The sequence below is a fragment of the Geotalea daltonii FRC-32 genome (assembly GCF_000022265.1).
GTDB lineage: Bacteria > Desulfobacterota > Desulfuromonadia > Geobacterales > Geobacteraceae > Geotalea > Geotalea daltonii.
The window spans coordinates 1148127-1205593 of sequence record NC_011979.1; the positions used below are offsets into that span (position 1 = coordinate 1148127).

The window sequence follows — 57467 nt, forward strand, 5'->3', positions numbered from 1 at the left end:
GCGCCTTGCCGGGAACCGAAATCCCTCGAAATTCTGGCAGAGAACTAACCTTAGAGGGCACTAGAAGTCAACTTCGACCTGCAGAACATCCAGGAATTTGTTGAAGGCTGTAAAGAGTTCCATGACGCCAAGTGCTTCAATTATCTCGGCATCGATAGCGCCTGTTTGCTTGAGCGCAGCAAACTCTTCATCGGGAACTCGCAATGGAGTGGTGTTTGCTTTCCGGGCAAAGGATATCAGTGCCCGTTCCTTGGTAGTGAAATTCGCCTGCTCCAGGTCTTCTTCAATTGATCTTATCTCTTCCTCAGACACTCCAATTGCCCGCAACGCTCCCGTGTGAGCCGCGACACAGTAAGCACAGCCATTATCTCGTGAAACCAGAACGGCAATGGCCTGTTTGGTCTTCTGGCTTAACGTTCCCTCTCCCATTACCGCCTTTACCTTGTTCCAGTTGGCCTTGAGTAACGGCAGGTGATTGGCATAGGTGAGAAAGAGGTTCGGGACTTTCCCGAATGCACCTTCTATCTCGGCGAAAACTTCTTTTACTTCTTTTGTGGCTGTCGTTACGTCATAGGTTGCTATCCTGGCCATTTTCTTGTCCTCCATTTCTGAATAGTGTACCCAGTCTCTCTGTTCAAGTTCGCAAATCTAGAGTGATTCGTAATGTCTCAATACACTCTTTCATCGGCCGCTCATCCTTTTTGAGCCGGGACATCATGATGCCACCCTCTATAGTTGCGATGATGTGTTTTGCCAAAGCTTCACTACGGCGGATGAAGGGGGGCAGTATTCGACCCACCCCTTTCTTTTTTGTTGTTGATGCAATATAGTTCCCGATGCCAGCAGTCTGTCGGACTTAGGAATGAATCTGCTGCTATCCTCTTGCTGCGATCCCCTAAGTCACTCCTAGCCGAAAGGAAACCAAGCATATGAGCCGAACCCTTATTAGTATGATTGAGCAGATGGAGCCGGGAGTGGTAATCCTCAACGATGATCTGACGGTCTCTTCCGTGAGCAGCATGATTTTCCTGATTTTCGGTCATATCCCTCGCGAGCGGGTCTTTGCTGGAGACCTCCTGGGCATTCACAGTGAGGAGGCACGCGCCAAGGTAAAGGAGATGTTGCGGCTGGCACGCCAGGCACAGAGGCATATTCCGCTCTCGCTCAAATTTGTCACCAGTGAAGGCCAGGACCGATACCTGCTGATCAAGCTGATAACTATTGTAGGCCGTGAATCCTCCGACGACAAGACCTGCGCCCTGTTTTACGATATAACCCCCTTCACCCTGGCTGAGCGCAAACTTACCAGGGTGCCGGTCACTTCCCGTGGTGAGATCCATCTCCTCAAGCCGGAAGAGATCGTTTACCTCAAGGCTGACAATATCTATTCCATGATCTGTACCGAATCGGGCGAATACCATAGCGACCTGTCCATCGGCGCCATTGAAAAACGCCTTCCCGGCGAAATGTTTTTCCGCATTCACCGCAGTTTCCTTGTCAATATCACCAGAATCCGCAAGGTTCATCGCGAGCGCCACGAATGCACTGTGGAAGCCGGAGGAGGCGAGGTGCGCCTGCCGGTCAGCCGCGACAAGCTGCAAGGTTTTCTGGTGGAAATGGGTCTTAAATAACCCTAGGAGTCTGTCGGACTTAGAATGAATCGGCTGCGAAAATGGCAAATCGGTCCGGATCTCCGTAAATTTTCGACAAATAGTCCACTATTCGCTCTCAAATTTCCAAATATCCGTCCTCGATTTTCCATTCTCTCGCTTCGATCCCTAAGTCCGACAGACTCCTAGCCCGTACCATTCACTTCATTTTTCCTACCTTCCACAAGCCCGATACCTCTTCCGCAAGATCCCGCTGTTTCACTTCTTCTCCGTAGCGTATACCTGAAAAATCATTACAACGTTTACGAGGAGGACAGCATGGACGTGGCATACGAGGGTCATGACAAGCGCAGCGCTGATCCGGCAGCCGTGGAGATGCTGCGGATTGCCGACCGGGAGGGGTATGCAACAATTTGGGAACGCTATGAAAAACAGCAGCCCCAGTGCAGCTACGGCCAGTTGGGAACCTGCTGCCGGATCTGCTCCATGGGGCCCTGCCGGATCGACCCCTTTGGCGATGGTCCGACCCATGGCGTCTGCGGGGCTACCGCCGATACTATCGTGGCTCGTAACCTGGCGCGCATGGCTGCCGTCGGCTCTTCTTCCCATTCCGACCATGGCCGTAAGGTGGCCCTGCTGCTCAAGGCAGTGGCAGACGGCAGCAATACTGATTACCAGATCAGCGATGAAAAGAAACTATTGGCCGTGGCAACCCGCCTCCACATCCCCATCACCGGTCGCTCATTACCAGGGGTGGCTGCCGATGTGGCGGCTGTCGCCCTTGACTGTTTCGGCAATCAAGGCGAAGAGCCGCTGGTTTTCATGGAAAAGTATATGCCCGCCAAACGATTCCAGCGTCTGAAGGGGCTGGAGGAGACTCTTTACAAAACTACCGGGGCCAAGACCGGCCTTCTGCCCAGGGCTATTGATCGCGAGGCGGTGGATATCCTGCATCGTACCCACTTCGGCTGTGATCACGATCCTCTTTCCCTGGTGGCGCAGTCCATAAGGTGCTCCCTGTCCGACGGCTGGGGCGGTTCACTCATTGCCACCGAGCTGCAGGATATCCTGCTGGGGTCGCCGACAATCAGGCCTGTCAAGGCCAATCTGGGAGTCCTGGAAGCGGAAAGCGTCAATGTCGTTGTCCATGGTCACGAGCCGATCCTGTCGGCCAAGGTGGGGGAGATGGCCCAGTCGGAGGAGTGTCGCCGGGCGGCTGAGGCTATTGGAGCCAAACGGGTAAACGTGGTGGGGCTCTGCTGTACCGGCAACGAGGTATTGCTTCGCCAGGGGGTTGGCATGGCCGGCAACGAATCCCACAGCGAACTTGCTATCATGACTGGGGCGGTGGATGCCATGGTGGTGGACGTCCAGTGCATCTATCCGGCTCTTGCCGATCTCTCTTCCTGCTTTCACACAAAGTTCATTACCACCAGCGAGCAGGCCAAGATCCCCGGCGCCTTGCACATCCAGTTCGAGGAGCAACATGCCGACGCAATTGCCACCCGGATCATCAAGACCGCCATCGCCGCCTTTCCCAATCGCAACAAGGCCAGGGTCCATATCCCACAACACAGCTCCACTGCCATTGTGGGATTTACGGTGGAGGAGATCCTCAAGGCACTGGGGGGCACTCCCCAGCCCCTCGTCGACCTGATCGTCAACGGCACTATCAAGGGGGTCGCGGGGATCGTCGGCTGCAACAACGTGAAGGTGCAACAGGACTTTTTTCACCGGGTATTGACGACGGAACTAATCAAGCGGGACATCCTGGTAATCGGTACCGGCTGCTGGGCCATTGCCGCCGCCAAGTCCGGGCTGATGGACTTGCCTGCCCAGGATCTGGCGGGGTCGGGCCTGAAAGCGGTCTGCAAACAGTTGGGAATTCCGCCGGTGCTGCACATGGGATCGTGTGTGGATTGTTCTCGAATGCTCAACCTGGCCGGGGCCATTGCCGACCATCTCGCGGTGGATATCTCCGACCTGCCGCTGGTAGGTTCGGCACCGGAATGGACCACAGAAAAGGCCGTAGCCATCGGTTCATATTTTGTCGGCTCCGGAATTCCTGTACATCTCTGGCCTCTGCCGCCAATTCTGGGAGGTCCGGAAGTAACCAGAATACTGACCCAGGATGCCAGGGACTTGCTGGGGGGATGGTTTTTCGTGGAAGAGGACCCGGTGGCCACAGCCGATCAGATGGAAAAAATCATCATGGAGCGGCGCGGTGCGCTGGGTATATAGAACAGGAGGGAGGTCCCATGTGTCAACCGCAATCACCCGGGTTTCGAGTTGTTATCACCGGTAAAGGGGGGGTGGGCAAGACCACTCTCACCTCATGTCTGGCCACTGTCCTTGCCAGGAACGGTATCAATGTCCTGGCGGTGGATGAAGACCCGCAGATCAATCTGCCTAATGCTCTCGGAGTGGGGTTCGAGGCAGCGTCGCGTATTGTGCCACTCAATCGCCATGCCGACTACATCGAGGAAAAGACCGGCATCCGGCCGGGAAGAAGCGGCTGGGGCGCCATGTTCAAGCTGAATCCCGATGTGGACGACGTGGTAAGCCGACTCGGCTTGAGGGTGGCCGAGAATCTCAACCTGCTGGTGATGGGTACGGTCAAACAGGCCGGCGGCGGCTGCCTGTGTGCGGAAAACGTCCTCCTGGATGCCACCATCCGGCACCTTGCCTTGCGGGGCAACGAGGCTATCCTGCTGGATACCCAGGCTGGGATGGAACATTTTGGCCGGGCACTTGCCAAAGGTTTCGGTCAATGCGTGGTGGTGGCAGACAGTTCGTACAATGCCCTGAGTGTGGCCAGCCATTCTGCCGCTCTGGCCCGCCAAAGCGGAATTCCGCTGGTCTACCTGGTGGTAAACCGGGTTCTTCCCGGGGGTGCCCGACTGGCGCGTTTTCAATTGGAAAGCAGCCAACTGTTCAAGGATATTTTCGATGCCGTGATCGAGCTACCGGCCGAACCACAATTGGAGGCACTCGATCCCCATGTGGCAAGAATCATGGACTATCACCGGAGTGCATACACTACCGCCGTGACGCGGCTGGCCTCACTTTTGAATTCGCCTCCCTGCACCTGTACTGCCGACCACCACCATGGCCACAGCCATCAACACGCCCATTAATCACGGAGAAGATGCCATGAAAAGGATATTCGTGGATTATAAGAAGTGCCTGGCCTGTAAAGCCTGCGAAACCGCCTGTGCCGTGGAACATCATCCATCCGGCAACCTGTATGCCGCCCTGGGTGACCGCAAGACCCAGGTGAACGTTCGGGTGCTGGGTATCGAGCATGAGGCCTTCCCGCTTTCGTGTCGGCATTGTGACCCTGCAGACTGCCTCAATGCCTGTCCTTCCGGCGCCATCTGCCGTGACCCGGAGAGTGGGGCGGTTGTGCTAGATGCCTCACTGTGCAAGGCCTGCGCCATGTGTGCCATGGTTTGTCCTTTCGATGCCATTTCGTTCAAACAGACGCACCGTTCCTGCTATAACCGTGACGTCGCCTACAAATGCGACCTGTGCAACGGACGAATCAAGGCGGGAGACGAACCTGCCTGCGTGGCTGCCTGCCATTCCGGCGCCCTGGTCTATACCGAGAATGATGCAGCCCGGACGCAACGTGCCTCCCGAAGTCTGCGGAGTTACCTGCTGGGAGAAGAAGGCCCTCCCCCATTGCTTGAGCTGTTCCGGGAACTGCGCAGGAAAGAATTTGCCCGGCGTCGTGGAGGGCTATGATGAAGATTGTGACGGTCGGTACCGGCATGGCCGCGGCGGAATTTGTCCAGCGGCTGAGGCTGGCTGGATTCCGCGGCGAGATTGTCATGTGCAGCGACGAGAATTTCGCCCCGTATTCCCCATGCGTGATCCCTTTTTACCTGGCTGGTGAACCCCTTGACACGGTTTTCTGGAAAGGAAAGGACTTTTACCAGCACTACCGGGTGACGCCCCGCCTCTCAGACCCTGTGGTTGAAGTGGATGCGGAAAAGCGGATTGTCAGGACCGTTGCGGGAAGGGCCGAGGCCTATGACCGGTTGTTTTACGCAGCCGGTGCGCGGAGCTGGTATCCTTGCCCTGAATGGCTCGAGACGCAGGGCGTGTTCGGTTTCAAGACACTAACCGACATGGTGGCAATCGATGAATATATCAAAGAGCACAACATCAAAAAAGGGGTGGTGTTCGGTGGTGGATTCATCGGTGTCGATGCCGCCCTGGCCTTGCGGCACCGGGGCCTGGATATGATGCTGGTGCATCGCAATAACCGGATCCTCTCCCAGATGACCGACAAGGAAGGGGGGCAGTTCGCTACCCGCAAACTGGCACGGAAAACCGGCATAGACATCAGATTGAAGTGTACGGTAAGCGAGATTGTTGCAGATGGCGGTCAACTTGCTGCAGTTAAGTTATCAGACAACAGCATGATTGAAACCCGCTTGCTGATTGTTGCCATCGGCATCTCACCAAATTCGGAGCCCTTATGTGGGCATGACAAGGGGGTGCCGGTTGACCGGCAGATGCTGGCCGGCGCCGGAATATATACAGCCGGAGATGTTGCCGTCACTCCACATGCCGTTACCGGGGAGACCGGCATCTACGCCACGTACCCCAATGCCATGCAGCAAACTCGCACCGCTGCCAGGCACCTGCTGCACGGCGATGGCCAATATGCCGGATCCGTCAATACCAATGTGCTGAAAAAACACATTGATTTTCCCATAGTATCAGCCGGCAGTTTTACGGGAGAGACGGTTACCTGGCAGCAGGGGGACATCTGGCGACGGGTTTATCTGGAGGACGATATGATCAACGGCTACATCATCATCGGCGATACCCGTATTTCCGGCTATATCTATCAGCTGTACCTGTCCCGCAAGAAGGTGGATAGCACCATTAAGAAAGTCCTCTCTGCGCCCCGTCATGACGCCTATTATCGCCATATGCTGGGATGTGGTCAGGAGCCGTAATTTTCCAATAAAGCCTCCCCCCTGACTTTGTCAGCCTGTTTCAGGCAGCCTTTCCCCCCCTCAATTAACATTCCTCATTAAATACTTATGGCACTCAAAATGCTATAACGGGTCATTCGGAATTGTTTTTGCCAGAAAAATGGTCAAGAAACAAATAGCTAGTGTCCCGTGCGGTTAGTTCACCGCAAGAATTCTGAGGGATTTTGGTTACTGGCAAGGCGCGGCGACGCAGGCCTAGCAGGGCCTAAGCCAAGGAGATGCAACGCAGCCAGGGGCCAAAAGAGCCAGAATTGTAAGGAATGATTTAACCGATCGGGACACTAGTTACTTCGACAGGCGTTGCCGCTTGATGAATTGATTCGGCGTATTAACGGGTCACCAGGATTTTCATGCTATTTAACGTAAATGTGAAAGAGGTTAAATTTCTCGAAGGAGGAACGCAGATGGCAAAGCGAACAGCCGTAAAGGCCCGGGCATGGTTCGGGCAGCAGATCGCACTCCTGTGCCTATTGCTCATATCAGTGGGCAGTGCCTGGGGCGCAGAGATGGTAACCAACGGTGCTTTCAGTGGCAGCGCCGGCTGGACATTCAGTACCGCCACCTATGACAGCACCACAGGCAGAAGTGCTAATGGTTCAGCCAAACTGTACATTGCGGCAAGAAACACAGCCACCGCCGGTACAGTGACTCAGTCGGTTTCCATTCCTGCCGGGTCAGTCATCAATGCTGTGGCCTTGTATTCCCAGTTGACCACCAATTATGAAACTGCAGGCGACAACATATCGGTAGACCTGCGCTATGAAGATGCCACCACCGTCAACATTTTCAGTTCCGGTGAGCTTACCAACAGCTCTTGGACTGTGCGCAATGGTGCCGGTGTCACCTTAGCGCAGAATGTCAATCAGATTATCATCACCATGAACACCAAGGCGGGCAATAATGCGGCAGCAAACGCTTCCCTGTGGGTGGACGACCTGTCCATCAGCTACACAGCGTCAAACAACGGTACTACTCCCGGCGCAATGACGTCCTTCGGCGCCACGGATAAACAGATCAGCATCCAAGTCGCCTTCACAGGCGATGATGATAACGATAACAGTTGTGTCATTGCCTACGGCACTACTCCTGGTAACTACAACTTTACGGCGCCGGCGCCGGTGAAAGGTGCAGGTATTTACACCACCACCGTCAGCGGCCTTACCCCCAATACCCCCTATTATTTCCAAGCCACTTTTACAGATCCAGACAACACTCCCGGCACGGTGACCGGTACATTCTCCACGACCCCGCCTCTTTCGGACCCTCTGCTGCACAACAGCATCAACCTTGGCGCCAAGTACTGGTCGGCCAGCAGCGGTTGGGGTGTTGCCGGTGGTCAGTATGGAGAGTTCACCTGTACCACCTGTCATAATCGAAACACCGGTAACATAAAAAGGGTAGTGGGTTCGATACCTGCCACCATCGGTACGGCAGTAGTGAAACCTGTAACATACCGCAACGTCACCGCCTTCGGTAACGATGCCGGCGGGCATACCACTTCGCAGCGCATCTGTGAAGTCTGCCACACCCAGACTACTGAGCATAAGTATAACCAGACAACCGGCGACCTGAATCATAAGAACGCCAATTTAACGGACTGTACCTCCTGTCATGCCCACAACAAGTCCTTTGGTGCATCTTGTAACAGTTGCCACGGATATCCCCCCATCAACGCCACTCTTGGTACTGACGGTCTGGCCTCGCCTGCAACAGGCGTGCTGGTCTCCGGACAGGCTGGCGCCCATGCCACCCACGTCAATGTCCGCGGAATGACCTGCGAAACCTGTCACCAGGGCTATACTCAAAACCCGATGGGGAATCAGACCCTGGAATTTGGTTTCAATATCAACGAAGGAACCATATCCGGATTCAAAGGCACCTTCAACGGCGGCAGTTTTGCCAGTAAAACGCCATATTCCCCTTACAGCAGCAACTCAACCTATACCGGCACGACAGTCAACATGGCAACAGGCAACAACAATACCTGTTCCAACCTCTACTGTCACGGCGGATATGCAGGCAGCAACGGCTCCCTCACGGTTCCCTCCTGGACCGCCGGTGCAACTGCCAAGGGTTGTGGTGCCTGCCACGGCGTCAGCCAGGCAACTCCTCCCACCTCCGGCAACCATGTCCGCCATACCGGAACGGCAACGGGCAACATGGGCATTGCTTGTAGTGATTGTCACGGGACGCTTCCTGCCAATAATGCACATGTTAATGGCAATGTGGTAACAAGCCTGAATCCCGCATCGAAACTGCGGGCAAATGCCACTTACAAGGGCTTTGCCAACCAGTCTTCCGTAGCGCTCAGCTATGGCGCCTGTGCTGTTTACTGCCACAGCACGGTTCAGAACTCGACGGCAACGGCGGTGGCGACTCCGACAGTGACGCCAGTATGGGGAGGCGCACCAATCGTCTCCTGCGACACCTCGGCATGCCACGGCAATCCACCGGCCAATGCCAACCATTCCACCCACGTAAATGCAGGCTACGAGTGTATTGTCTGTCATAATGCAGCGGGCAGGGACACTGCCAAGCATGCCGACTACAACATCGATGTTACCTTCAGCGGCGTTGCCGGTTCCGGCACCTACAGCCAATCCCCCAATGCCCCCGGCAACGGGTTCGGCACTTGTTCGGCGACGTACTGCCACAACGGAGCAGCCAGTGCTCCCTCATGGAATGGCTCTTCCCTGCCGACTGATTGTACAGGATGCCATGGTAATGAAGTGACCGCGGCAACCAAGTTGAGTGGAGCTCACAATGCCCATCTGAACAATGCAAGCCAGGGGGGCGTCTTTACATGTAGTTCCTGCCACGCCCCGACTATTACCAATCCCAACAATAGAACGATTACGAACAGCATTTCCCATGTCAACGGCATGCTCAACTACTCCGGTCTCTATGCGGGCAGGAACGCGACCTGTAGCAACATCTACTGCCACAGCACCGGCAAGGGCACCTTCGTCAATCCACCAACATGGGCCAGCGGCACAACCTTGGGTTGTAACGGCTGCCACGGCACCGGCGGCAATACAAGTGGTATGCCTTCACCGGACGCCGTCGGCGTCAACAGCCACACCAAGCACCTGCCGACCCAGGACACCACCAAGTGCGTCTACTGTCACCGCACAACGGTCAACGGCACCAACGCCATCATAACCGGCAGTCAGCACATCAATGCTGCACGCGATGTCCGCTTCAGCAAGCCCAATGCCTTCACCAACAACTCTGGTGCATATAATGCCGGCAACAGGACCTGTTCGACCTCCTACTGCCACGGCACCGCAGCATCCGATGCCTGGGGTACCGCCGGTCCGCTGGCATGTAACAAGTGTCACGCCGGCAGTAACGTCCTGCCCGGTGCCCATGGCATTCACTACAACACGGCAACTGTCGTCACCGGTCTCTACGGAGCGGCTCCCGGCAGCTCCAGCCAGAGTGCCACCGCCTACCAGTTTTCATGTTCAGCCTGCCACGGCACCGATGCCACTAAGCATGCCAACTACCCAGTGGCCAATGCATCCGATGCCACCATCTTCTTCGGATTCTCCTCCGCCGGCCGTGGACAGAACGCCACTAACGCCTATGTTGCCCAGGCAACCGGCTCCACCGACGCGGCTGGGTTCCAGTGGACCACCGGCGGTAACGGCAACTGTAGCGCCACCTACTGCCACAGCAACGCCCGCGGCAGTAACGGCGTAAGCGCATCGGTCAACTGGGGTATCACCGCCAGGGATGCGAGCTGCGGAACCTGCCATGGCAACTCAACCACCACCATCGCCGGTAGCAACCCCGCCAGCACGCCCAGCATGCTCTCCGGTGCCCATAAGGCCCACATCTCTACAGTCTCTACCGGTGGCAGTTTTGCCTGTACCGACTGCCACGCTGACACCCTGAGCGGGAATACCACCATTGCCGCCAATGCTTATAACAAGCACGTCAACAAGTTCATCAACTACTCCGGCCGCTATGCCGGGAAGAACAAGACCTGTTCTACCTTCTATTGCCACAGTAACGGCAAGGGGGGTGCACCTGTAACTGCGCTGCCTGCCTGGACCAGCGGCACGACCCTTGGCTGTAACGGCTGCCACGGCTCCACCGGCAACGCCAGCGGTATGCCCACACCCGATGCCGTCGGCGTCAACAGCCACACCAAGCACCTGCCGACCCAGGACACCACCAAGTGCGTCTACTGCCACAGGACCACCGTCAACGGCACCAACGCCATCATAACCGGCAGCCAGCACATCAATGCTGCACGTGATGTCCGCTTCAGCAAGCCCAATGCCTTCACTAACAACTCTGGTGCATATAATGCCGGCAACAGGACCTGTTCGACCTCCTACTGCCACGGCACCGCAGCATCCGATGCCTGGGGTACCGCCGGTCCGCTTGCATGTAACAAGTGTCACGCTGGCAGTAACGTCCTGCCCGGTGCCCACGGCATTCACTACAACACGGCAACTGTCGTCACCGGTCTCTACGGAGCGGCTCCCGGCAGCTCCAGCCAGAGTGCCACCGCCTACCAGTTTTCATGTTCAGCCTGCCACGGCACCGATGCCGCTAAGCATGCCAACTACCCAGTGGCCGATGCATCCGATGCCACCATCTTCTTCGGATTCTCCTCCGCTGGCCGTGGCCAGAACGCCACTAACGCCTATGTTGCCCAGGCAACCGGCTCCACCGACGCGGCTGGGTTCCAGTGGACCACCGGCGGTAACGGCAACTGTAGCGCCACCTACTGCCACAGCAACGCCCGCGGCAGCAACGGCGTAAGCGCATCCGTCAACTGGGGTATCACCGCCAGGGATGCGAGCTGCGGAACCTGCCATGGCAACTCAACCACCACCATCGCCGGCAGCAACCCTGCCAGCACGCCCAATATGCTCTCCGGTGCCCACAAGGCCCACATAGTAGGAGTATCTACCGGCGGCGGCTTCGGTTGTGTTGACTGCCATGCAACTACGGTCAGCAGCAACACAACGATCGGGACAAGTCGCTACAATAAACATGTCAACAAGTTCGTTGATTACTCCGGCCTCTATGCAGGCAAGAACAAAACCTGCAGCAATATCTACTGCCACAGCACAGGCAGAGGCACCTTTGTCAATCCGCCCACCTGGGCAAGCGGCACAACCCTCGACTGTAGCGGCTGCCACGGCTCTACCTCCGCCAACCTCACCTCGGGCAGCCATAATGCCCACTTGGTCGCCGGTGCCACCTGCCAGAACTGCCACTGGAACACCACCCAGGCCAATGGTACAATTGTAGTCGTCGCCGAACACATCAGCAGAACAGTCGGCGTCAATCAAGGCAGTACCTTTAAATCGGCCGCCGTCAGCTTCACCGGTACCACGAGCTGTTCGGCAATTTCCTGTCACAGCAACGGCACCTCCGGCGGGGCAGCTGCAGCAACCTGGGGCGGTACCCTCAAATGTGACGGCTGCCATCCCAATCTCTCCGCCGCCCACACGGTTCACGCCAACCTGAACCTGAGCACCGGCGTCACCTTCTACAACTATACCGCCATCAAGTCCACCGGTTCCGAGGCGGTCAACGGCGTCAAGTACGGCTTCGGCTGCGGTACCTGTCATCCACTGGTGGAATCGACCTACCATATGGACGGCAGCGTCGAGGTACAACTTGATCCGGCCACCGTCGGCGCCGGCGCCCTGCGCCAGAAAAACGGCGTCGGCGCAATAATGAACGGTGACAAGAGCTGTGATATGGTCTACTGCCACAGTGACGGCAAAAACACCATGGTTGCATCCGGCAACGGCCATGCACCTGTCTGGACGACCACCTTTGCAGCCCTCGGTGGCGACCGTTGTGCCAAGTGCCACGGCAACTCCCCGCAGACCTCAGCCCACGACGCACACCAGGTCGGCATTCACTACAATAACATCTACAACGGGACGTCCGGCAAGCTGGCTGCTGGTGCAAGTGGCTCTTCCAGCCATGGTGTAGCAGGCCAGTCAACCACCATCACCTGTAACATCTGTCACAACAAAACTATGACTGCCGCGGCAAATGACCAGAACGCCCTCTGTAACACCTGCCACACCAAGGGTGTCAATGGCGCATTGGTTAAGGGTAATGCCAAAATTGCCGATTTCTCCTTCCACGTCAACGGCAAGAAAGAAATCGCCTTCCTGCCTTCGCTCAAGGTCGTCTCGAAGGCACAGCTCAGACAGACCAGCTTCTCCAACTACTCCGGTCTCTGGGTACGTAACGGCGGCAACTACAAGAACGGCGTTAACGCCTTCGACACCGCCAAAACCGCTTTTGCGGACAACATGTGGAACTCGACGGCAGGTACCTGCTCCAACATCTCCTGTCACAACCTGAGAGTAGGCGAGGCCGTCAACTGGACCGACACCACCATCAGTTGTAATTCCTGTCACAGCAAGTTGTAATCGGAACCAAATAACCAGCAGCACAAAGAAAGGCCGGAGAAATCCGGCCTTTCTTTTTTTGTCATGGGTAATAGTGAAAGAAAAAAGTCAAGGGAAGTGGCGGTTTCTGCGACGGGGGCGATGCAACCTCGATGAAGCGGGAATGAAAGCCTTCGCTTTAAAAGCACCCCAGCTGGCATTGCTTGATTTTATACTTCTGAACATTGGCTGCTTCGGCGACGGCCATCGGTTTGACCTTTAGTTCACGGGCGAGGGCAGCGGCGGCGGTACAGGTGAACTCTCCCTTTTCACCGAGGGCTGCGACCCGGCGGGCCACTTCTTCGGTGAATGGTTCCTTTACCGTGCCGGCATGGGCGGTCTTGCTCACCTTGAAACAGCCGAGCTGGCAGTCGGTGATGCGGAGTCCGAGCCTGTCGATCATGGCGCCGACGGCAAGGCGGGAAACGCCGGCATCGGCAGCGATTTTCCAGGCTGACGGACAGGGAACGTAGCCGTCCCTGGCGGCGCTCCTGACTGCTGTCTCCAAATTTTTGAGGGCTTCCTGTGAGAGATTATCGGGGTTTTCGGGCAGGTTTATCCTGCCCTTTTTCTTTTGACGGTCGGCATCGTTGAAGTCGCGCATGGGGTTCCTCTTTCTGCATCGGTTGCTGTATAAAAACATTGTTTTATGTGTCCGATGAAATAGCGCCAACCGCACGATTTGTCAAGGGAAGATCAAGGGTGCCTCAGGTATGCACCGTTGACGATGTTGACCGGCGCGCTGGCCAGGAAAGAGCGGATGTTTTCGGCGATGATGGCAGTCAGCCTGCGCCGGGCGGCGAGGGAGGCCCAGGCCAGGTGGGGGGTGAAGATGCAGTTCGGGGTGGCGAGCAGCGGGTTGTCGGCCAGCATCGGCTCGTGGGCGACCACATCCAGCCCGGCACCGGCAATACGGCCTGTTTTGAGGGCCTCTGCCAAGTCTGTCTCGTTGATCAGCCCGCCGCGGGCCACATTGACCAAAAAGGCCCCGGGCTTCATGACGGACAGGAGGGCCGAGTTGACGAATCCGCTGTTGTCTTCGGTCTGTGGGCAGTTGAGGGAGACCACGTCGGAAACGGCGAAGAGTTCCTCAAGGGGGAGAAATCGGACTGGTAGCGGGCCGGGATCTTTGGGACGGGGATTGTAGGCGACGACGCGCATGCCGAAGGCGGCGCCGATTCTGGCGACGGTACGGCCGATGGCGCCGAAACCGACGATGCCGAGGGTCAGGCCGTCCAATTCCAGAATCGACGTCTTCCAGAAGGAATGATCCGGGCAACGGACCCATTCCCCTTTCTTGACCGCCGTATCGTGCAGCCCGACCCGGTTGGTCAGCTCCAGGATCAGGGCAAAGGCGTTCTGAGCGACGGACTCGGTGGAATAGGCGGGGACATTTGCTACAGGGATGCCGCGCCGTCCCGCTTCTGCCACGTCCACGTTGTTATAGCCGGTGGCCAGGAGCGAAATGTAGCGCAAGTTGGGGAGTTGGGCCAGGGTGGCGGCATCCAGTTTCACCTTGCTGGTGAGGATGATTTCAGCATCCCTGGCCCGTTCCACTTTCAGTTCGGGAGGGGTCCGGTCGTAAATGGTACAGCTGCCGAGGGCCTCGACGGCATCCCAAGGGTTGTCTCCGGGGTTGATGGTGTAGCCGTCGAGGATGACGATGGCCGGGCGCTTGCTCATGGGGCGGTTCCCTCCTTACTGGTTATGGAATAATTCCGATTCATCCGGGCTTCCTTGGAAATAAAAGGCAGCCGCGACATCGTCCGTTCACTCTGTCGCCACAGCTGCGGACCTAGCGGTGCCGTCCGCGTAACGAAACACGATGCTTGAAGTAGCGGATCTCCTCCATTCGACATGAGGCGGGTGTCCGCTCACCGCTGCAGCTCGTCGTTCACTCCCGATGCCACGACTGCCTTCTCCGGAAATGTCTGAAGAACCAAGTTTCGAGAGTGTACCACAAATCTCATTCCTGGGCAGCAGGCAGGGCATACCGATCATCGGGGATCTCGACGTTTTCCACCACCGAATCGCCATTGGCATCGACCACCCGTTCCTTGACCTGGAGGAGTTTGTACCAGCGCAGGAAGGCCGAGATGAAGACGATGGACATGAGGATCATGAGGATAACCGAGAGAACGGCCAGGAGCATCAGCCCCTTGGGGAGGAAGTTGCGGGTAATGTTCAGATAGCCGGCGCTCATGGTGATGGGGATCATTAAAATACCGGGCACCGCGGCCACCCAGGCGTAACGCGCCCTGCCGAGCCTGATGAGCATGGTGGCGCCGACAATGAGTGCGCAGGTGGCCAGCAGCTGGTTGCTCATGCCGAAGAGCGGCCAGATGGTGGTGATGTCGCCCGTATAGACCAGGTAGCCCCAGGCCGAGGTGAAAATCAGGCTGGTGATGATGACCCCCGGCGTCCAGGTGTTGTCGGTGAAACGGGGATAGACCTTGGCCAGCATCTCCTGGAGCAGGTAACGGCCGACCCGGGTGCCGGCATCGACGGCGGAGAGGATGAAGACTGCTTCGAACATGATGGCGAAGTGATACCAGTAGGCCATGAGGCCTTTCATGAAAGGGATGGAGGAGAAGATGTAGGCCATGCCCACTGCCAGGGAGACGGCCCCGCCGGGACGGCCCTGCACCTGCTCGCCCACCTCACGTGCCAGTTCGGGGAGGTTGACCGGCGTCATACCCAGGGCCTCGAATGCTTTGGGGGCGGAATTGATGGCGAAATAATCGGCCGGTACCAGGGTGCAGGCGGCAATCAGGGCCATGATCGCCACGAAACCTTCGGTGAGCATGGCGCCATAGCCGACGAAGAGGACGTCACGTTCCCGGGCGATCATCTTCGGCGTGGTGCCGGTGCCGATGATGGCGTGGAATCCGGAAAGGGCGCCGCAGGCAATGGTGATGAAGATAAAGGGAAACACCGCGCCGGGGATGACCGGTCCGCCGCCGCCTGCAAACTGGGTGATGGCGGGCATCTGCAGCTGGGGGTGGACGGCGACGATGCCCAAAGCCAGCATGACGATGGTGCCGATCTTCAGATAGGTGGAGAGGTAGTCGCGGGGGACGAGCAGGAACCAGACCGGCAGTACCGAGGCAAAAAAGCCGTAGATGGGGATGATGAGGGCGATCTCTTTCTTGGAAAAGGTGAACAAGGAGGCCAGGGTGGGGTTTGCCGCCACGTAGGGACCGGCCAGTACTGACAGGAGCAGGAGCAGCACGCCGATGACGCTCGCCCCCTTGACGTCGCCGGGCCTGATGTTGTGCATGTAGATGCCCATGACCATTGCGATGGGGATGGTGCAGAAGACGGTGAACGTGCCCCAGGGGCTGGCGAACATGGCATTGACGACCGCTATGGAGAGCCCTGCCAGGGTGAGGATCAGGATGAAGAGAATGGCGATGGAGGCGACTTTACCGGCGACGTTGCCGATTTCGGCCCCGGCGATGGCCGATAGGCTCTTCCCCTTGTGGCGTATCGAGGCGAAGAGGACGATGGAGTCGTGAACCGCACCGGCGACGACGGCGCCGATAATGATCCAGAGCGCTCCCGGGAGGAAGCCGAACTGGGCAGCCAGAACCGGCCCGAGCAGTGGACCTGCCGCGGCGATGGCGGCGAAGTGGTGGCCGAAAAGGACATACTTGTCCGTCTTGACGTAGTCGTGGCCGTCGGCAAGGGTCACTGCCGGGGTCGGCCGGTCGTCGTTCAACGCCATGACCCGCCTGGCGATAAACAGCCCGTAAAAGCGGTAGCCGATGGCAAAGACACAGAGGGACGTGAAAATCAGGGTTAACGCATTCATGGATCCACCTCCTGGGGAGACTCCCGATATGGTCGGTTTATACCCAGAATAATCCAGGTCGGACAGGAGAAAAAAAGGAAAACGGTGAATGGTTGGATGGGAGGGATGAATGGTCGATTTTCGGCCATGAATGGCAGTTAGGGTCAGGTAATCAGAGGTCCAGGGATCTTTTCAGATCCTTGGCATGATAGCGGCTCACCATGATCTCTGTCCGGTTCCTGTCGTCCATGGTCAGCCTGAAACTGCCGTTGAACCAGGGGATCGCCTCCAGAACATGATTGGTGTTGACCAGGAAGCTGCGGTGAACCCGGACGAAGCCGTGACGGGCGAGTTTGCTCTCCAGTTCAGTGAGGGTGGACCGGCTCCGATAGCGGTCTGTTGCCGTATGGACGTGGACGGCGCCTTCATCCGCCTGGGCAAAGACTATCCGTTCGGGTGAGGTGGGGATGATCCGCTCTCCCTGGTAGAGGGGAAGCTTTCCGGTACAGCCTTCATGTCCATCGCCGGCTGTCGGGGTTACATCGCCCGGCGCGAGTTTGCTCCCCATTAGCCGGGCCGCCTTGGAGACGGCCTTGGCCACCCGCTCCAGGGTGAAGGGCTTCAACAGGTAATCGACCGCCTCCACCTCGAATGCCTCGCAGGCATAATTTTCGAAGGCAGTGGCGAAAATCACCAGGGGGTGGGTGGGAAGCTCGGCAAGGAGCTGCGCCAGTTCGATGCCGCTGATGCCGGGCATGTGAATGTCAAGGAAAAGCAGTTCCGGGTTCGCTTCCCGGATTCCGGCCAGAGCGGTGCTGCCGCTACCCGCTTCACCGACCACGACAACCCCTTCCATTTGCTGCAGGAGGTAGCGGAGTTCCTCGCGGGCCGGTGTCTCATCATCGACAATGAAGGCTTTAATGGTCATTGGTCTGATCCTTCCTTTTCGGTGCTGCCGGCGGGCACGGTGAAGGATACGGTGGTACCCCGGGCAGGTGCGCTTTCGATGCGGAGGTGGTGTTCCTTGCCGAAAAACGCAACCAGGCGCCCATTCACATTCTGCAGGGCGATGCCTACCCCTTCGTCCGAATCGGCCTCTTTTTCCGTGAAGAGCCCAGCCATCTTTTCCGGCGTGATGCCGACGCCGTTATCCTGAACCTGGATAGCCACCACATCTCCGACGCGCCGGGCGGCCACCGTTACTTCACCCCCCTCCTCGCGGGTCAGGATGCCGTGGCGCAAGGCGTTCTCCACCAACGGCTGCAGGGTAAGCGGCGGAAGAAGGCAGGCCAGGGCGCCTTCCTCGATGCGGTAGGCGATCCGCACCCGATCGCCGAAACGGGCCATCTCGATGGCAAGGTACGCCCGGCAGTGTTCCAGTTCGGCGGCAAGGGTGACGAGTCCCCCTGCCGGGCTGATGTTGCGCCGCAGGAATTCGGCCAGCTTGACGAGAAGCTCCGAAGCGGTGGACGGATCGGTCCTGATGAAGCTTTTGACGGTGTTGATGGCATTGAAGAGAAAGTGGGGATGGATCTGGGCCTGGAGGGCGCGTATCTCCGCTTCCCTGACCAGCTTCTTCTGCTCATCCAGTTGTGACAATTCCAACTGGCTGGAAAAGAGATGGGCAAGACCGTGGGCCAGTTCCATATCCAGTGTGGTAATGCCGTTTTCCTTGATCCGGTAAAGCTTGAGAGCGCCAACCACCCCTTCCTCCCGCCTGAGGGGAACGATGATGGCCGAGCCCAGCCGGCACCCCTCGGCGGTGCAGCCGATTTCGCCCCTCGTCAGTGGGGCGGCGATACGGCCGGAGGCGAGGGCCTCCCTGGTGGCATCGGTCATGAGTGCCATTCCCGGCCGGTGGTGATCTTCGCCGACACCGGCGTGGGCCAGGATAGTGGACTGGTCGGTAAAAGCCACCGCGTCCAGGTCGGTCATCTCCAAGATGATGCGGGCCGCCTGGGTTGCGGAGGCGGTGGTGAGCCCGCCGCGCAGGAAGGGGAGCGTGCGGAGGGCGATATTGAGGGCGACTTGGGCCTGAAAGGCGGCAAAGCGTTCCTGCTCCCGGAAAAGGGATGCCACCAGTTCGACGAAGAGGGCAAGTCCCAGGGCGTTGACGAGAATCATCGGCAAGGCGATGGTTTGCACCAGGGCAAGTGCTGCCGGGAAGGGCTTGGCCACGAGCAGGATGATGGCCATCTGCAGCGTCTCGACCACAATGCCGGTGGCGAAAGCGGCGGCGGAATCGTAACGGTTCCGCCTGATCCGGTGGTAGAGGAGCCCGCCGGCAATACCTTCGGCAATGGTGGCTATGCCGCATGCCGTCGCGGTAAAGCCGTTCATTTCTATGAGATAGCGGTGGGCACCGGCAATGATCCCGGCCGACAAGCCCACCAGCGGCCCCCCCAGGATGCCGCCGAGCACGACGCCCACGACCCGGGAATTGGCGATGGCGTTTTGCACCGGCACCCCAAGGTAGGTGCCGGCAATGCCGAAGAGGCCGAAGATAAGCGACAGGGAAAGGCGTTCATAGCGGCTTGCGCGTCCAACCAGGAGCCTCTTGAACACATCGAAGCGCATGATGAGGATGAAGGCGATGGCGAAGATGCCGAGCCTTTCCAGAAGATGAATGATGAGGTTGAGCATTGACTCCCCCGCAAATTCCAGGACTATTGGAAATTCCAGTCATCGCCCATCTTGACACGTTTCGTCAAGGTTTATTATGCAGGACCTGGAACTGCCTGAGGGGAGTGTAATGGGTGGCGGGTTATGGGGAATCTCGGGCAGGGGTAGCCGTTACTGGAATTTTCGCACCGTCTCCAGCAGCTTGTTGGCATCGAAAGGTTTGAATATCCAGCCGCTGGCTCCGGCTGCCTTACCTTCGTTGACCTTGGCTTCCTGGGATACGGTGGAAAGGACGAGGATGGGAACAAATTTCGATTCCTTGCGTTGCCGGAGCTGCTTTACCAGTTCGATGCCATCCATCTCCGGCATGTTCAGGTCGGTGATAACAATGTCAAGATTGATCCCTTCCGTTTTTGCCAGGGCGTCTTTTCCATTGATCCCTTCGATTACAGTGTAGCCGATCCTTCTCAGGGTCAAGGCACACAATTGCCTGACCACGGCGGCATCATCGACAACGAGAGCAGTTTTTGGCATGGCGGGCTCCTTATGCAACACTTATCGGGGCGGTAAGCGGAATCTTTAGCTGGTTTCCATCCGGAAAGGGTTCTTTTCTGCCCTGGCGGCGTCAATCTGCGGGCTTACTTGTGCGACGTACCGATGTACGTCTCCGCGCAAGTCCCTGATTTCCTCGCTTTCCGGATGGAACCTAGTATCCCGATCGGTTAATTCATTCCTTACAATTCTGGCTCTTTTGGCCCCTGGCTGCGTTGCGTCTCCTTGGCTTAGGCCCTGCTAGGCCTGCGTCGCCGCGCCTTGCCAGGAACCAAAATCCCTCAGAATTCTTGCGGTGAACTAACCGCACGGGACACTAGCTGGAAAGGAGAAAGAAAAAATGTCGGGATGTTTAATCATTGTAAAAAAATCCGACGAAAAAACTGGGCTCTTTGGTCATTACCGGTACTGATTGTATCGAAAAATTAACCCCTTACGCGCGGGCATAAAATTTGTATTATTTAACCTGGAGCAGATTGGAAAAAATGGAGGCCCTATGCTGCAATTTCGTTGTACGCTCCAGGATGCCAGGAAGCTGCTTTTCCTGCTTTTTACCATTGAGATTATCCTCGCCGTTATCTTCGTTGCCGATTATGTGATGGGTAAGCCCTCCTATTCCATCCATGTCCTGTTTGACCTGGATGGAGAAGCATGTATACCGGCATGGTTTTCTTCAATGCAGCTTTTCCTGATAGGCGCCGTCTTCTTGCTTGCCGGACGGGCACCAGCTGCATCCCGTCCGCCCCCTGCTTTATTCCTGATGCTCATTGGTGCAGGTTTCATATTTCTTTCCGCAGATGAAGCGGGAATGATACACGAAAGGCTTCGAGGCTTGGTTAAACATGCTGCTGCGGCCATGCCTCAGGTCAATAGCCATGGCGCATGGATTTCCATATATGCTGTTGTCGGCACAGTATTGCTGCTGTCCTGCTACCGGCATCTGCTCTTCATGTTCAAGTTTTTCCGGCGGGAAGCGGCCATAATTATGTCCGGCTTCGGTATCATGTGCCTGGGTGCGGTCGGATTGGAAATCATAAGCTACGCATTTCTGCGCAATGGTGCCACTCCGCTGTTGTATGCACTTGAAGTTGCGCTGGAAGAGTTCTTTGAAATGGCAGGTGCAAGCGTCATTCTCTACGGTGTAACCCGTTTTGCCATAAACCGGCTTCAGGTTCCAACCATGGACGCCATCCCGCCGGCTGCTACTTTTTCGGTGCCTACTAGTGCGGTTGCAGACTGCTCTTCCACGGCGATGGGACAAGCGGCGCATTCCGTGGATGCAACTCGTTGAAAGGAATTCTCTCAGAAAATCAGGCCGAGCAGATAGTTGACCAGCACCAGCACCAGGCTGAAGAGTAGCGCCTGCCAGAAACCGCTCACGGAAAAGCCGGGAACAATAGCGCTGGTCAGCATGATGAGCACGGCATTGATGACCAGGGTGAACAATCCGAGAGTGAGGATGTTGATGGGGAGAGTAAGGAGAAATAAGAGCGGCTTGATGACCGCATTGATGAGACCCAGAACCCCGGCGGTGATGAAGGCTGCCGGAAATCCTGAAAGCTTTACTCCGGGCAGCAGGTAAGCGGTTATGGCAATAGCCAGGGCGGAAACCAGCCACGTAACTAGAAATCCCATGCTTCCTCCAATACATCTGGTGAGTTTTCAGACGAAAATCATAAAACAATTGTAGCGTGAGTAGTACGACCCGCCAAGAAAAAGCTGGAAATTTTCTTGTTTTCTGCGTATTTATATGGGCTGTGCAACGGGCATTGCCAAGGGTGCCGGTTCGAAACCTGATGCAGGGAACGGAAAGAATTGCAAGCTATAATCCCTCCATTCTGGCTGATAATTGCGGCCGTCATCACCATCTCCTTCCCGTCGGAAGTCCTGGCCGGCAGCCTGGGCTGGCCTGTCGCCTGTATTCCCGGCGAAAACTGCAAGGGGAGCACGTTTTATATAGGCTATCCGGATATCGACCGCAGCGGCAAGGCCTTTGATTGCGGTAACCCAGGCTACACCGGCCATACCGGGACCGATATAACCGTTTCGTCGGTGAAGGACGGAATTCCGGTCCGGGCTGCTGCCGATGGCGAAGTGTTGCTGGTCTCCGGGGGGAAGGTGGATCATTGCTCGGGTGACGGCGGAACTGCGGGTGGCTGCCTGCAGGATATTGCTGCCACGGAAGACCCCGGCACCATTTGCCTCGGTGCGGATGGTTGCTTCTCATGGGGCTTCGACGCCGGCAATTTCATACTCATTCGCCACGGCGAGCTTCCCCAGGCTCTCTTTACCCTTTATGCCCACCTGCGTCGCGGTTCCATAGCCGTTACCAACGGCAACTTGGTGAAAAAGGGGGAGAAGATCGCCGAGGTGGGGAACTCCGGTGCTTCCCTGACCCCACACCTCCATTTTGGGGTCTTTGCCAGGCGTCTTTTCGGTAATGAGCTTGTCGACCCGTGGCAGGGGAGTTGCAGCCCCGATCATCACCAGACGCTTTGGCAATACGACCCGCCGTACCGTGCCGATGTCTTTGTCATCAAGGCTGGTACCGGTGAAGGCATTATTACCTGTGATAGCGGCGGAATCTCCTGCCCCACATCCTCCCCGGCCAGTTTCATCCCCGGTACATTCGTAACATTCAAGGCTGTTCCCTATTACGGCTCGCAATTTATCGGCTGGCAGGAGGGCTGTTCCGGCAATGCCAAAAGTTGCACAATTACGGTTGAAGGCTCTATAGCTGTAAAAGCCCTTTTTGCGAGGGGGGAGCGGCGCCCATGATGGCTGCCGGTTGTAGTGAAGCTCTTGCTGCCTCATTTTGTGTTGACAAATGACCCCGCCGGACAGAAAATCTGCATTTTCTGCCCGGCGGGGCATAAGATGGAGGGATTTTTGAGTAATGATAATCGCAGATTGATGCAGGGCAATGAAGCGATTGCCCGTGCTCTTGTTGAGAACGGATGTGCCATGGCCACGTCCTATCCGGGAACGCCCGCATCGGAAATTCTCTCCGGGGTGATGGCATGGCAGAAGGCCGAAGGCTTGGCCATGCATGTGGAATGGGCGATCAATGAAAAGGTGGCCCTGGAAATAGCCTATGCCGGCAGCCAGTCCGGCCTGAGAACAGCCGTTGCCATGAAGCAGGTGGGGCTTAACGTTGCCTCCGATCCCTTCATGAGCGCCGCCTACCTGGGGGTAGTCGGAGGCTTCATCGTCATCAGCGCCGACGATCCGGGTCCCCATTCGTCCCAGACGGAACAGGACAGCCGCCTTTTGGCCATGCTGGCCAAGGTTCCGGTGCTGGACCCGGATTCACCGGCTCAGGGCCAGGAGCTGGTAGCCCTGGGTTATGAGCTTTCCGAAGCGTTCCAGGTGCCGGTCATGCTCAGGCCGACGACCCGGGTTTGCCACGCCTGCCAGGACATTCAGCCTGCTCCGGTGATGAAGCTGGAACGCCGGGCCGATTTCAGGAAAGAACCCTCACGATGGGCGGCCACACCAAACTTCCGCTACCGGCTCCACCTTGAACTGAACGACAAGCTGGCCCGCATTGCTGCCCATGGGCCGACTGCTCCCCGCCGCCTCAATCCCCATATACGATCAAAGAAGGCTATAGTGGCGTCTGGGGCTGCTGCCGGACATGCCAAAGAGCTCATGACCAACCTTGGGCTTCTGGATGAAATTGCCTTTTTCCAGGTGCTCCAGCCCTATCCGCTTCATATCCGGTTCATCGAAGAGGTTCTGCGGGAATACGATGAGATCATGGTGCTGGAAGAGACCACCGGTGTCATCGAAATGCAGCTCCGTGACCGTGCAAAGGTGCGGGGCAAGCTGTCCGGAGTCGTCCCCGAGGCGGGAGAGCTTCTTCCGGAGTTGATAGAAAAGATCATTGCAGATTTTGCCGGCGTTACCGTTCCCCCGGTGCCCAAGGCTCCGGCAGGTGGCGGCCGGCGGCCAACGCTGTGTCCCGGTTGCCCGCACCGGGCCAGCTTCTATGCCATTAAAAAGGCTGCTCCCAAAGGGATCTATCCGAGTGATATCGGCTGCTACACCCTGGGGGCCAACCTGGGTGGTGTGGATACGGTACTGTGCATGGGGGCGGCGGTGAGCCAGGCGGCAGGATTCCATCATGCCTACCGTATTTCGGGAGAAGAGCGGGATGTGGTTGCGACCATCGGCGATTCCACCTTTTTCCATGCCGGGATACCCCCGCTGATCGATGCGGTGAGTCAGAACGCGCGTTTCGTCCTGGTAATCCTGGACAACTCCACCACCGCCATGACCGGCAATCAGCCGACACCGGCCATGCCCCTTGCCGGTGGCGTTCCGGTTGAGATCAGCTCCGTGGTCGAGGGCTGCGGGGTGCGTTTCTGCAGGACCGGCGATCCCCTTGATCTCCCCGGCTTTACCAAACTGGTGAAAGAGGCGGTGGACTTTGCCAGAAAAGAGAGCGTGGCGGTGGTCATTGCCAAAAGCCCTTGCCTGGTGGACAAAAATCGGCCGAAACAGCAGCGCAGCCAGGTGGAGGTGGAGGCAACCTGCACCGGTTGCCGGGTCTGCACCAGTCAGTTCGAGTGCCCGGCACTGATCTATGACGAGGCGACGAAAAAGGTAAGGGTCGACCTGCTCATCTGCAGCGGTTGTGCCGTCTGTCTTGACGTGTGTCCCTCCCGCTCGATCACCAGGGAGGAGAAGCCATGAACCAACAATTAATCATTTCCGGAGTCGGCGGCCAGGGCATCCTCTTCATTACCCGGCTTCTGGCAGAGACGGCCATCCATAAGGGGCTGCCGGTGCTCACCTCCGAAACGCACGGCATGGCCCAGCGGGGCGGCATCGTCATTTCCCACCTGAAGGTTGGCGACTTTTCCAGTCCCCTGGTCAGGCCTGGGCAGGCTGATGGCCTGCTCGCCCTAAAAGCTGAAACGGTAGCGCTGCACCGCCATTTTCTCAATAACGGCGGCTGGATTGTTGCCAATGCAACCTCACTTGCCGTGGTGGAAACGGAGCATCCCCTTGCCACCATGGATGCGGATACTGTCGCCCTTGCCATGGGCAATCCACAGTCGATAAACCTGATTGTCCTCGGCCGGGCTCTGGCTGAACCTGACCGGTTGTTCTGCACCTCAGCCGAAGTGGAGAGGACCATTCAGCAAAAACTTTCGGGAAAGAAGAAACAGCTGGACGGGGCAATTGCTGCTTTTCGCGCCGGGATTGAAGGCTGTCAAGGAAGGAGTAACTGACAGATGTTGAGACGTTTTCCCGCCAAATTTGCCACTCCGGCGGAACTATCCCGCCTCCAGCTCTCGGGGCTGCAATGGACCGTCCGCCATGCCTGGGATAACTCCCCATTCTATCGTCAAAGCCTGGAATCGGCGGGGGTACGACCTGAAGACATAAAGTCCCTGGATGACCTGCGCCGTCTTCCCTTTACCACCGCCCAGGACCTTGCCGCTGGCTATCCCTTTGCCTTGAGAGCTGCACCTTTTGAGGATATCGTCCGCATCCATGCTTCATCGGGCACCACCGGCAAGCGGAAGGTTCTCTGTTACACACAGAAGGACCTGGATGACTGGCAGGCGATGTTTGCCCGCTGCTACGAACTGGCCGGACTGACCAGGGAAGACCGGGTGCAGATCGCCGTCGGGTATGGCCTGTGGACCGCCGGCATCGGTTTTCAGCTGGCCTGCGAAAAATTCGGTGCCATGTGCATCCCGGTCGGCCCTGGCAATCTGGACATTCAGATCGGCTTTCTCCAGGACCTCCAGTCGACGGTTTTCTGCTGTACCGCTTCCATGGGTCTGCTCTTGGCCGAAGAGGTGAACCGGCTCGGCCTCAAGGATAGCCTGAACCTGAAAAAGATCATCATGGGGGCGGAGCGGAGTTCCAGTGCCATGCTGAAAACCATGCACGAGTTTCTCGGCGTCGAGGAAATATACGACATTACCGGCCTGACCGAGCTCTATGGCCCCGGTACCGGGCTGTCCTGCCGCTTTGATAACGGCATCCATTACTGGGCCGATTACTATATCCTGGAAGTGCTGAACCCGGAGACCATGGAACCGGTCGCCCCGGGCGAAGTGGGGGAGATGGTCTTCACTACCCTGGGCAAGGAAGGGGCGCCGCTGATCCGCTACAGGTCCCGTGACCTGACCCGGCTCCTGGAGGGTGATTGCCCCTGCGGGTGCACGCTTCCCCGTCACGACCGGATCCTTGGCCGCTCCGACGACGTGGTTATTTTCCGCGGCGTCAACATTTATCCGGGTCAGCTGGATGAGGTGCTGACCCGCGTTCCGGGCATCGGCAGCGAATACCAGATCATCCTCGACCATGGGGAGGACGGCAGGGATTACATGCTGGCGCGGGTCGAACGTGCCCGCAACGGGGAATCTGTTTCCGACAGCCAGGTCATGAAAAGCATCGTTTCCGGCATCAAGCATACCCTGCTTGTCTCCTGCAGTGTTGAGCTGGTGGATCATGGGACACTGCCCCGCTCGGAGAAAAAGACCAAGCGGATTTTCGACAAGCGCCGCTTTGAATAGCTGTTTTTTATACGATTGAAGGGGGAAATCATGAAACTTCGTCTTGCACTGGCTATATCGTTTCTGCTTGTTACCGCCGGCATTGCCAATGCCGCCGTCACCCTTAACTACGCCAACTTCCCGCCGGCAGCCACCTTCCCCAGCATACAGATGGAGCGCTGGGCCAAGGAGGTGGAAAAACGGACCGGCGGCAAGGTCAAGATCAAGACCTTCCCCGGCGGCACCCTTCTGGGGGCAAAGAACATGCTGGAAGGGGTCACCTCCGGCACTGCCGATATGGGCAACTTTGCCATGAGCTATCAGCCGGGTCGATTCCCGGTTTCCGAAGCTCTAGACCTCTATCACGGTTTCACCTCCGCCAAGGTGGCAAGCCAGGTGCTCTTCGACCTGGTGCAGAAATACCAGCCCAGGGAATTCGCAAAGGTCAAGGTCATCACCCTCTTCACCTGCCCGCCAACCAACTTCATGACCAGCAAACCTGTCAGATCCCTGAAGGACCTGAAGGGGATGGAGCTGCGCGTAGCCGGGACCAGCTCCGAGGTATTGAAGAGACTGGGAGGGGTGCCGGTGGCCATGCCCCAGTCGGAAACCCCGGAGGCGATCCAGAAAGGGGTAGTCAAGGGGATGATCTCCTCCCTGGAAATACTCCAGGACTTCAAATTTGCCGCCTACACCCCCTATGCCACCATTGCCAATCTGCCGGTGGTCTCCTTTGCCGTAGTCATGAACAAAGCCAAGTGGGACAGCCTCCCTGTCGATGTGAAAAAGGTCATTGACGATCTTTCCCGGGAGCAGGCGCTGTGGACCGGGGAATATGTGGACCGGCACGTGCAGGAGGCCCTGGCCTGGTCGGCAAAGGAATACAAGCATCAGGTAATCCAGCTGCCTGCCCCGGAACAGAAGCAGATTGCCGCACTCCTGGCCCCCATGACCGAAGCATACATCAAGAAGGTAAGCGCCCAAGGGCTGAACGGCAGGCAGATCATAGCAGACGTCCAGGCGTTGAAGGCCAAGTATGAGAAACAAGGCAGGAAGAAAAAGTAAGAGTTTATATACGTACGTCCTGGTAACTCCGAACCTAGAACCTAGAACCTAGAACCCCCAAAGGGCCCCATGGATCAATTCGTCAGCTACATATCCCGCTTTTTCATGATTGTCGGCGGCTTCGCGCTGCTCCTGCTGGTGCTGCTGGCCACCGGCAACGTCGGCATGCGCCTGTTTCACGTCCCCTATGCCGGGACCTACGAAATCGTCTCCTTTCTGGGCGCTTTGGTCACGGCAGGTGCCCTCGGCCACACCCAGCGGCGCCGGGACCATATCATGGTCGATATACTCACCGAGAAGTTTTCCCCGCTGGTCAGGCGGCTGCTGGATGCTGTCAGCGACGGGCTGGCAGCGGTGCTGTTCGCCATTGCTTCCTGGCAGGTTTATCGGTGGGCGGAAAACCTGAGGGGGACGGGCGAGCTGTCGGAGACCCTGCAGCTGAAATATTACCCCTTCGTCTACGGGGTGTCGGCTGGCTTCGCGCTTTTGGCCCTGGTCCTGTTCCTCCAAATGAGCCGAGCCATTTTACGAAAAGCGGAGGGAGAAGAATGACCGGCCCGATGATGGGAGTTACCGGCATTGCCGTCATGCTCCTCATGCTTTTTTTCCTGCGCATACCTGCGGCTTTTACCATGCTGCTGGTGGGTTTCTTCGGCTTTGCCGCGGCCACTTCCTTCGATGCCGCCTGCTCCATGCTGGGCAGCGAGCTATGGTCGACCTTTTCCAACTACGGTTTGACGGTAATCCCGCTCTTTATCCTGGTGGGTGAAATCGTCCACTATGCCGGCTACAATAACGGTCTCTATTTCGCCACCTACCGCTGGTTCGGCCATCACCGCGGCGGGTTGGCCATGACCACCATCATGGCTTCCGCTGCCTTTTCCGCCATTAGCGGCTCCAATACCGCGACGGCAGCGACCATGAGCGCCGTAGCCATTCCGGCCATGAACGAATACAAGTATCACCCGCTGCTCAATGCCGGTTCCGTTGCCGCCGGGGCGACCCTGGGCGTGCTCATTCCTCCCAGTATCGTCCTAGTCGTCTACGGGCTCTATACGGGCCAGTCCATCGGCAAGCTCTTCTTCGGCAACATCATCCCCAGCGCCATTCTTACCACCCTCATCCTGGCAACGGTGGTGGTGATCTGCCGGATTCATCCCGAGTGGGGTCCTGCCGGTCCTAAAAGCTCATGGAAAGAGCGGTTCGAGTCGCTGCCCGAGGCCATCGATATCCTGGTGCTGTTCGGCATCATCATGTATGCTCTCTTCACCGGGGTAGTGACCGCCACCGAAGCGGCCGCCGTCAGCTGTTTCCTTGCCCTGGTCATCTGCACCGTGCGCCGCAAGCTTACCTGGAAAAAGCTGGGTGGCGCCTTCGTCGATACCCTGCGCATCTCCTGCATGGTCTTTATGATTGTCGCCGGGGCGCTTATTTTTGCCAAATTTCTCACCGTCACCCGGCTGCCGGCCGAAACGGCCGAATGGATCGGCATGCTGGCCCTGCCCAAGTGGATGGTGCTCTGCACCATTCTTCTCTGCTACATCATCGGCGGCTGCATCATGGATGCCCTGGCCTTTCTCCTGGTCTCGCTCCCCATCTTCTACCCGCTGGTCACCCAATTGGGTTACGACCCCATCTGGTTCGGCCAGGTGATTACCATCGTCACCACCATGGGCTCCATCATGCCCCCCATCGGTATTTGCTGCTATGTGGTATCGGGCATGTCCGGCATCCCGCTGGGCACGGCCTTCCGCAGCGGGCTCTATTACATGCCTTCCTATATCTTTTCCGTTTTCGTTCTCATGGTTTCTCCCTACTGGACGGTGCTGGTCCTCTCCGACTTGGTGAAATAGCTGTTGATGTACCTGATGCCCCCCTTGATACCTGCAGTTCTCATCCGCCGCTACCAGCGATTCCTCGCCGATTTCCAGCTGGAAAACGGCGAGATTGTCACTGCCCATTGCCCCAACTCAGGCAGCATGAAAGGGTGCGCCGTTCCCGGCAGCCCTGCCTTCATCTCCCGTTGCGACAAACCGGGCCGCAAGCTCTGCTACACCTGGGAGCAGGTGAAGGCCGATAACTGCTGGATCGGCATCAATACTTCCCTTCCCAACCGGCTGGTACATAATGCCATCGAAAGTAACGTCATCAAAGAGCTGCAGGGCTACCACTCCATTCGGCCCGAGGTGCGTTACGGCATCAACAGCCGCATCGATCTCCTGCTGAGCAGGGGTGACGAGCTTTGCTATGTGGAAGTGAAGAATGTGACCCTGATGGAGGATGGCCGGGCACTTTTCCCCGATGCGGCAACAGTGCGGGGGCAGAAACACCTGCGGGAGCTGATGGAGATGGTCAGGCTGGGGCACCGGGCGGTGAACTTCTTCGTTGTCCAGCGCCCGGACTGCAGCTCCGTTTCTCCGGCCGATGCAATAGATCCGGAATACGGCCGGCTGTTGCGCCTGGCTGCAGCCAACGGCGTCGAGCTCCTTGCCTACCAGGCCCAGGTCAGCAGAGAAACCATTCATCTTACCCATCGTTTGCCCGTTATCCTCTGAATTAGCCATCGCCCTTCAGCAACCCTCCAACATTCTCCCCTTCAAGATTTTTCCTTAATGGTTTACCCCGCTGCTGGCGCTTCTTTATCTGGGAGAAAAGGGGTAAGCGGGTGTCGGGAAATTTGACAATTATTAAATATAAATAATTATTATAGGGAACTCTTTGCAGTAAACACTCTAAAGGGAGGTAACCGATGAAAGAAAAGTGCATGAAAGTAGTTGCCACATTCGTTGCTTTTGGTGCGTTAGTTGCCTCACCCCCTGCGGAAGCACAGAATCAGGCAGAGCAGCTGCAGATCGTGCAGGAAAATGCCCAAAGCAAAATCAAAGAGGGGGCGGAGATATTCCGCTTTGACACCTTTGGTGATGAGCAGTTCTGGGGGGGGAAACTCAAGCTTCATCGCGCCATAGCCGGGGCAAATTTGGGAGGAGTGGGCAGTGGACTCACCCCCAAAACGGCCCTGGACCTGGGACTGAAAGTGGATGTGCATGCCCTCCCTGACACATTGGTGCAAAGGCTGCGTGCCGGCACGGTTGATCTAGCCGATCCGGCGACCACACTTGCGCTTCTGAAGCTGAATGCAGTGGTTGGGGTAAAGGGCGTTTTCTCTGGCGACCGGCTGTCGTCGGTGGGTATTACCTGTGCCCTGTGCCATTCCACCGTCGATAACTCGCTGACATTCGGCATCGGCCGGCGCCTGGACGGCTGGGCCAATCATGATCTGGATGTGGGAAAGATCGTCGCACTGGCTCCCGACCTCTCGCCCTTTGTCGAGCTGCTGAAATCCGCCCCTGGCAGTGAACAGATCACCCAGCAGGATGTACGCAGGGTCCTGAGGGCATGGGGGCCTGGAAAATTCGATGCAGAGCTGATCCTGGATGGTAAAGGGTTCAGGCCCGATGGGGCTACGGCAGCGACCCGGATTCCCAATGCTTTCGACATGGCAGGTTTCAACCTTCATACCTGGACTGGCGCCTGGGGGTCGGTCCCTTACTGGAATGCATTTGTTGCCGTTCTGGAAATGCACGGAGTGGGGAATTTCTTTGATCCACGCCTGGATGATACGGGGCAGTTCCCTGACATCGCCTCACGATTCCCGGTGGCAGTGGCCAACAAACTCGGTCATGTGACGGTGGACCCTGACAAGGACCTGGTTACCAGTAAACTGCCGGCCCTGCATCTCTATCAACTGGCGCTACCCTCACCCCAACCGCAAGCGGGGGTTGATTTCAACGGGGAGGCTGCCAAGCGCGGGGATGAGTTGTTCAGCGGCAAGGCGAAGTGTACCAACTGCCATAAGGAGCCTCTATGGACAGAGCCTGGATGGAATGCACACCGGGCTGAGGACATCGGCATAGACAGCTTCCAGGCCGATCGCTCGCCGGATAAGGTCTACAAGACAATGAATCTGGCGGGGCTGTTTATTAGGGAAAACGGAAAGTTCATGAAGGCGGAGAACAAGGGCAGATTCTACCACGACGGCAGATTCAAAACTTTGCTCGACGTGGTCAATCATTACAATACCTTCTTCAACCTTGCCCTGACTGCTGATGAAAAGCGGGATCTGGTCGAATACCTGAAATCGCTCTAGGGCTGGTTTGAATTGTCAAGGTTGCGTCCCCGGCGCAGCCTTGATTATCAGCTACATGGGAAAAGGGCAGGGTAGAGGCACAAGACTATGACCTCAGACGCGGCGGATTTTGCCTGATTTCTGGCGGTGTTTCTTACCCGGTTTTTTGGCCGGCTGGTGATGTGAGCGTGCCTGGGAGGCATAGGCAAGCAGCCTGACCTTGGTTTTTCGTGCCGGCGGCTTTACCGTGGCCAGGGCCGGACGCATGAGCTCGGCGGTTATTCGTGCCACTTCCAGAGGCCCTGTCAGGCGCAGCAGGTCGTCGGCTACGGTGAAGGATGCTGCGGCAATGGTGGAGATATCGCGCCTCAACTGGTTGAAGGTGCTTGTGTCCCGGTAGTTCAGGCGATTGGTCAAAACAATGACAAACAGGTCCTGCTTGGGATCGATCCAGATGGAAGAGCCACTGTAGCCGGTGTGCCCAAAGGAGACCTCGGAAAACAGGGACCCTTTCGGCGCCGAAAAGGGGGATTCGATGTCCCATCCCAACCCTCGTACGACCCTGCCGTTGGAGTAGAAGTAGGGGGCGGTCATTTGATTGACCACTCTCTCTGAAAGAACTCGTTTGCCTTCGATCGTGCCACTGCCGAGAATAAGCCTGGCAAAGCGGGCCAGATCGTTCCCTGAGCTGAAAAGGCCTGCATGCCCGGCGACGCCGCCGAGACGGCGGGCATTCATGTCCTGAACGACACCCCCCGTAAATCCAAGGGTCGGAGCAATGACGTCGGTCATTTCCCTGGGTGGAAGAAACATGGTGGCACTATTGCCAAGGGGGGCAAACAGCTCGTCGTGGCAGAAGACATCCAGCGTCTTTCCCGAGACCCGGTGCACCAGCTCTCCAAGAAGTATGAAGTTGATGTCGGCATAATTGAAGCTGGTGCCGGGGCGGGAATGGGTTTTTTCGGCCGCGGCCCTGTTAATGGCTGCCTTCATGGCATCGCCGCTGCTCAGATCGAAATCTCTGAGCCCCGAGGTGTGAGTCAGCAGGTTGAGAATGGTGGCATCCTCACGGTCGGTGCCGACGAATTCGGGAAACCAGCGGGTCAGAGGGTCAAGGAGAGATATCTTGCCCTGATCCAGCAGTTTCATCACTGCCGGGGTGGTTGCTATGACCTTTGTCAAGGATGCCAGATCGAAGACAGTGCGATCAGTCAGATTGTCTGAGCCGGCTCTGTTGATTTCACCTCTGGCGGTGCTGTAGAGGATGCCGGCATGGTCTCCGATGACGACGACCCCGCCTGAGATCAGGTTCTTGTCCATGGCCCGTTCCAGGAGCAGGTCTATGGTGCCTGAACGGCTGGCGTCAAGCTGTTCACCCCATGCAGTACAAAGGGTGATACAGGAGAGGAAGAGGGCGATAAGACAGATTCGGATGAGGCGCATGATGGACCCTCTCGCAGCAGTTCAACTGGATCGTTTTACTTTTAAGGCTTTGGATCGAGATGAACTGAACTCCTCATCCCGCAATATTTTGTGGAAAGCAATTTCCGGGCCGGAAGGTTTTCGGCACCGCTGGCTACCTGCTGGCGATTATACAGGAACACCCGTGGCCATCAGGTGACCGCCATCACATTTTTCCCTGCAAGGCTGACAAATAAAGTCAATTTCCACGCATCGTCAAAGAACAAGCCAGTGCGCCTTTCACTGGCAGTGGCGTCCCTGTCTGGTATAATACGGGTAATTACAACATCCTGCAGGCGTCCATCTCAATCGCCAACAGCAAAAGAGGTAATAATGAACAGGCTGACTCTTATCCTTCCCGTATTCTTTCTCGTTGTCATTGCTGTCGCGCTCTTCTATTTCCTGGGATCGCCGGCTCCGGCCGTGTCCCTTACTCCGGAAAGCGGGCCGATTGCCATCAGGCGGGACCTTACGGTTAAGCTGGATGCAGGGCGAGGGGTGCTGAAGCGGCTGACCATTGCCGCCGTTCAGGGTGAAAAAACGGTCAATGTGCTGGTCAAGGATTACCCCGGAAAGTCACAACAAGCCACGGAAACCGTCAACCTGCTCCGGTCAGGCCTGAAAGAGGGACCGTTCACTCTGCAGGTGAGGGCGACCAACTCCGCTCCGCGATTCGGCGCTGACCGAACCACAAGCAAACAATTTGCCTTCACCTTCGAAAACAAGCCTCCGGCAGTGGCTGTACTGAGCATTGCCCATAACATTACCCGCGGCGGAGCGGGGCTGGTGGTTTACACCGTAGCGAAAGAGGTGGAAAAGACGGGGGTTGTTATCGGCAATCAGTTTTATCCCGGCTACCGCCAGGGGGGAGAATACTACACTTGTCTCTTTCCGTTTCCCTATGACATGGACCTCAACCAATTCATTCCAAGAGTCACGGCGGTGGATAGAGCCGGCAACGAGCGGGTGGTGGGGATCAATTATCACCTTATCGACAAGAATTTTCCGCCTGACCGCATCAACCTGACTCCGGCTTTTGTGGATAAGATCGCTGCCGAGTTCAGGGACAGGGATCCCCAGGCTACATCCTCCCTGGAACTGTTCCTCAAGGTAAACGGCGAAGTGCGCGCCCAGGACCGCAAGACGATTCAGGACCTGAGCCGTCAAACTTCGCCCGTTCCACTCTGGGAAGGCATCTTTCTGCGCATGCCGAACGCCGCCCCCCTGGGTGGCTTTGCCCAGACCCGCACCTATGTCTATGAAGGGAAAGAGGTGGATACCCAGACCCATCTCGGTTTCGACCTGGCCTCACTGGCCCATGCAGAGGTCCCGGCAGCCAACCGGGGCAAGGTTGTGTTTGCCGGTGACCTGGGCATTTACGGACAGTGCATCATCATCGACCATGGCATGGGGCTGCAGACCATCTATGGGCACCTGAGCCGGATCGGAGTCAAGGAGGGAGACAACGTGGAAAAGGGGCAGATGATTGGCAACACCGGGGCCACCGGCATGGCTGGCGGGGATCATCTGCACTTCGAGGTGGTGGTTTCGGGACAGTCGGTCAATCCCATCGAGTGGTGGGACCCATCCTGGATCAAAAACAACGTCAGCAGCAAATTGGAGCTGGTGAAAACGCCGGCGGGGAAGTAGGCATCTCTGAAAAGTTCATGCTTTTACTTCTGTTTGGCGGACATCCCAATCATATTTCGGAGCCGCGTTGTTGCAAATGTATTTCCCGGCCCTTAATTGAACAGGCTAGCGCAAAAGATAGACCAATCAATCCGGCACATAAATAGGAATTTTTTTAAGAGTTATAGTGAAAAGCAGGAAGGAAAGAGTCAAAAAAGTGGTATAGGTGATTTCCGGCTCGGTAGAATTAGAAAGTGATAACTGCGCCTGAGAAAGGCGGTATTATCATGGACAAGGTAATTCTAGGCAAAAATATTAGTTTCATTTTCCGTTGCGGCTCGGACACTCACTTCCGAAGCTACGGCAACCGTCCCATTTAAGGCTACCATACGTAATCCCTAGCAGTGCCCCGCTTGTCATGCCCATAGAGAACATGAAAGATCCGCAGTCGCTTCAGCTTCACCGGCGATAGGGAACCAAGGGGAATATAGACGATCTTCTTCCCCAGCCGGGCGGCAATCTGCCGGAAATAACTGCGCGGCGGGCGGGCTGCCACATAGACCACGTGCTTTTCCGGTGAATAGTCCAGGGCTGCCAGCAGCAGGACCTCCGACTTGCATCGGGCAAAGGCATAATCGCCATCGCTCCACACGTCGAGCATCCTTCGTGGCGGATAGGAAAGGAGAAAGCCGCCGTATTCGCAGCGGCAGATGCCGGGGCCGACGATGTTGTCATCGGGTGACGTGGCATAGAAAGCCATGTCCGATTCCTGGGCATGTTCCCCCAGCCAGGTCATGTGGTAGGGGAACCGCTGGTTGCCGCTGTCTTCATGGAAGATCACCACCACTCCGCCGACGCCCCCCTTGACCCTCTGGTTTTCCCGCACATAGATCCTCCCCTCGTGCAGGTTGCGCAAGGTCTCGCGCATATCGATGCCGTCCAGCATGGATGCCGAGAAGGGCTCGACCCGGTTTTGCTCTTCCGAGAGCTGCTTTGCCCCCTTCTGTTTGAGAAAACGGCCATAGTCCTCGATGATGAGATCTTCCGGCGGATAGGAGCAGATGGACTGGTTGTCGAATCCCTCCAGCCACTCGCCGGGACGCTTCTCCTTCTTTCGCCTGAGAAAGGCCAGCGGCGACAGCCCCTTGCCCCGGCGCTGTTCCCGAGGTCTAAACCTGATGCGGCGACTCCCCGACCAGAGGTCCTCGGGTGTCAGCCGGACGGTGGGGATGTCGCTTTCCTCCTGCTGCCACATTGGATAAGTGGCCAAGCGGTAAAAGGCGTAGGCAAAATTGTCGTCGATGCAGGAACGGGCGGCGGTGAGCATCTGGAACAAGTCGGGGAGAAGGCTGCCGCCAGCCAGGGCATAATTGCGGGCAAAACGGAAAAAGGCCCGCTTCTGCCAGATGTGGATCGACTCGCCGGTTTCCTGCCGGTAATGGCGGGCCGCTTCCTGGAAGAGGCGGAGCATGATCCGCTGGCGGTCGGGCATTTCTCCCTCACCTCCCACGTGGCGGACGCTTCGCAACACCGCCTGGCGCAACGCCTCCTCTTCCGGAATCTCCGTTTTTCCGCCGATCAGCTCCAGGGCGTTAAAGCGTTTGCGCAAGGACAGGTTTGACGGTTCCGGCTCGGGAGGGAGTGGGCCGCGGCGAAGGTCATACATCGCGGAAAGGAAAGGATATTCGGCCAGGATCTCCCTGCAGGAGTCGGGATGGAGATTCCAGAGGCGGACATCGTCCCGGCGCACCCGTGACAATGGCGCTGCCTGGGGCCGCTCGTAAAATTCCCTAACCCGCTCCAGATGATACATGCCGCAGATGAAGAGAATCCGCCCATGTTCCTTTGCCAGCTGCTGCAGCTGAAAGGTCATTCCCTTTTCCCGCAGCAGGTCTTCTTTGCCCGGCGGAATGCTGCCGGCCTTCCTGAATTCGTCGTAGTATGCCTTCAACCCCAGGCGATGAACGGCGTAGGAATCAGGCAGCGCTCCCTGGTGGGGTGGGTAGTCGTCCAGGTCGATGTCCACCAGATGCAGCGGGATATCCTGCTCAAGAGCGAGCCTTGCTGCCTCTACCAGGGGATCGGCTGGCTCGATGACAAGGTATACGGTGCCTCCCTTGGATTCGTAACTGAGAACGGAGATTTCCGGTAGCCGTCGAATAGTGCGCAGCAGGTGGGATTTCAGAGTCGGTGGAAGTTCGATGCAGATGCAGTCAGGCTTAAGTCGGGCCACCGCTTCGCGCACCAGGTGGGCGAACTCCATCCGGTAGTGGAGAATGGGAAGGGCAGATACGGGGCCGAACTGTTCAAGATGGAGTCTGTGGGCCATGATTTTTAGATCTTCGCATATTAGTTTCGAAATGCAAACTAGATAGTTTTCATCCGGAAAGGGTTCTTTTCTGCCCTGGCGGCGTCAATCTGCGGGCTTACTTGTGCGACGTACCGATGTACGTCTCCGCGCAACCCCTTGATTTCCTTGCCAGAACAAAAAATCCCCTCTTTCCGAATCGGAACCACCAGTTTCTCATCCGGAGTTTCCGGATGGGAACTAGATATATTCGGCTAATGCGCCGCTGGTCTGGCGCAAGCGCTGGCTGAGAACGCGGGCGATTTTCTCTGCCAGCTTCCCGTAAAGCCTTGGGTGAACCTCGGCAAGGTCACGGAAGCCTGCCAGCTTAAGGACCAGAAGAGTTGCATCACTGCGGGCAATCATTGTAGCGGAACGCGGCTCTCCGTCGATAAGGGACATCTCACCGATGGTTTTCCCCCTGCTGATGCTGGTCAGCACCTTGGCGCAGCCGCTGGAATCCTCCTTTACCACATCGATAACGCCATCGCAGATGAGACAAAGAAAGACCTCCCGGTCTCCTTCCCTGCAAACAGCCGTTCCAGCGGGGATCTTGTATGGGGACATGTAAGAGGCAAGTGCCATAATCTCGGGCCAACCGAGATCAGACAGCCACTGGTTCCGTTCCAGTTCCTCCCCCCTTCGCTCAAGGGGCCAGAAAAGCTCTTCGCATCCAAATAGAATTGCATCAGACGGACTTTTATCCATGACAAATCCCCCATTATTTCCTGCCGAATCGATGCCGGTCCTTCTCACGGTGGATCTTCCTGCATCCGTGATTGATGCCTTCAATTCACCTGATGACCTTGCCTGAAAGAGCTTTCTCCATCATGCCGGGACTTCATCACCGCATATTGTCAGGAAAGCATCCACCACTGCAGGATCGAATTGGTGCCCTGCACGTTCTTCAATATAGGCGAGCACCCGATGGGACTCCCAGCCTGCCCGATAAGGCCGGTCGGAGAGAAGAGCATCGTAGACATCGGCAACGGCGAGGATGCGGGCACCCAGTGAAATAGCTTCCCCAGCCAGGCCAAGGGGATAGCCTTCCCCGTTGAACCATTCATGGTGCTGTTCCACTAAGGGAATGACTTTCCGGTAAGGGGGAATAGGCTCCAGGATCAGGGCACCCTTGGCCGGATGTTCTCGTATCAATGCGAACTCTTCCTCCGTAAGCTTTCCCGGTTTGTCGAGAACGGAACCAGGGACGGAGATCTTGCCGATATCGTGAAGCAGTCCACCCTGGTGCAGCAATTGCAGTTCTTGCGGGGACAATCCCATTGCTTTCCCTATTCTCAATGACAATTCCGTTACTCGCTCAGAATGCCCGGCAGTCCACGGGGAATTGGTATCTACGGCCCGAGCCAAGGCCGTAAGGGTCCCCCAGCTGAGTTGAGCCAGTTCGTCGATCAGATCGGCATTGACTATGGCAACGGCAATTTGATCCGCTATCTGTCTGGCGCGAAGCAAATCTTCCTGGGGTCGATCCGGCTTTTCACGATACCCAAGAACCAAAATTCCACCGATGTTCTGATGGAGACGTATCGGCAGAAGCGCATGCGCCATGAGGCCACCTCTCCCTACAGTGGAAAGCAGCCCGGAGAATTCACCCGGCCCCACCAGCAGGCTCTCGGGAGTCTTCTCCAGTAGATCCAGTTCCTCTGGGGGAAAGACCGTATAAGCAGGATTTTCGCCACCCGCGTTGCTATGGTAGGCAATGGCCGTGTCTTTCAGGCCCGGCTCCAGGAGAAACAGGGCAACCTGATCGCATCCTATTACACTCTGCATATTGTTGACAACGGCAGCGATGATCTTTTTCCGTTCCAGGGCGGTAAGGATGGTACGGACAATCTGTCCCGTTCCCGACAGGGTTTCGAATTGTCGCCGCAGATGTTCCGCCATGATATTGAAGGAATCGGCAACCTCTTCAAATTCATCACCGCTGTTGACCTCGATTCTGCTGGCAAAATCTCCACGGCTTATATGGCGTGTCCCTTCCTTGAGCCTTGCCAATGGAACGAGGCTCCGCCGGATCTGCACGCTGCTCAGGTAACAGACCACCAGAAGAGTCAGCACGAGGATGAGTATGAAGGTCCGTGCAAACTTGGTGAGCGCCATGAAGGCGTCTGCCTTGGACTGGGTGACGACGACAGTCCAGTCATCGGTGAGAAAGGCACCCCTGAGAAAAATTGACCGATGATTGGCCAGGTAGGTGTCGGCTCCATCGGGCAGTTCGTATTGACCGAAAGCAGGCTGCTGCCCGTTTTTAAACCGGGCGATGGTGGCCAATGGAAAAAGAGGGGAGCAATAGAGTCCTGTGCCGGCGGAATCAATGATCGCTGCTTCGGTCAGTGGCGGCAATGCATCGCTTACCCGTTCCCAGAGATAATCCGGATTTATTTCGCCAACCAGGAACCGGGGAGCAGTCCCTTTGCCGACGGCAATGGCAATGAAAACAGGGGGAGGCCTGTCGGTGCGACCGGCGTAAATGAAAGCTTTGCCGGAAGAAAGCTGCTTGAGAATCCGCTCGTTCAAGGGGGGAAGCGGGCACAGTTTGCCGAAAATCACCTTGGTCTTTGCATTCGGCTGCAAAATGGCGAGGCTCAGGAAGCGGTGGTGGAGTGGGTCTCCCCCCTGTTTTGAGGCCACGAGATGTGAAAGACCTGCATCCTTGCCCCTCGATGCAGCCAGTTCCTCCATCTCGGACTTGAGGAAGGTCAATCCCTCAACGATGGTCATGGCGACATTTTTACTGGCCTGGTGCAGACGTTCATGGGCCTGTTCCCGAAGTTTATCGGCTACCTGGCTGAGGGTGAAAATGCCGAGCGTTGCGGTGGGCAGCATGGCACAAAGGACGAACAGGCCGAGTATACGGCGGGCCACTATGCTGTGCAGATAATAAAAGAGCTTACGATTCATGGCATCTACCGCTCAATATAAGGAAGCCAGCCCGATATAGGCGCCGTTGTTGGCGCGGATGATGTCATCCTGGCTGGGCTTGGCTGTGAGTGGAGGGAGAGACTGACCATCTGCTCCCATGCTGTAAAGGTCGTAGTCGGAATTGATCGGAACCAGGTTGCGATCCTTGCGGAGCGAGCCTTTCCCCTTGATTTCACCGTTGGCGATGTTCAGGTACTGGTACGGGGTTCCCCACGGGTCGAGGAGGCTCCCTCTTCTCAGTTCGTTCAGGCCCATGGGCAGGCGGTAGTTCTCGCCAACGAAATTACGGATATCGCCTTCCAGGCCCCTGATCTCGACAATGGCCCGTGCCACTCTTGCCTTCTGTATGTAGGTGGAAAAGGCTTGCGTGGCGATGGCGGCAAGAATGGCGATGGCAGACATGATGACGAGCAGTTCGAGGAGCGTGAAGCCTTTTTCGAGAAAAGAAGGCATTCGTACACGTATGTGCAACATCAGCAGCATTTTCAGATAACTCCATACCAGGGACATTTCGTCTGTATGGACTTATCGGGTTCAGGCTGCTGTGCTTGAATTGTATTTCATTGGCGGGTAAGCGGGCGGGTGCTGAGGTGAATCTTTCAGGGGGAAGAGCGGAGTCTCAATGCCTACAAGTATCTTAGCGCCTCCTCTCCCAGTATCCGCTCCACCGCCAGGGGCAGCAGAGCCTTCGGCGCATTTTCGGTGGTGGCCATCATCTTTAGGGCATAGCGGGCGATGTTGATGCCGTCCCGTACCGAGTAAAGCTCGTCGGCTGTGTGGGCACGCTGGAGAAAATCGACCACATACTTGAGGATGGAAGTGGCGGCAAAGGGGAGGTTTTCCTTGAGGATCATCATCTCCTCGTCCGCCTCGGGGAAGTCGATGTAGATCTGGGGCTGGAGCCGGGAATGGATGTATTCCGGCACTTCGAAGGTGGAGGCATCTTCGTTCATGGTGACGACAATGCGGAAATCGTGGTGGGCGGGGATGCGCAGGCCGGTGATGATGGACTCCACGTAGCGGCGGTCGTCCAGGAGGGGCGCCAGGGAGGCCCAGGCCTTTTCGCTCATGCGATTGCCCTCGTCGAGGATGAGGATACCGCCGGCAACCATGGCCGAGACCAGGGAAGAAGCGGCATATTGAATCTTGCCGTCGGGACCGATCACCGGGGTGACAATCAGGTCTTCCGGCCGGGTATCCATGGTCGCCTGGAAGAGGTAGACCGGTCGGTTGAGACTGCGGGCCGCGGCGTAGGCGAGGGTGGTCTTGCCTACCCCGGGCTTGCCGATCAGGCGGGGATTGAAGGGGATATCCCGCTCGTCGATGACCATCCACGCAGCCAGGAGCTGCTTCAGAAGCTCCCCCTGGCCGACCCATTTCAGGGACAGCTCCACCGGATTGGCCAGGCTCAGATTGATACCGTCAATGGTTGCATGTTCCATTTTATCTCCAGCTATTTTTCAGGTGTTTTTCTCGTGAAAGTACATCATGGATAGCATCGCTCTGCTTTCCAGGCATTGGGTGCACAGCTTTCCCGCATCGTTCCAGACCTCGCCCGCCAGCCATTCACCGGCCTCGGCAAAAACAGACCGGCCGGCTTCCTCTTCGTCAAATATGTTTTTGCAGATCAGGCACTGTTTCACCCTTCACCCTTCACCCTTTACACTTTTTACAAGCTCCGCCAGACACTCGATAAACAGCGGTGACGAGTTGAGGGACGGGGAGCGGCGGAATTTATCGATCCCCAGCTGCTTCGCCTCTTTTGCATACTGGATATCCACCTCGTAGAGCGTCTCGATGTGGTCTGAAACGAAGGAGAGTGGCACCATGAGCATCTCCTTCCGCCCTTCCGTAGCCAGCCGCTTCATCATTTCCTCGGTGGACGGTTCCAGCCATTTGACCGGTCCGGCCCGGGACTGGAAGGCCAGGTGGTAATCGATATTGCCCAGCCGTTCCATGACCAGGCGCACCGTGGCCTGGATATGGGAAAGGTAGGGATCACCGTCGTCGATAAAGGACTGGGGCAGGGAATGGGCTGAGAAGACCAGCGTTACCCGGGAGCGATCGCTGAACTCGGAGAGGCCTTCCTCGACTTTTTCGGCAAGGGCCTTGATGTAAAGGGGATGGTCATAAAAGCGGTCGATATAACTGACCTGGAAACTGACCCCTGCCTGTCCCAGGACCCGTTTCAGCTCGTTGATGCTGGAGCCGGCGGTGGCCCTTGAATAGTGGGGGTAAAGGGAGAGGGCGATGACGCGGGAGATCCCTTCTCTTTTGATGGCGGCCAGGGCATCGATGGTGGTCGGTTTCCAGTAGCGCATGGCGACAAAGGCGCGGTAACCATCCCCCAGTTCCGTTTCCAGTGCCTTGGCCTGGGCCTCGGTCAGCTCCCGTATGGGCGATTTGCCCCCTATCTGCTCGTAATATGCCTCCACCTTCGGCGCACGTCTGCGGCAGATGAAGCGGGCAATGAACGGCTGGAGAAGGGCGGGGCCGATCTTGATGATCTCCCGGTCGGAAAAGAGGTTGAACAGAAACGGTTCAACAGCGGCGATGGAGTCTGGTCCTCCCATCTGCAGGAGAACTACGGCGGTTTTTTCGGACATGGCTACCTCATTTCAGCAGCTGCAGGCTGTATGCATGAAAGGGTATTAAGCAATATGGCCGAGGATTTGTCAAGAAATGCATGGGGAGAGGCGCCGGGGGGCTGACCTTTGCTCTCGCAAAAGGGTTCGGGCCGTGTATACTGTTGATGTGTAACGGAAACAATGGTATGCCCATCCGGAAATCCCGGATGACGACTGCGGAGGTGCAGCGATGAGGATTTACGACATTTCTCAGACAATTTCTGACAAGCTGCCGGCCTATCCCGGCGATCCGCCGGTGCGCATTGAGCCTGTAATGCGCCTTGATCTGGGTGAACCTGCCAATGTCTCGGCCGTCTCCATGTGCAGCCACACCGGTACCCACATTGATGTTCCACGCCATTGTTTTGAAGATGGTTTATCGGTCGACCTGTTGCCACTGTCGCTTCTCATGGGAAAGGCGGTTGTGGTGGAAATAACAGGGGTCACGGCGATCAGCCGGGAACAGCTGAAGCGGTTGCCGGTCAAGGGTGAAGAACGTGTTTTGCTGAAGACGGATAACTCTTCGGCAGGTGCCGCTGGCATATATTCCGAGGAAGCTGCCTATCTGACGGAGGACGGGGCAGAATTTCTGCTGGAGTCGGGGGTGAAGCTGGTGGGCATCGATTCGCTTTCCATAGAGCGTGAGGATGGGCAGGCAGAGGTCCACCGTCTGCTCCTGCGCAATGATGCCCTCATTTTGGAAGGGCTCAAGCTGGAGGAGGTTCCACCGGGTCATTACGAGCTGATCTGCCTGCCTCTGAAGATAGCGGACGGGGACGGCGCTCCGGCAAGGGCGGTGTTGATCAGCCGCCAGAGCGCTGCAGAGGGCGGGTTCGATCCACATACCAGCAAGTGGCCCATTGCCTGAACGGTTGTCGAGCACAAGGCAATTTATGGCTGGAACTGGTCGATCTCAATTCCGAAATCACGGCATACCTGGCGAAAAGCCTCATCGGGCGGGGCCGTGGCGCTGATTTCCTTTCCCTCCCTGGAGGTGAAGGCCATGGTCCGGCAGTGAAGCATCATGCGGGGGGCATGGTCGCCGCCGTAGGTGGCATCGCCGATGATTGGCAGGCCGTTGTGGGCGAGATGGACCCTGATTTGATGGGTCCGTCCGGTAAAGGGATGGGCCTCGATCAGGGTTGCCCCTTTGCCGGCGGTGATGACTCGGAAGGCGGTACGCGCCTCCCGGCCAGGGAGGGCCACCCCGTATCGGAACTTGTTCAACTTGGCGATGGGGGCGTCCACCGTCCACTGGTCTTGCTCAGGAACATCTGCAACCAGCGCCCAGTAGACCTTTTCCACCTTTCCCTCCTTGAGCAGGAAAGAAATATGGGTGGCGGCCTTCTTGTGCTTCGGGAAAAACATCACTCCCGAGGTGCCGCGATCGAGACGGTGGATGACCCGGGCCGGCTCCTTTGATCCGAGGGATTTGAGGTAGCAGTCCACCGCATATTCCACCGTCCCCTTCAGCTGGTAAGGGGTGCGCTGGCTGTTGAGGCCGGCCGCCTTGTTGATGGCCAGGTAGCCTCCATCCTCGTAGAGCAGATCTCCCTTGCCATAGGTGATTTCCACGCACCGCTCAGGCTCCATCACGCCAAGGGAGATCAGGTCCCCTTCCCGCAACTGCCTTGAGGCAACCCGCACCAGGGCATCCGAGATGGTGCAGCCTCCCCAGTCGATGATGCGGCGAATCTGGGTCTTGGAAAGTTCGGGGAAGAGCTGCCTGGCCCCGTCATCCAGGCGCATGCCTGCCAATTCAGCTGAAACCGAGGCCTTGAGGATCATTTGTCCCTCCCTTTTGCCCGATACAGAGCGGCAATGGTTTTGCCATCGGTTATCCTGCCATCCAGCGCCATCTCCAGGGCTTCATCCATGGGCAGACGAACCGCTTCTATATCCTCATAGTCCTCCGGCTGTGCCTTTCCTTGTGACAGGCCGGTGGCGAGGAAGAGGTGGATGACCTCATCGAGAAAGCCGGGGGAGGAGTGAATAAAGCCCAAGGAGGTCAGAGCCGTGGCGGTGAGACCCGTTTCCTCCAGCAGTTCCCGGTTGCCGCAAAGAATGGGTTGCTCGCCCGTACAGAGGCGGCCGGCGGGAATCTCAAGGGTAAAGCCGCCAGTCGCCGGGCGCAGTTGCCGGATCAAGGTTACCGTGCCGTCCTCATGGAGCGGCAAAATACCCACCCCGCCCGGATGGCGGACGATCTGGTATGGGTGCCAGCCTTTGTCGCCGATCTTCACTTGCATCTGCTCGATATTGACCACAATGCCATTGAAGACAATGGTTCTATTCTCAGTTTCCATTTCAGCTCCTGCTGGGATATTCCATGTGGGGATTCATAACACTATTCGTCCCTGAAGTGAAGCCCCATTCCTTTACAGACCATCGGCAAATGCTACTATTAAATAAAATTAACTGCAAAAACAGGGAGGAGCCATGTACGGTAATGACCGGATCTATAAAAAGGTGGAAATAATCGGCGTTTCCAAAAACGGCATCGAGGCGGCCATCCAAGCGGCGGTGCAAAAGGCGGGGGAAACACTGGAAAACCTTTCCTGGTTTGAGGTGGAAGAGGTCCACGGTCATGTAGGGACTGACGGCAAGGTCAGCGAGTACCAGGTTGTCCTGAAAGCGGCTTTTCAATTGAAGCAATGACCGGTGTGAAACTAGTGGAAAAGCAGTGTACGATCTGGTATTGTCTGCGAGCTAAAAACCTATCATGAAAGGTGGATACTATGGCACAGGCAAAGAAAGGGGACCGGGTAAAGGTTCACTACACAGGAAGGCTCGAGGATGGTTCTGTTTTCGATTCTTCGGAATGTGGCGATAATGACTGCGACTGCTCTTCTGGCCCTCTGGAATTCACAGTGGGTGCGGGAGAAGTCATTCCTGGCTTTGACCAGGCTGTGGAGGGCATGTTCATCGATGAGACCCGCTCTGTACACATACCGGTGGAAGAGGCATATGGCGAGCGGGTAGAGGAAATGGTCGCCCAGGTACCTCGCAGCGAACTCCCGGCCGGCATGGTGCCGGAGGTCGGCCAGCATCTCGAGGTGACCCAGGAAGATGGTAATGCTTTTCAGGTGGTGATAACCGAGGTGACCGACGACCAGGTGACCATAGATGCCAACCATCCCCTGGCGGGAAGAGATCTTAACTTCGATATCCGGTTGGTGGAGATCGGCTGAGGGCAAAAGAGAAGGGACAACCCGGATGGCTGTCCCTTTTTAGTCAGAGCTGAAGCAGCTTCTAGTTTTCCGTCATGAAGTGCTCTTCGTAGAGATCTTCCAGAGATTGCAAATGGCGTGTCTCATCGGCCAGCAACCGCTCGAACAATGCCGCCATGGGAGCTCCTGAACACCCTTCCGACATGCGCTTGTAAAAATCGATGGAACCGTTTTCCAGGTGGATGGCATAGGCCAGTGCCTCCCTGGAGTCGGAATTGGGGCTCAGTTCCTTCTTTGCCAGTACATAAGTCAGGTTCATGGTCTTCACCGGCTGGCTCAACTGATCGCCTGATCCCATGCTTCCTTCCACCAAGGCCTTTTCCAGCTGATGCTTGTGCTCAAGTTCATCCAGTGCCGCATCCTTGAGAATCTCGCGGGCTCCCTTATTGGCCACCTTGCGAATGGCCTCAAGATAGTGGCGGAAACCTTCTTCTTCCATTGTTACAGCCATCTCTATGGCGGCTTCAAAGGTATAACATACCTGGTTTTGCTCGGCCATGGTCGTGCCTCCCTCTCATTGAACGATAAGTGGACCTTTTTTAACATAACGTTGTCTTAAGTACAAGAGGCAATGTCAGTATTAAACGCTGCATGAGTTTGTTAAGGGTTGACACCTTTTTGTATACGATGATATTAAAAAACATTTTTACCATCAGGCAAGGTATTGCAGAAGATTTTATAAAATAAAATTTCGGAGGAATTTATGAAAGCTGTATTGCTGGAAGGTTTCGGTGGCGCCGAGGTGCTCAAGGTGGGTGAGGTGGATAAACCCACACCAAAGGAAAACGAGGTGCTGGTCAAGGTCATGGCCACTTCCATCAATCGTCCCGACCTGGTGCAGCGGGAAGGCAAATACCCACCTCCGCCGGGTGATTCGGAAATTCTCGGTCTGGAAGTTTCTGGCATTATCGAAGCCCTGGGGCCGAACGTTGCCGGCTGGAAAGTGGGAGATCGGGTCATGTCATTGGTTGGTGGCGGCGGTTATGCCGAGTATGCAGTGGCCTATGCCAATCACCTGATGCCGATCCCTGAATCCATGACCTTTGAAGAGGCAGCCTGCGTCTGCGAATCTTACATTACGGCTTTTCTCAATATTTTCATGCTGGGCGAATTCAAAGATGGTCAGACTGCCATTCTCCATGGCGGCGGTGGCGGCGTCAACACGGCGGGCATCCAGCTTTGCCGGGCACTGGCCCCAACTTCCAGGCTCATCGTCACCGCTTCTCCGGAGAAAATGGAGCGGGTCAAGGCGGTTGGCGCCGACCTGCTGATCAATTTCCGCGAGACTCCGGATTTCAGCGAGATCGTCAAGGAGTACACCAGCAAGAAAGGGGTCGATCTGGTCCTGGATCACATTGGCGCCAAGTATCTGGCCCCCAACATGAACTCCCTGGCTTACAAGGGAAAGTTGGTTATTATCGGCGTCACCAGCGGCATCAAGGCTGAGCTCAACCTGGCGCTGATGATGGTTAAAAGGCAGCAGATCATCGGTTCGGTGCTCCGTTCCCGGCCGGTGAGTGAAAAAGGGGAGATCGTCGCCGAATTTACCAGAAGGGCGCTGCCGAAATTCGCAGACCGGACCATTATTCCGATTATCGAGAAGGTCTTTACCATTGACCAGGTGGCGGATGCCCACCTGATGATGGAAGAGGACAAGCATTTCGGCAAGATTGTGCTGAAAATCGGAGCCTGACCTGCCAGAAATTCAGACCTGTGTTGAGGATATCTACCATGGAAGCAATTAAAACCTTCTGCATTACTATGGCAGCGGCGCTTTCCTTTGTCCTGTCTGTGCCGCTTCATGCTGCCGAAGTCAAGGTTCTCGACGACCTGGACAAGACTATCCATGCCGATGCTATAAAAGATCGTTGTTCTCGCTATCAGCAGGCTTCACTGGCACTGCAGAAATCACTTGACGAGCTGAACACCGATGAAGAAATATCAAGCATCTTCAGGATTAACAAAGTTTTGGCACAGGTGGCACAGAGCGAAAAAATGATGGCCAGGACAAGCGAGGAACTGGCAGAACTGAATGGTTATCTGACGGTAAATAAAGAAAAGCTGGTTACGAATGGGCTGGAGATGTTCCTTCCGCTGGCTAAGTTGAATGATGTTGGCTACAAGGGGTATGAAGAGGCTCTAAAAGCATATCTTGCAGCCTTTAACGATATGCTGGAATACTCAAAGTCCAATATGCCTGCCCTCAGAGTTGGAAGAAAGGCTGAAATGGATGCTTACGACAACTTGTACAGTAGGTATGTGGCGGCGACCGATCGCCAGGGAGAGGCTTACACCCGATGGAGCCAGTTTCTGCTTGATTTCTTCCAGGAGTATCCGTTGCTCCGGCCCTATCTGGAACAAAAACCCAAGAAAGAGGAGATGTCATGAACAGTTGTCCCTGCGGATCGGGCAGCACCTATGAAACTTGCTGCCAACCGCTGATCAATGGCGCCAGCCAGGCGGAGACGGCAGAACAGTTGATGCGGTCCCGCTATTCGGCCTATGTGAAGGTGGAAACAGATTACATCCTGGAAACGACCCATCCTGAGCACCGGCAGAATTTTGACCCCGAAGGAACCAAGCAGTGGGCGGAACAATCTGTCTGGGATGGCCTGGAAATCGTTTCAACCGAAAAAGGGGGGGCTGCTGACACTGATGGGACGGTGGAATTCATTGCCCGCTTTCGTGAGAAAGGTGTGAGAAAGACCCATCACGAGCTGGCAGAGTTCAAAAAGGATGCTGGGCGCTGGTTTTTTACCGACGGCTCGGCCGTACCAGCCAGACCCCTGGTCAGCAGCAAGGTGGGACGCAATGATCCCTGCCCCTGCGGCAGCGGCCAGAAATACAAGAAGTGCTGCGGCAAATAAATAACAGATCTTACCATGGCTCCATTACTAACCCCGTCCTTGTAACGGGGTTTTTATTGTTATGTCATCAACTGGCAATGCTTGATGGGTGAGATACAATATCTTTCGTCAGCGGCACTTGTCAGGAGGTAGCAATGAATATATTTGTCAGCGGCGGTACGGGATTTGTCGGCGGGCATTTGAGGAAAGCATTGTTGGAAAGAGGGCATCATCTCAAGCTCCTGGTTCACAGGCCCAGTGGCAGCTATGAGCCGGGGGTAGAGCAGGTGGAGGGGGATGTGACCCGGCCGGAGACCTTTGTCCGGCATTTTGCCGGATGCGATGCCGTCATCAACCTGGTAGGGATCATTCGCGAGTTTCCTTCGCGGGGTGTAACCTTTCAACGACTGCACGTGGAAGCTACCAGAAATCAGGTGGAGGCGGCGAAGCAGGCAGGAATCAAACGGTACCTGCAGATGTCGGCGCTGGGGACCAGAGACGGGGCAACCTCCAGGTATCACCGGACCAAGTACCAGGCCGAGCAATTTGTGCGGGACTCCCAACTTGATTACACTATCTTTCGGCCGTCGATCGTCTTTGGCCCGAAGGATGATTTCATCAACAAGCTGGCCGGGATGATCAGGACTCTCCCGGCGGTGCCGGTCATCGGTGACGGCAAATATCGACTGCAACCAATTGCCGGAGACGATGTGGCGCGCTGTTTTGCCATGGCACTGGAGATGCCGGAGACTATCGGCAAGACCTATGATTTGTGCGGCAGCACCCGCCTCAGCTATAACGATCTGCTTGATTGCATCGGTCGAGCCCTCGGCAAATCCCACGTAAGCAAGATTCCCAACCCGCTGGTGCTGATGAAACTGGTAGTTCCCCTTTTCCAGAATATTCCAGCCTTTCCCATCACCATGGACCAGCTGCTCATGCTCATTGAAGAAAACATTTGCGACGGGGCCTGGCGTGACACGTTCGGGTTCGAACCCCAGGACTTCGACACTGGCATCCGCGGCTATCTGCAGTGAAAACAGCTTTGATAATCCGAGAAGAAGTTTTGATTGACAATAGATGATGTTGACTGTATTTCATTAATTGATTGACGAAAAGGCAAAGCACGGGTAATCGTGTGACGCAAAGCTACCTGTCCAGAAGCCTGGAAAGAGGGGCCGCCGAAGGGTCGATGAGAACAGCCCACCCTCTCGGAAATGGGCTGTTTTTTTATCTGGCGTGACTTGTCCGCGCTGCTGCCGGCGAAATGTTACATTTGATGAAAAGGCGACAGTTTTCACCATCTTCGGCCAGGACGTAAAAATTGGCCATAGCGGTACGGGAGGTATCATGGGCGCAGTATCGAGAAATCTGGTTCTGGTTTTATTGGCATGGCTGATGCTCGTTGGAGTATGTCTCGGCAAGCAGGTCTATCTCAAGGATGGAAGTATTATCGATTGCGAATCATCCTGGCGGAGGGGAAATCAGGTTATCGTCAAGGTAAACCGGGACGTTGTACTGGATTTCGAGCGAAACGAGGTGGATCTGAAGCGTACTTTCCCGGAGACCAGGAAAAAGCCTAAACAGATCAAAAGAAAAAATATCGCCCACGCTGCTGTGCCACCCAGCGCTGTGAATCAGGCAGCAGCAGCTGCTGCACCTCCTGCCGCAGCTGCTGCACAGCCCCCTGTATCCGCTCCTGCGCCAGCCTTGAAACAGGCCCAGCCTGTGGCTGCCACAGTACCTGCCCCCAGTCCGGTCCCGGCTACGGCTACTGCTACTGCTACTGCCCCTGCCCCTGTCCCTGCATCGCCGGTGCAGCCGGAAGCGACTCAACCAGCCCCGGCAGATCCTGCTTCACCCCCTGATAAGGCGGAGCAAGAACGAAAGATGAAGGAAGCCGCTGAAATGATGGCTGAGGCAATCAAGAAGCAGGACCCTGAATTGTTGAAAAAGGCAGTCGAGGCGCAGAAAAACGCTGTGCCGCCGGAGCAAAGGGCGCAATCAAGGGGCCTGAGCATCAAGATACTGTTGTTTCTACTTGTGTTTACCCTGCTGATCGTTATTTCCATGTGGGTGGTTTATGAAAAAGCAGGTCAACCGGGCTGGCACAGTATCATCCCCATTTACAACATGTATGTGCTGATGGAAATATCAGGCAAGCCTTGGTGGTGGATGTTTCTTCTCTTTATTCCCGTGGTAGGCTTCATCATCTACCTGCTGGCCATGCTTTCGTTGGCCCAAAGATTTGGCAGAGGTGTCGTGTATGGCCTGGGGCTGTTCTTTTTGCCCATGTTCTTCTTCCCGATGCTCGCCTTTGGCGGTGCGCAGTATGAAGGGTAAAGGGACTGCTGGCTCCAGGACCTAGGCAAGTCACTGCGGCCTGGAGGGGAGAAGTTGTCGAACTGGATATTTATGATTACAGATAAGGTGAAGCCAGCTTCGCCACGGCGTCACGAATCTTTACCGGCAGGCTTCTGCCGTCAACCTCTGCCAGGGTGATTTCCTGGGAGGCGGCCACTGTCCTGTCGAACCTACCCGAAAGTTGTCTTGCCAACTCTCTGTCATAGACCTCCAGGTTGAGCTCGAAATTCAATCTCAGGCTGCGCGGGTCCAGGTTGGCTGAGCCGACGAGGCTCCAGATATCGTCCACCAGGAGCAGCTTGGTATGGACGAATGGTGGAGGCTGGTAGTAGACCCTGATGTCGTGCTGCAGGAGTTCCCACAGGTAGGCCCGGGTAGCCCAATGGACGAAGGGAAGGTTGTTTAGCGCCGGCAGCACCAGTGACACCTGCACGCCACGCAGAGAAGTGGTGATGAGGGCGGAGATCAGCGGCCGGTCCGGTATGAAATAGGGGGTCATGATCCGCACCTTGTCACGGGCGCAGGACAGGGCTCCCATGATGATCCAGTTCAGCTTTCTGAATTCCTTGTCCGGTCCGTCGCTTACGGCCCTGACAATGGCATCGCCTGCCGCCGGAATGGCGGGAAAGAACCTTTCATCGTTGATCAGGTTTCCGGTGACGAAGAACCAGTCCTCGAGAAAAGTCCGCTGCAGATCGTTTACCACCTGTCCCTCCACCATGAAATGCATATCCTTGACGATGGCGGGGCCGCCGACCCTTTCCGTAACATGCCGGTCGCCGATATTCATGCCGCCGGTGAAGCCTTTCTTGCCGTCTACCACCAGAATCTTTCGGTGATTGCGCAGGTTGACATAGCCCCCTTGACGCAATGGGAGGAATCTGCCCACTTTTACCTTTGAACCTTTCAGTAGTTTACGTGCCGTGGGGCGCGAGTATTTCTCCCCAAGACTGTCGATAATGACCCGCACCTCGACCCCTCGCTCCGCTGCATCGGTCAGTGCCGCAACGAATCTCCGGCCGGTGGCGTCGCCATCGAAGATATAGGTACTCAGGTTGATGGTGCTGGTGGCGCTGTTGATTGCTTCCAGCATGGCTGGGTAGGCGCCTTCGGCATTTTCCAGTGGAGTGAGCCGATTTGCCGGCAAAAGATCGGCTATTACGACGCGGTCGGCCAAGGAGCGCAGTTCCTGCAGATGTTCAGTGCCTGGGGGAAGGGAACAGGCTTTCTGCTGTTTTCTGACCAGAGAGAAATTCCCCCATCCCGCCAGTCTCTGTCCGCTTTCCAGCCATTGACGCGCTCTCCGCGAGATGCGATTGATGCCCATGCTCCAGTAAAGGAGCGGCCCGAAGAGAGGTAAGGTGAGGCAGACGACGATCCAGCCCAGGGCAGATCGCGGGTCACGTTTCAAAAGCAGGGCGTGACCCGCGGAAATCAGCCCCAGCGCGGCGAGCGAGCTAAAAAGAAGACCAACCAGAACGTGATCCAATACCCCTCCTTCAAATCAAGAACATATCATGGAAGCCCTGCTAAAGCAGGTTGTATGGCGAAGCTCTCTTTACCCATTCGCTGGCCGGATATTCGGCGGCAAGACGCTGGTAGGTCTCTTTCAGGTTTCCGGCATTGTGGCTTGTCTTGTAACGGCTGACACCTGTCAGGTACAGGGCTTCCGGAGCTGCGCCACTGTTCCTGTGGCTTGAAAGGACCTCATTGAAGCGGAGAATGGCATCGTTGTAATCCCCGTTGTCGAAGTCGGCCTTGCCGAGGCCGAGAAGCAGGGACGGGACCAGTTCCTCCGGTGGGAGGAAACCTATGGTGCGCTGATGCTCCTTGCCGTAAAGATCTAGAACGACGATGGTCGGCGTCCAGCCCACCCGGAAATCCTTGGCCACCTGCCCGTCGGCAGGTACTTGCAGGGGAATCATCCGTGATGTGACAAAATCGATGACATTGCTATTGGGATACGAAACCGCACCCATCTGTTTGCAGCCTATTCAGCCAGGGCTGAAGAAATCCAGCAGAACGCATTTCTTTTCAGCCTGCCCGCGGGCGAGGGCCTTGTTGATGTCGCTTTCCCATTGGATCATGGCGGGACCTCCCGATATTTGGTGAACTATCTTTAAAAGGTTAACGTCAGTCAAGGTGATGTCAAGAAATGTCTCTGCAGCCTTGCAGTTTTGCAGGGAATGCATATAATGACAGTTCGCTTTTCAACTAACAGTGCTTCGAAAAACTTCTGCCTGGCCGATCTGCTGTGTTGCCGTTCGCTCGGGAACTCAACATGCATCAGGTACGGTTTCGTCTCCTCGCTCACTTGAGCCTTGCATATGGGCACCTGTAGGCACTGTGGGTTCTCATCACGTTTTTTCAAATCCTGTAATACATTACGGAGTCATGGTGTCCAGCTCAAATCCACGTAGTGCCGCTTTTGAAATTCTGCTGCGCATCGACAAGGAACGATCCTATGCCGATATCCTAATCGACCGGGAGTTGTCAGCAGGAGCTCTGCAGGGCCCCGACCGGGGGCTGCTTACCGAGCTGGTATATGGGGTGCTTCGACGCCAGGCTACCCTCGACCATATCATCAGGCGTTTTTCGAGCCAAAGGCTGGAGCGGCTGGAACGGTCAGTGCTGCTGCTTCTGCGCATAGGCCTTTATCAGATGTTTTACCTGGACCGGGTGCCCGTTTCAGCAGCGGTAAATGAGACGGTAAAACTGGCAAAGGTCCTGGTGCCGCGGGCATCCGGCTTTATCAATGCGGTACTGCGCAATGCGGATCGGGAACGGGATCACATCTCCTATCCCGACAGGGAAAAAGATCCGGCTGCCTATCTGGCCACCGTCTATTCACACCCTGTTTGGCTGGCAGCGGCCTGGATCGGGCAACTGGGATTGGACGAGGCCGAAATGCTGGCCAGGGCCATGGCCGAGCCTCCTGCCATTACCGTCAGAACCAACACCTTGAAAACGACCCGGCAACAGCTTATGGAGATCCTTTCGGCGGAAGGGGTGCAGTGCGAGACAGGCCGATTCTCCCCCATGGCTATCCGCATCAACCTGTCCGGGTCGGTATCACGGCTCAAGTCTTTCCGGGATGGCCTGTTTTTCGTTCAGGATGAATCGTCGCAACTGGCTGCCATGTTTCTCGGTCCGCAAGCCGGGGAAAGGGTGCTGGATGCCTGTGCCGCTCCAGGGGGGAAGTCGACCCAGCTCGCACAGCTGATGGGTGACCGTGGCGAGATCCTTGCCTGTGATGTGATTGGCCGCAAGCTCAAGCTCGTTGATGAAAATGCCGCCAGGCTCGGCATTTCATCCATAAGGACAGTTCTTCTCGATACGGCAAGACCTCTGAAATCCCTCGAACGGAGTCCACTTGACAGAATCCTTCTGGATGCTCCCTGTTCAGGACTTGGTGTCATCAGGCGCAACCCTGAAGGGAAGTGGTGGAAGTCTGCTGCCGATGTTATCGATCTTGCCAAGGGCCAAAGAGCGTTGCTCGAAAACCTGGCCGGACATCTCAGATCAGGGGGCAGTCTTCTCTACGCCACCTGTTCCACGGCAGTCGAGGAAAATGAGGCGGTGATAGAGGCTTTCCTTTCGCGCCATGATGAGTTCGTCATCGAGGATCTGCGCCTGCTCTTTCCCGACTTGGCCGAGCTGTTCACCCCGGCTGGATTTTTCCGGGCGTGGCCCCACCGGCACGGCATGGACGGTTTTTTTGCCGCCCGATTAAAGAAAAAATGAGAAATGCCAATGAGTATATGGGGACTGTTAAGACGGCGGCTTTCTCTGATTTGTCGGCATTGGGGCAAGAGCCTTTTCTTACTTCCAGGAGGTTGTCATGAAAAAAATAGCACCATCCATACTTTCCGCCGACTTTTCCCGTCTCGGAGACGAGGTGCGGGCAGTGGAAGCTGCGGGCGCCGACTATATCCACATTGACGTCATGGACGGCAGTTTCGTCCCCAATATCACCATTGGCCCCCTGGTGGTGGAGGCCGTCCGCCGGGTGACCCGGCTGCCCCTGGACGTGCATCTGATGATCGATGCCCCTGACCGCTACATTGGCGAGTTTGCCAAGGCCGGAGCCGATATTATCGTTGTCCATGCCGAGGCCACCAATCACCTGCACCGGACGGTGCAGCTCATCAAGTCCTTTGGCAAAAAAGCCGGTGTGTCGCTGAATCCTGCCACAAGTCTGCACTGTCTGGACCATATTCTGGATGAGTTGGATCTGGTGCTGCTGATGACGGTCAATCCCGGCTTTGGGGGCCAGTCTTTCATCGATGCCTGTCTGCCGAAGATACAGGCACTGCGCGGCCTGCTTGATAAGAAGGGACTGGAGACCGAGCTGGAGGTGGATGGAGGGGTCAAGGAAGCCAATATCGCCCAGATTGCCCACGCCGGCGCCGATGTCTTCGTGGCGGGAAGTGCCGTTTTCGGTAGCAGTGACTATGCTGCCACCATTGCCGAGATGAAGCTCCGAGCAAAGGAGCCGGTCCTTTGATTGCTGTTAACCATGTTGCATGCTTTCCCGAAATCAGGACCATTAACAATTGTTGAACCGGACTCAAAATATGGCAACAAGCATCCTCATAATCGATGATTCCAACCAAGTCCGGGCCCAGATCGTAAAGACCCTGCAGAAAGTCTCTCTTTTCGACGATTACCTGGAGGCGGCAGATGGTATTGAAGCCTTCAAGCTCGTTCTCAACAGTCCGGTAGATCTGATCCTCTGTGACCTGGAAATGCCACGCATGGATGGCTTTAAATTCATTTCCATGCTGCAGACGCGCGATGAACTGAAGGATATTCCGGTCATAATGCTCACTGGCCGTGAAGACCGGGATCTGAAGATAAAAGGGCTTGAGGAAGGGGCGTGCGATTACGTTACCAAGCCCTTCGATGCAGGGGAACTGGTAGCGAGGGTCAAGGTTCAATTGAAGATCAAGTGCCTGCAGGACGAGCTGAAGCGTTCCAACGAGCTTCTCAAGCAGCTCTCCAACACAGACCCGCTTACCCACCTGTACAATCGCCGCTACCTTATGGAGGCACTTGACCGGGAATACCAGCGGGCCGCGCGTAAGGAGAGTTCCCTGTCCCTGATAATCATAGACATCGATCATTTCAAGAAGGTAAACGACAATTACGGGCACCAGCAAGGGGACGTCGTATTGGCTGCGGTCGCAGCTTTGCTGAAAAAGATGGTCCGTAGCTACGATGTGGCTGCCCGTTACGGGGGGGAGGAATTCGTAGTCCTGCTTTCGGAGACGGCACTGTCCCAGGCGATGCTTTTTGCCGAACGTTTTCGCTGTGCGGTACAGGAAATCGTCTTTACCGGAAAAATGAATGGTCTGACGATTACCGTCAGCCTTGGTGTGGCCACATTCCCGTCAGCCAAGGTGGATTGCGTGGATTCGCTGTTCAGGCAGGCGGATGAAGCACTCTACAAAGCCAAACAGGGGGGTAGAAACAAGGCAGAGGCGATGTCATAAGCCATTGCAGGAAGAATGCAGCCTGCAGCCGCTGCACAATGGCTTTTTTCGGCAATGCACCTTGCAGTGCTGGACGATCAGGGCATGGAATTCATTGAACAGTGCGGCATCGGCCGGAAGATTATCCATGAACAGAGCGCGCACCGCCTCATAGTCATCCTTTGCCGAGACTAATCCCAGGTGGGTAAAAAGCCGCTTGGTGTAAGCATCAACGACGAAGGAAGGTTTATTGCCGGCATAGAGCAGGATCGAATCGCAGGTTTCCCTCCCGATACCCCTCACCTTCAGCAGCTCTTCCCTCAGTTCAAGCCAATCTCCGGCAAACATCGACTCAAGCCTGCCAAGATATCTCTCAAAAAGCCAGCCGACGAAATCCTTCAGCCTGGCGCTCTTCACATTGAAAAAACCAGCGGGCTTGATCACCTGGGCGAGCTCTTCCACCGGCACATCACGCAGGGTTATTGCCGACAAAAGATCCGCTTTTTTGAGGTTGGCGATCGCCTTTTCCACATTGCCCCAGTTGGTGTTCTGGGTCAATATGGCGCCGACGCAGACCTCGAAGGGGGTCTCCGCTGGCCACCAATGCAGCTTTCCATAATGTTCAAAAAGCGAGTTGAAAACCCAGAGGAGTTCCTGACGCCTTGCCGATTGGTTTTCCGCTTGCAACGGCTTGTGCCTCAGTCCCTTGGAATGGCCAGCATTCGGTCCAATGCAAGTTTTGCCGGCTCCCGCACCTCTTCGGGGACCTTGATGACCGGTGCCATTGATTGCAGTGCGGCGAGGATGTCTTCCA

General features: G+C 56.5%; 52 protein-coding genes and 1 riboswitch (1 of these 53 only partly in view). Of the genes, 28 read left to right on the forward strand and 24 right to left on the reverse strand.

The genetic code is table 11. From position 1 onward, the window contains the following. Positions 1-60: 60 nt before the first annotated feature. Together GEOB_RS05190 and GEOB_RS20655 are read right to left on the reverse strand one after the other, a co-directional pair. Positions 61-591: a carboxymuconolactone decarboxylase family protein gene (locus GEOB_RS05190; protein ID WP_012646133.1), complete on the reverse strand. Its 531-nt coding sequence runs from the start codon at positions 589-591 to the stop codon at positions 61-63. 43 nt (positions 592-634) lie between these two features. Then, positions 635-799, reverse strand: coding sequence for an LmrA/YxaF family transcription factor (locus GEOB_RS20655; protein ID WP_407638381.1), 165 nt, complete (start codon positions 797-799; stop codon positions 635-637). A 130-nt stretch (positions 800-929) separates the two neighbouring features. Here GEOB_RS20655 and GEOB_RS05195 point away from each other — a divergent pair, with 130 nt between their 5' ends. The 6 genes from GEOB_RS05195 to GEOB_RS05220 all read left to right on the forward strand — a co-directional run bounded on the left by GEOB_RS05195 (position 930) and on the right by GEOB_RS05220 (position 13041). Then, positions 930-1631, forward strand: a complete 702-nt coding sequence (locus GEOB_RS05195) for a LytTR family transcriptional regulator DNA-binding domain-containing protein (protein ID WP_012646134.1) — start codon at positions 930-932, stop codon at positions 1629-1631. Between the two features lie 297 nt (positions 1632-1928). Next, positions 1929-3851, forward strand: coding sequence for an anaerobic carbon-monoxide dehydrogenase catalytic subunit (gene cooS / locus GEOB_RS05200; RefSeq protein WP_012646135.1), 1923 nt, complete (start codon positions 1929-1931; stop codon positions 3849-3851). 17 nt (positions 3852-3868) lie between these two features. Beyond that, entirely contained in the window at positions 3869-4747 is an 879-nt protein-coding gene (locus GEOB_RS05205) for an ATP-binding protein (protein WP_012646136.1), read from the forward strand. Between the two features lie 16 nt (positions 4748-4763). Continuing rightward, the gene (locus GEOB_RS05210) at positions 4764-5357 is read left to right on the forward strand and encodes a 4Fe-4S dicluster domain-containing protein (RefSeq protein ID WP_012646137.1); all 594 of its coding nucleotides are present in this window, start codon (positions 4764-4766) and stop codon (positions 5355-5357) included. After that, the gene (locus GEOB_RS05215) at positions 5354-6583 is read left to right on the forward strand and encodes an NAD(P)/FAD-dependent oxidoreductase (protein ID WP_230199017.1); all 1230 of its coding nucleotides are present in this window, start codon (positions 5354-5356) and stop codon (positions 6581-6583) included. Before GEOB_RS05210 ends, GEOB_RS05215 begins: the two co-directional genes overlap by 4 nt. Before the next feature lie 443 nt (positions 6584-7026). After that, positions 7027-13041 carry a CxxxxCH/CxxCH domain c-type cytochrome gene (locus tag GEOB_RS05220; protein WP_154650457.1) on the forward strand — a complete coding sequence of 2005 codons (6015 nt, stop codon included), beginning with the start codon at positions 7027-7029 and terminating at the stop codon, positions 13039-13041. Positions 13042-13198: 157 nt separating this feature from the next. On the opposite strand, the gene GEOB_RS05225 is transcribed toward GEOB_RS05220, so the two are convergent. From GEOB_RS05225 to GEOB_RS05250, 6 genes are all read right to left on the reverse strand, one after another. Continuing rightward, on the reverse strand, positions 13199-13663 hold the full coding sequence (locus GEOB_RS05225) for a hypothetical protein (RefSeq protein WP_012646140.1): 465 nt from the start codon (positions 13661-13663) through the stop codon (positions 13199-13201). 92 nt (positions 13664-13755) lie between these two features. Then, positions 13756-14742 carry a D-2-hydroxyacid dehydrogenase gene (locus GEOB_RS05230; protein WP_012646141.1) on the reverse strand — a complete coding sequence of 329 codons (987 nt, stop codon included), beginning with the start codon at positions 14740-14742 and terminating at the stop codon, positions 13756-13758. 283 nt (positions 14743-15025) lie between these two features. Next, positions 15026-16873, reverse strand: a complete 1848-nt coding sequence (locus GEOB_RS05235) for a carbon starvation CstA family protein (protein WP_012646142.1) — start codon at positions 16871-16873, stop codon at positions 15026-15028. A gap of 151 nt (positions 16874-17024) precedes the next feature. Then, positions 17025-17780, reverse strand: coding sequence for a LytR/AlgR family response regulator transcription factor (locus GEOB_RS05240; protein ID WP_012646143.1), 756 nt, complete (start codon positions 17778-17780; stop codon positions 17025-17027). Then, positions 17777-19495, reverse strand: coding sequence for a LytS/YhcK type 5TM receptor domain-containing protein (locus tag GEOB_RS05245; RefSeq protein WP_012646144.1), 1719 nt, complete (start codon positions 19493-19495; stop codon positions 17777-17779). The genes GEOB_RS05240 and GEOB_RS05245 overlap by 4 nt, the downstream gene beginning before the upstream one ends. 150 nt (positions 19496-19645) lie before the next feature. After that, positions 19646-20008 carry a response regulator gene (locus GEOB_RS05250; RefSeq protein ID WP_012646145.1) on the reverse strand — a complete coding sequence of 121 codons (363 nt, stop codon included), beginning with the start codon at positions 20006-20008 and terminating at the stop codon, positions 19646-19648. Between the two features lie 514 nt (positions 20009-20522). Between GEOB_RS05250 and GEOB_RS05255 the strand changes: the two genes are divergently transcribed. Next, positions 20523-21317, forward strand: a complete 795-nt coding sequence (locus GEOB_RS05255; RefSeq protein WP_012646146.1) for a hypothetical protein — start codon at positions 20523-20525, stop codon at positions 21315-21317. An 11-nt stretch (positions 21318-21328) separates the two neighbouring features. On the opposite strand, the gene GEOB_RS05260 is transcribed toward GEOB_RS05255, so the two are convergent. After that, positions 21329-21661: a phage holin family protein gene (locus tag GEOB_RS05260; RefSeq protein ID WP_012646147.1), complete on the reverse strand. Its 333-nt coding sequence runs from the start codon at positions 21659-21661 to the stop codon at positions 21329-21331. Between the two features lie 180 nt (positions 21662-21841). Between GEOB_RS05260 and GEOB_RS05265 the strand changes: the two genes are divergently transcribed. The 9 genes from GEOB_RS05265 to GEOB_RS05305 all read left to right on the forward strand — a co-directional run bounded on the left by GEOB_RS05265 (position 21842) and on the right by GEOB_RS05305 (position 31756). Next, positions 21842-22804 carry a M23 family metallopeptidase gene (locus tag GEOB_RS05265; RefSeq protein WP_012646148.1) on the forward strand — a complete coding sequence of 321 codons (963 nt, stop codon included), beginning with the start codon at positions 21842-21844 and terminating at the stop codon, positions 22802-22804. A 111-nt stretch (positions 22805-22915) separates the two neighbouring features. After that, positions 22916-24724: a thiamine pyrophosphate-dependent enzyme gene (locus GEOB_RS05270; protein ID WP_012646149.1), complete on the forward strand. Its 1809-nt coding sequence runs from the start codon at positions 22916-22918 to the stop codon at positions 24722-24724. Next, on the forward strand, positions 24721-25266 hold the full coding sequence (locus GEOB_RS05275; protein WP_012646150.1) for an indolepyruvate oxidoreductase subunit beta: 546 nt from the start codon (positions 24721-24723) through the stop codon (positions 25264-25266). The genes GEOB_RS05270 and GEOB_RS05275 overlap by 4 nt, the downstream gene beginning before the upstream one ends. Positions 25267-25269: 3 nt before the next feature. Next, the gene (locus GEOB_RS05280; protein ID WP_012646151.1) at positions 25270-26565 is read left to right on the forward strand and encodes a phenylacetate--CoA ligase; all 1296 of its coding nucleotides are present in this window, start codon (positions 25270-25272) and stop codon (positions 26563-26565) included. Positions 26566-26595: 30 nt separating this feature from the next. Beyond that, complete coding sequence (locus GEOB_RS05285; RefSeq protein WP_012646152.1) at positions 26596-27609, forward strand: TRAP transporter substrate-binding protein; 1014 nt, start codon at positions 26596-26598, stop codon at positions 27607-27609. Positions 27610-27678: 69 nt separating this feature from the next. Next, positions 27679-28161: a TRAP transporter small permease gene (locus GEOB_RS05290; protein ID WP_012646153.1), complete on the forward strand. Its 483-nt coding sequence runs from the start codon at positions 27679-27681 to the stop codon at positions 28159-28161. Then, entirely contained in the window at positions 28158-29462 is a 1305-nt protein-coding gene (locus GEOB_RS05295) for a TRAP transporter large permease (RefSeq protein WP_012646154.1), read from the forward strand. Before GEOB_RS05290 ends, GEOB_RS05295 begins: the two co-directional genes overlap by 4 nt. Positions 29463-29468: 6 nt before the next feature. Continuing rightward, positions 29469-30164, forward strand: coding sequence for a DNA/RNA nuclease SfsA (sfsA, locus tag GEOB_RS05300; RefSeq protein WP_012646155.1), 696 nt, complete (start codon positions 29469-29471; stop codon positions 30162-30164). A 194-nt stretch (positions 30165-30358) separates the two neighbouring features. Further along, on the forward strand, positions 30359-31756 hold the full coding sequence (locus GEOB_RS05305) for a hypothetical protein (RefSeq protein ID WP_012646156.1): 1398 nt from the start codon (positions 30359-30361) through the stop codon (positions 31754-31756). Positions 31757-31849: 93 nt separating this feature from the next. On the opposite strand, the gene GEOB_RS05310 is transcribed toward GEOB_RS05305, so the two are convergent. Further along, the gene (locus tag GEOB_RS05310; RefSeq protein ID WP_012646157.1) at positions 31850-33178 is read right to left on the reverse strand and encodes a serine hydrolase domain-containing protein; all 1329 of its coding nucleotides are present in this window, start codon (positions 33176-33178) and stop codon (positions 31850-31852) included. 351 nt (positions 33179-33529) lie between these two features. Between GEOB_RS05310 and GEOB_RS05320 the strand changes: the two genes are divergently transcribed. Then, positions 33530-34846 carry a M23 family metallopeptidase gene (locus GEOB_RS05320; protein WP_012646158.1) on the forward strand — a complete coding sequence of 439 codons (1317 nt, stop codon included), beginning with the start codon at positions 33530-33532 and terminating at the stop codon, positions 34844-34846. 361 nt (positions 34847-35207) lie between these two features. Here the strand turns inward: GEOB_RS05320 and GEOB_RS05325 are convergent, their stop codons facing one another. From GEOB_RS05325 to hemH, 7 genes are all read right to left on the reverse strand, one after another. Then, positions 35208-37154: a TraB/GumN family protein gene (locus GEOB_RS05325; RefSeq protein ID WP_012646159.1), complete on the reverse strand. Its 1947-nt coding sequence runs from the start codon at positions 37152-37154 to the stop codon at positions 35208-35210. A gap of 219 nt (positions 37155-37373) precedes the next feature. After that, positions 37374-37928, reverse strand: a complete 555-nt coding sequence (locus GEOB_RS05330; protein ID WP_012646160.1) for a Crp/Fnr family transcriptional regulator — start codon at positions 37926-37928, stop codon at positions 37374-37376. Between the two features lie 72 nt (positions 37929-38000). Next, complete coding sequence (locus tag GEOB_RS05335) at positions 38001-40091, reverse strand: HD domain-containing phosphohydrolase (RefSeq protein WP_012646161.1); 2091 nt, start codon at positions 40089-40091, stop codon at positions 38001-38003. A 12-nt stretch (positions 40092-40103) separates the two neighbouring features. Continuing rightward, positions 40104-40595, reverse strand: coding sequence for a prepilin-type N-terminal cleavage/methylation domain-containing protein (locus GEOB_RS05340; RefSeq protein ID WP_012646162.1), 492 nt, complete (start codon positions 40593-40595; stop codon positions 40104-40106). 143 nt (positions 40596-40738) lie between these two features. Further along, positions 40739-41554 carry an AAA family ATPase gene (locus tag GEOB_RS05345; RefSeq protein WP_012646163.1) on the reverse strand — a complete coding sequence of 272 codons (816 nt, stop codon included), beginning with the start codon at positions 41552-41554 and terminating at the stop codon, positions 40739-40741. 18 nt (positions 41555-41572) lie between these two features. Next, positions 41573-41755: a hypothetical protein gene (locus tag GEOB_RS05350; RefSeq protein WP_012646164.1), complete on the reverse strand. Its 183-nt coding sequence runs from the start codon at positions 41753-41755 to the stop codon at positions 41573-41575. A gap of 3 nt (positions 41756-41758) precedes the next feature. Next, complete coding sequence (gene hemH, locus GEOB_RS05355; protein ID WP_012646165.1) at positions 41759-42718, reverse strand: ferrochelatase; 960 nt, start codon at positions 42716-42718, stop codon at positions 41759-41761. Between the two features lie 211 nt (positions 42719-42929). Here hemH and GEOB_RS05360 point away from each other — a divergent pair, with 211 nt between their 5' ends. Next, positions 42930-43607, forward strand: coding sequence for a cyclase family protein (locus tag GEOB_RS05360; protein ID WP_012646166.1), 678 nt, complete (start codon positions 42930-42932; stop codon positions 43605-43607). A gap of 23 nt (positions 43608-43630) precedes the next feature. Here the strand turns inward: GEOB_RS05360 and GEOB_RS05365 are convergent, their stop codons facing one another. After that, positions 43631-44527 (reverse strand): RluA family pseudouridine synthase, encoded by an 897-nt coding sequence (locus GEOB_RS05365; RefSeq protein ID WP_012646167.1) that lies wholly within the window; start codon positions 44525-44527, stop codon positions 43631-43633. Further along, the gene (locus GEOB_RS05370) at positions 44524-45045 is read right to left on the reverse strand and encodes an NUDIX hydrolase (RefSeq protein WP_012646168.1); all 522 of its coding nucleotides are present in this window, start codon (positions 45043-45045) and stop codon (positions 44524-44526) included. Before GEOB_RS05370 ends, GEOB_RS05365 begins: the two co-directional genes overlap by 4 nt. A gap of 133 nt (positions 45046-45178) precedes the next feature. On the opposite strand from GEOB_RS05370, the gene GEOB_RS05375 reads away from it, so the two are divergent. Then, positions 45179-45397 carry a dodecin gene (locus GEOB_RS05375; protein WP_012646169.1) on the forward strand — a complete coding sequence of 73 codons (219 nt, stop codon included), beginning with the start codon at positions 45179-45181 and terminating at the stop codon, positions 45395-45397. 80 nt (positions 45398-45477) lie between these two features. Then, positions 45478-45930 (forward strand): FKBP-type peptidyl-prolyl cis-trans isomerase, encoded by a 453-nt coding sequence (locus GEOB_RS05380; protein WP_012646170.1) that lies wholly within the window; start codon positions 45478-45480, stop codon positions 45928-45930. 61 nt (positions 45931-45991) lie between these two features. Here GEOB_RS05380 and GEOB_RS05385 read toward each other — a convergent pair whose 3' ends face one another. Then, positions 45992-46468 (reverse strand): ferritin family protein, encoded by a 477-nt coding sequence (locus tag GEOB_RS05385; RefSeq protein WP_012646171.1) that lies wholly within the window; start codon positions 46466-46468, stop codon positions 45992-45994. A gap of 204 nt (positions 46469-46672) precedes the next feature. On the opposite strand from GEOB_RS05385, the gene GEOB_RS05390 reads away from it, so the two are divergent. From GEOB_RS05390 to GEOB_RS20275, 5 genes are all read left to right on the forward strand, one after another. Further along, entirely contained in the window at positions 46673-47662 is a 990-nt protein-coding gene (locus tag GEOB_RS05390; protein ID WP_012646172.1) for an NAD(P)H-quinone oxidoreductase, read from the forward strand. Between the two features lie 38 nt (positions 47663-47700). Then, positions 47701-48357, forward strand: a complete 657-nt coding sequence (locus GEOB_RS05395; RefSeq protein WP_012646173.1) for a hypothetical protein — start codon at positions 47701-47703, stop codon at positions 48355-48357. Further along, a complete protein-coding gene (locus GEOB_RS05400) occupies positions 48354-48836 on the forward strand; it encodes a YchJ family protein (RefSeq protein WP_012646174.1) in 483 nt (160 codons plus the stop codon). The genes GEOB_RS05395 and GEOB_RS05400 overlap by 4 nt, the downstream gene beginning before the upstream one ends. A gap of 134 nt (positions 48837-48970) precedes the next feature. Then, positions 48971-49852, forward strand: coding sequence for a complex I NDUFA9 subunit family protein (locus tag GEOB_RS05405; RefSeq protein ID WP_012646175.1), 882 nt, complete (start codon positions 48971-48973; stop codon positions 49850-49852). Positions 49853-49923: 71 nt separating this feature from the next. Then, positions 49924-50001: riboswitch (cyclic di-GMP riboswitch) on the forward strand. Between the two features lie 164 nt (positions 50002-50165). Continuing rightward, the gene (locus GEOB_RS20275; RefSeq protein ID WP_012646176.1) at positions 50166-51158 is read left to right on the forward strand and encodes a DUF5684 domain-containing protein; all 993 of its coding nucleotides are present in this window, start codon (positions 50166-50168) and stop codon (positions 51156-51158) included. A gap of 76 nt (positions 51159-51234) precedes the next feature. On the opposite strand, the gene cls is transcribed toward GEOB_RS20275, so the two are convergent. Next, a complete protein-coding gene (gene cls, locus GEOB_RS05415) occupies positions 51235-52668 on the reverse strand; it encodes a cardiolipin synthase (RefSeq protein WP_012646177.1) in 1434 nt (477 codons plus the stop codon). A gap of 40 nt (positions 52669-52708) precedes the next feature. Next, positions 52709-53158 carry a tetratricopeptide repeat protein gene (locus tag GEOB_RS05420; protein ID WP_012646178.1) on the reverse strand — a complete coding sequence of 150 codons (450 nt, stop codon included), beginning with the start codon at positions 53156-53158 and terminating at the stop codon, positions 52709-52711. Positions 53159-53576: 418 nt separating this feature from the next. Between GEOB_RS05420 and rsmB the strand changes: the two genes are divergently transcribed. The 3 genes from rsmB to GEOB_RS05440 all read left to right on the forward strand — a co-directional run bounded on the left by rsmB (position 53577) and on the right by GEOB_RS05440 (position 56674). Then, positions 53577-54923 (forward strand): 16S rRNA (cytosine(967)-C(5))-methyltransferase RsmB, encoded by a 1347-nt coding sequence (gene rsmB, locus GEOB_RS05430; protein WP_012646180.1) that lies wholly within the window; start codon positions 53577-53579, stop codon positions 54921-54923. Between the two features lie 97 nt (positions 54924-55020). Further along, positions 55021-55686, forward strand: a complete 666-nt coding sequence (gene rpe / locus GEOB_RS05435; protein ID WP_012646181.1) for a ribulose-phosphate 3-epimerase — start codon at positions 55021-55023, stop codon at positions 55684-55686. Positions 55687-55756: 70 nt separating this feature from the next. Further along, positions 55757-56674 carry a diguanylate cyclase gene (locus GEOB_RS05440; protein ID WP_012646182.1) on the forward strand — a complete coding sequence of 306 codons (918 nt, stop codon included), beginning with the start codon at positions 55757-55759 and terminating at the stop codon, positions 56672-56674. On the opposite strand, the gene GEOB_RS05445 is transcribed toward GEOB_RS05440, so the two are convergent. Both GEOB_RS05445 and nadA read right to left on the reverse strand, forming a co-directional pair. Next, positions 56669-57340 (reverse strand): endonuclease III domain-containing protein, encoded by a 672-nt coding sequence (locus GEOB_RS05445; protein WP_012646183.1) that lies wholly within the window; start codon positions 57338-57340, stop codon positions 56669-56671. The two genes, GEOB_RS05440 and GEOB_RS05445, sit on opposite strands and share 6 nt — an antisense overlap. 11 nt (positions 57341-57351) lie before the next feature. Beyond that, positions 57352-57467, reverse strand: the 3' portion of a protein-coding gene (gene nadA / locus GEOB_RS05450) for a quinolinate synthase NadA (RefSeq protein WP_012646184.1). The gene runs 799 nt beyond the window's last position; the window shows 116 of its 915 coding nt (coding positions 800-915); its start codon lies off the right edge, out of view; the stop codon is at positions 57352-57354.

What these genes read in the sequence shown, in the direction of transcription:
- GEOB_RS05190 (WP_012646133.1), bottom strand. Translation starts at nt 591, where the DNA reads ATGGCCAGGATAGCAACCTATGACGTAACGACAGCCACAAAAGAAGTA.
- GEOB_RS05195 (WP_012646134.1), top strand. Translation starts at nt 930, where the DNA reads ATGAGCCGAACCCTTATTAGTATGATTGAGCAGATGGAGCCGGGAGTG.
- cooS (WP_012646135.1), top strand. Translation starts at nt 1,929, where the DNA reads ATGGACGTGGCATACGAGGGTCATGACAAGCGCAGCGCTGATCCGGCA.
- GEOB_RS05205 (WP_012646136.1), top strand. Translation starts at nt 3,869, where the DNA reads ATGTGTCAACCGCAATCACCCGGGTTTCGAGTTGTTATCACCGGTAAA.
- GEOB_RS05210 (WP_012646137.1), top strand. Translation starts at nt 4,764, where the DNA reads ATGAAAAGGATATTCGTGGATTATAAGAAGTGCCTGGCCTGTAAAGCC.
- GEOB_RS05215 (WP_230199017.1), top strand. Translation starts at nt 5,354, where the DNA reads ATGATGAAGATTGTGACGGTCGGTACCGGCATGGCCGCGGCGGAATTT.
- GEOB_RS05220 (WP_154650457.1), top strand. Translation starts at nt 7,027, where the DNA reads ATGGCAAAGCGAACAGCCGTAAAGGCCCGGGCATGGTTCGGGCAGCAG.
- GEOB_RS05225 (WP_012646140.1), bottom strand. Translation starts at nt 13,663, where the DNA reads ATGCGCGACTTCAACGATGCCGACCGTCAAAAGAAAAAGGGCAGGATA.
- GEOB_RS05230 (WP_012646141.1), bottom strand. Translation starts at nt 14,742, where the DNA reads ATGAGCAAGCGCCCGGCCATCGTCATCCTCGACGGCTACACCATCAAC.
- GEOB_RS05235 (WP_012646142.1), bottom strand. Translation starts at nt 16,873, where the DNA reads ATGAATGCGTTAACCCTGATTTTCACGTCCCTCTGTGTCTTTGCCATC.
- GEOB_RS05240 (WP_012646143.1), bottom strand. Translation starts at nt 17,780, where the DNA reads ATGACCATTAAAGCCTTCATTGTCGATGATGAGACACCGGCCCGCGAG.
- GEOB_RS05245 (WP_012646144.1), bottom strand. Translation starts at nt 19,495, where the DNA reads ATGCTCAACCTCATCATTCATCTTCTGGAAAGGCTCGGCATCTTCGCC.
- GEOB_RS05250 (WP_012646145.1), bottom strand. Translation starts at nt 20,008, where the DNA reads ATGCCAAAAACTGCTCTCGTTGTCGATGATGCCGCCGTGGTCAGGCAA.
- GEOB_RS05255 (WP_012646146.1), top strand. Translation starts at nt 20,523, where the DNA reads ATGCTGCAATTTCGTTGTACGCTCCAGGATGCCAGGAAGCTGCTTTTC.
- GEOB_RS05260 (WP_012646147.1), bottom strand. Translation starts at nt 21,661, where the DNA reads ATGGGATTTCTAGTTACGTGGCTGGTTTCCGCCCTGGCTATTGCCATA.
- GEOB_RS05275 (WP_012646150.1), top strand. Translation starts at nt 24,721, where the DNA reads ATGAACCAACAATTAATCATTTCCGGAGTCGGCGGCCAGGGCATCCTC.
- GEOB_RS05280 (WP_012646151.1), top strand. Translation starts at nt 25,270, where the DNA reads ATGTTGAGACGTTTTCCCGCCAAATTTGCCACTCCGGCGGAACTATCC.
- GEOB_RS05285 (WP_012646152.1), top strand. Translation starts at nt 26,596, where the DNA reads ATGAAACTTCGTCTTGCACTGGCTATATCGTTTCTGCTTGTTACCGCC.
- GEOB_RS05290 (WP_012646153.1), top strand. Translation starts at nt 27,679, where the DNA reads ATGGATCAATTCGTCAGCTACATATCCCGCTTTTTCATGATTGTCGGC.
- GEOB_RS05295 (WP_012646154.1), top strand. Translation starts at nt 28,158, where the DNA reads ATGACCGGCCCGATGATGGGAGTTACCGGCATTGCCGTCATGCTCCTC.
- sfsA (WP_012646155.1), top strand. Translation starts at nt 29,469, where the DNA reads ATGTACCTGATGCCCCCCTTGATACCTGCAGTTCTCATCCGCCGCTAC.
- GEOB_RS05305 (WP_012646156.1), top strand. Translation starts at nt 30,359, where the DNA reads ATGAAAGAAAAGTGCATGAAAGTAGTTGCCACATTCGTTGCTTTTGGT.
- GEOB_RS05310 (WP_012646157.1), bottom strand. Translation starts at nt 33,178, where the DNA reads ATGCGCCTCATCCGAATCTGTCTTATCGCCCTCTTCCTCTCCTGTATC.
- GEOB_RS05320 (WP_012646158.1), top strand. Translation starts at nt 33,530, where the DNA reads ATGAACAGGCTGACTCTTATCCTTCCCGTATTCTTTCTCGTTGTCATT.
- GEOB_RS05325 (WP_012646159.1), bottom strand. Translation starts at nt 37,154, where the DNA reads ATGGCCCACAGACTCCATCTTGAACAGTTCGGCCCCGTATCTGCCCTT.
- GEOB_RS05335 (WP_012646161.1), bottom strand. Translation starts at nt 40,091, where the DNA reads ATGAATCGTAAGCTCTTTTATTATCTGCACAGCATAGTGGCCCGCCGT.
- GEOB_RS05340 (WP_012646162.1), bottom strand. Translation starts at nt 40,595, where the DNA reads ATGCTGCTGATGTTGCACATACGTGTACGAATGCCTTCTTTTCTCGAA.
- GEOB_RS05345 (WP_012646163.1), bottom strand. Translation starts at nt 41,554, where the DNA reads ATGGAACATGCAACCATTGACGGTATCAATCTGAGCCTGGCCAATCCG.
- hemH (WP_012646165.1), bottom strand. Translation starts at nt 42,718, where the DNA reads ATGTCCGAAAAAACCGCCGTAGTTCTCCTGCAGATGGGAGGACCAGAC.
- GEOB_RS05360 (WP_012646166.1), top strand. Translation starts at nt 42,930, where the DNA reads ATGAGGATTTACGACATTTCTCAGACAATTTCTGACAAGCTGCCGGCC.
- GEOB_RS05365 (WP_012646167.1), bottom strand. Translation starts at nt 44,527, where the DNA reads ATGATCCTCAAGGCCTCGGTTTCAGCTGAATTGGCAGGCATGCGCCTG.
- GEOB_RS05370 (WP_012646168.1), bottom strand. Translation starts at nt 45,045, where the DNA reads ATGGAAACTGAGAATAGAACCATTGTCTTCAATGGCATTGTGGTCAAT.
- GEOB_RS05375 (WP_012646169.1), top strand. Translation starts at nt 45,179, where the DNA reads ATGTACGGTAATGACCGGATCTATAAAAAGGTGGAAATAATCGGCGTT.
- GEOB_RS05380 (WP_012646170.1), top strand. Translation starts at nt 45,478, where the DNA reads ATGGCACAGGCAAAGAAAGGGGACCGGGTAAAGGTTCACTACACAGGA.
- GEOB_RS05385 (WP_012646171.1), bottom strand. Translation starts at nt 46,468, where the DNA reads ATGGCCGAGCAAAACCAGGTATGTTATACCTTTGAAGCCGCCATAGAG.
- GEOB_RS05390 (WP_012646172.1), top strand. Translation starts at nt 46,673, where the DNA reads ATGAAAGCTGTATTGCTGGAAGGTTTCGGTGGCGCCGAGGTGCTCAAG.
- GEOB_RS05395 (WP_012646173.1), top strand. Translation starts at nt 47,701, where the DNA reads ATGGAAGCAATTAAAACCTTCTGCATTACTATGGCAGCGGCGCTTTCC.
- GEOB_RS05400 (WP_012646174.1), top strand. Translation starts at nt 48,354, where the DNA reads ATGAACAGTTGTCCCTGCGGATCGGGCAGCACCTATGAAACTTGCTGC.
- GEOB_RS05405 (WP_012646175.1), top strand. Translation starts at nt 48,971, where the DNA reads ATGAATATATTTGTCAGCGGCGGTACGGGATTTGTCGGCGGGCATTTG.
- GEOB_RS20275 (WP_012646176.1), top strand. Translation starts at nt 50,166, where the DNA reads ATGGGCGCAGTATCGAGAAATCTGGTTCTGGTTTTATTGGCATGGCTG.
- GEOB_RS05420 (WP_012646178.1), bottom strand. Translation starts at nt 53,158, where the DNA reads ATGGGTGCGGTTTCGTATCCCAATAGCAATGTCATCGATTTTGTCACA.
- rpe (WP_012646181.1), top strand. Translation starts at nt 55,021, where the DNA reads ATGAAAAAAATAGCACCATCCATACTTTCCGCCGACTTTTCCCGTCTC.
- GEOB_RS05440 (WP_012646182.1), top strand. Translation starts at nt 55,757, where the DNA reads ATGGCAACAAGCATCCTCATAATCGATGATTCCAACCAAGTCCGGGCC.